At 47.9% G+C, this 57,671-nt stretch carries 48 protein-coding genes (2 of these 48 only partly in view); 19 read left to right on the top strand and 29 right to left on the bottom strand.

Features of this window, described 5'->3' with window-relative positions; genetic code table 11:
- Positions 1 to 589 carry the beginning of an NADP-specific glutamate dehydrogenase gene (gene gdhA, locus ACN0IC_RS01565; protein ID WP_416876990.1) on the bottom strand. It extends 758 nt beyond the left edge of the window, so the window shows 589 of its 1,347 coding nt (coding positions 1–589); its start codon is at positions 587 to 589; the stop codon falls past the left edge of the window.
- 188 nt (positions 590 to 777) lie between these two features.
- Between gdhA and ACN0IC_RS01560 the strand changes: the two genes are divergently transcribed.
- A complete protein-coding gene (locus ACN0IC_RS01560) occupies positions 778 to 1,176 on the top strand; it encodes a response regulator (RefSeq protein ID WP_416876989.1) in 399 nt (132 codons plus the stop codon).
- Between the two features lie 187 nt (positions 1,177 to 1,363).
- Here the strand turns inward: ACN0IC_RS01560 and ACN0IC_RS01555 are convergent, their stop codons facing one another.
- Genes ACN0IC_RS01555 through ACN0IC_RS01545 form a run of 3 tightly spaced genes read right to left on the bottom strand, consistent with a single transcriptional unit; the run spans position 1,364 to position 4,024 of the window.
- Positions 1,364 to 2,752 carry a DUF2254 domain-containing protein gene (locus ACN0IC_RS01555; protein ID WP_416876988.1) on the bottom strand — a complete coding sequence of 463 codons (1,389 nt, stop codon included), beginning with the start codon at positions 2,750 to 2,752 and terminating at the stop codon, positions 1,364 to 1,366.
- A complete protein-coding gene (locus ACN0IC_RS01550) occupies positions 2,749 to 3,807 on the bottom strand; it encodes a mechanosensitive ion channel family protein (protein WP_416876987.1) in 1,059 nt (352 codons plus the stop codon). The genes ACN0IC_RS01555 and ACN0IC_RS01550 overlap by 4 nt, the downstream gene beginning before the upstream one ends.
- 1 nt (position 3,808) lies before the next feature.
- Positions 3,809 to 4,024, bottom strand: a complete 216-nt coding sequence (locus ACN0IC_RS01545) for a DUF2945 domain-containing protein (RefSeq protein ID WP_416876986.1) — start codon at positions 4,022 to 4,024, stop codon at positions 3,809 to 3,811.
- Positions 4,025 to 4,183: 159 nt separating this feature from the next.
- Between ACN0IC_RS01545 and ACN0IC_RS01540 the strand changes: the two genes are divergently transcribed.
- On the top strand, positions 4,184 to 4,660 hold the full coding sequence (locus tag ACN0IC_RS01540; RefSeq protein WP_416876985.1) for a hypothetical protein: 477 nt from the start codon (positions 4,184 to 4,186) through the stop codon (positions 4,658 to 4,660).
- 20 nt (positions 4,661 to 4,680) lie between these two features.
- Positions 4,681 to 5,397, top strand: coding sequence for a Crp/Fnr family transcriptional regulator (locus ACN0IC_RS01535; protein WP_416876984.1), 717 nt, complete (start codon positions 4,681 to 4,683; stop codon positions 5,395 to 5,397).
- A gap of 87 nt (positions 5,398 to 5,484) precedes the next feature.
- Here ACN0IC_RS01535 and ACN0IC_RS01530 read toward each other — a convergent pair whose 3' ends face one another.
- Positions 5,485 to 6,540 carry a hypothetical protein gene (locus tag ACN0IC_RS01530; RefSeq protein WP_416876983.1) on the bottom strand — a complete coding sequence of 352 codons (1,056 nt, stop codon included), beginning with the start codon at positions 6,538 to 6,540 and terminating at the stop codon, positions 5,485 to 5,487.
- A gap of 223 nt (positions 6,541 to 6,763) precedes the next feature.
- Complete coding sequence (locus ACN0IC_RS01525; RefSeq protein WP_416876982.1) at positions 6,764 to 7,537, bottom strand: response regulator; 774 nt, start codon at positions 7,535 to 7,537, stop codon at positions 6,764 to 6,766.
- Between the two features lie 152 nt (positions 7,538 to 7,689).
- Here ACN0IC_RS01525 and ACN0IC_RS01520 point away from each other — a divergent pair, with 152 nt between their 5' ends.
- The 3 genes from ACN0IC_RS01520 to ACN0IC_RS01510 all read left to right on the top strand — a co-directional run bounded on the left by ACN0IC_RS01520 (position 7,690) and on the right by ACN0IC_RS01510 (position 9,540).
- Positions 7,690 to 7,869, top strand: coding sequence for a NepR family anti-sigma factor (locus ACN0IC_RS01520; protein ID WP_416876981.1), 180 nt, complete (start codon positions 7,690 to 7,692; stop codon positions 7,867 to 7,869).
- A gap of 34 nt (positions 7,870 to 7,903) precedes the next feature.
- Entirely contained in the window at positions 7,904 to 8,527 is a 624-nt protein-coding gene (locus tag ACN0IC_RS01515; RefSeq protein WP_416877062.1) for a sigma-70 family RNA polymerase sigma factor, read from the top strand.
- Between the two features lie 74 nt (positions 8,528 to 8,601).
- Positions 8,602 to 9,540, top strand: coding sequence for a sensor histidine kinase (locus ACN0IC_RS01510; RefSeq protein ID WP_416876980.1), 939 nt, complete (start codon positions 8,602 to 8,604; stop codon positions 9,538 to 9,540).
- Between the two features lie 17 nt (positions 9,541 to 9,557).
- On the opposite strand, the gene ACN0IC_RS01505 is transcribed toward ACN0IC_RS01510, so the two are convergent.
- Positions 9,558 to 9,770 (bottom strand): hypothetical protein, encoded by a 213-nt coding sequence (locus ACN0IC_RS01505; protein ID WP_416876979.1) that lies wholly within the window; start codon positions 9,768 to 9,770, stop codon positions 9,558 to 9,560.
- A 143-nt stretch (positions 9,771 to 9,913) separates the two neighbouring features.
- Here ACN0IC_RS01505 and ACN0IC_RS01500 point away from each other — a divergent pair, with 143 nt between their 5' ends.
- The 3 genes from ACN0IC_RS01500 to ACN0IC_RS01490 are packed head-to-tail and all read left to right on the top strand — an operon-like array spanning position 9,914 to position 10,815.
- A complete protein-coding gene (locus ACN0IC_RS01500; protein WP_416876978.1) occupies positions 9,914 to 10,231 on the top strand; it encodes a DUF883 family protein in 318 nt (105 codons plus the stop codon).
- A 39-nt stretch (positions 10,232 to 10,270) separates the two neighbouring features.
- Positions 10,271 to 10,669, top strand: a complete 399-nt coding sequence (locus ACN0IC_RS01495; protein ID WP_416876977.1) for a hypothetical protein — start codon at positions 10,271 to 10,273, stop codon at positions 10,667 to 10,669.
- A gap of 5 nt (positions 10,670 to 10,674) precedes the next feature.
- Positions 10,675 to 10,815 (top strand): hypothetical protein, encoded by a 141-nt coding sequence (locus ACN0IC_RS01490; protein ID WP_416876976.1) that lies wholly within the window; start codon positions 10,675 to 10,677, stop codon positions 10,813 to 10,815.
- Between the two features lie 106 nt (positions 10,816 to 10,921).
- On the opposite strand, the gene ACN0IC_RS01485 is transcribed toward ACN0IC_RS01490, so the two are convergent.
- Together ACN0IC_RS01485 and ACN0IC_RS01480 are read right to left on the bottom strand one after the other, a co-directional pair.
- On the bottom strand, positions 10,922 to 11,485 hold the full coding sequence (locus tag ACN0IC_RS01485; RefSeq protein ID WP_416876975.1) for a type 1 glutamine amidotransferase domain-containing protein: 564 nt from the start codon (positions 11,483 to 11,485) through the stop codon (positions 10,922 to 10,924).
- Positions 11,486 to 11,654: 169 nt separating this feature from the next.
- Entirely contained in the window at positions 11,655 to 12,653 is a 999-nt protein-coding gene (locus ACN0IC_RS01480; protein WP_416876974.1) for a sensor histidine kinase, read from the bottom strand.
- A gap of 100 nt (positions 12,654 to 12,753) precedes the next feature.
- Here ACN0IC_RS01480 and ACN0IC_RS01475 point away from each other — a divergent pair, with 100 nt between their 5' ends.
- Complete coding sequence (locus ACN0IC_RS01475; RefSeq protein ID WP_416876973.1) at positions 12,754 to 13,092, top strand: response regulator; 339 nt, start codon at positions 12,754 to 12,756, stop codon at positions 13,090 to 13,092.
- A gap of 46 nt (positions 13,093 to 13,138) precedes the next feature.
- Here the strand turns inward: ACN0IC_RS01475 and ACN0IC_RS01470 are convergent, their stop codons facing one another.
- From ACN0IC_RS01470 to ACN0IC_RS01440, 7 genes are all read right to left on the bottom strand, one after another.
- The gene (locus tag ACN0IC_RS01470) at positions 13,139 to 17,287 is read right to left on the bottom strand and encodes a translocation/assembly module TamB domain-containing protein (RefSeq protein ID WP_416876972.1); all 4,149 of its coding nucleotides are present in this window, start codon (positions 17,285 to 17,287) and stop codon (positions 13,139 to 13,141) included.
- Positions 17,287 to 19,011, bottom strand: a complete 1,725-nt coding sequence (locus ACN0IC_RS01465) for an autotransporter assembly complex protein TamA (protein ID WP_416876971.1) — start codon at positions 19,009 to 19,011, stop codon at positions 17,287 to 17,289. The genes ACN0IC_RS01470 and ACN0IC_RS01465 overlap by 1 nt, the downstream gene beginning before the upstream one ends.
- A gap of 348 nt (positions 19,012 to 19,359) precedes the next feature.
- Positions 19,360 to 20,919: a sodium:solute symporter family transporter gene (locus tag ACN0IC_RS01460; protein WP_416876970.1), complete on the bottom strand. Its 1,560-nt coding sequence runs from the start codon at positions 20,917 to 20,919 to the stop codon at positions 19,360 to 19,362.
- Positions 20,920 to 20,930: 11 nt separating this feature from the next.
- Positions 20,931 to 21,947 (bottom strand): family 16 glycosylhydrolase, encoded by a 1,017-nt coding sequence (locus ACN0IC_RS01455; protein WP_416876969.1) that lies wholly within the window; start codon positions 21,945 to 21,947, stop codon positions 20,931 to 20,933.
- A gap of 13 nt (positions 21,948 to 21,960) precedes the next feature.
- Positions 21,961 to 23,460: a tryptophan halogenase family protein gene (locus ACN0IC_RS01450; protein WP_416876968.1), complete on the bottom strand. Its 1,500-nt coding sequence runs from the start codon at positions 23,458 to 23,460 to the stop codon at positions 21,961 to 21,963.
- A gap of 78 nt (positions 23,461 to 23,538) precedes the next feature.
- The gene (locus ACN0IC_RS01445; protein ID WP_416876967.1) at positions 23,539 to 26,622 is read right to left on the bottom strand and encodes a TonB-dependent receptor; all 3,084 of its coding nucleotides are present in this window, start codon (positions 26,620 to 26,622) and stop codon (positions 23,539 to 23,541) included.
- 185 nt (positions 26,623 to 26,807) lie between these two features.
- On the bottom strand, positions 26,808 to 27,824 hold the full coding sequence (locus ACN0IC_RS01440; protein WP_416876966.1) for a LacI family DNA-binding transcriptional regulator: 1,017 nt from the start codon (positions 27,822 to 27,824) through the stop codon (positions 26,808 to 26,810).
- A 182-nt stretch (positions 27,825 to 28,006) separates the two neighbouring features.
- Between ACN0IC_RS01440 and ACN0IC_RS01435 the strand changes: the two genes are divergently transcribed.
- The 3 genes from ACN0IC_RS01435 to ACN0IC_RS01425 are packed head-to-tail and all read left to right on the top strand — an operon-like array spanning position 28,007 to position 32,186.
- Positions 28,007 to 30,490 carry a glycoside hydrolase family 3 N-terminal domain-containing protein gene (locus ACN0IC_RS01435; RefSeq protein WP_416876965.1) on the top strand — a complete coding sequence of 828 codons (2,484 nt, stop codon included), beginning with the start codon at positions 28,007 to 28,009 and terminating at the stop codon, positions 30,488 to 30,490.
- Entirely contained in the window at positions 30,465 to 31,517 is a 1,053-nt protein-coding gene (locus ACN0IC_RS01430) for a LacI family DNA-binding transcriptional regulator (RefSeq protein WP_416876964.1), read from the top strand. Before ACN0IC_RS01435 ends, ACN0IC_RS01430 begins: the two co-directional genes overlap by 26 nt.
- A gap of 15 nt (positions 31,518 to 31,532) precedes the next feature.
- On the top strand, positions 31,533 to 32,186 hold the full coding sequence (locus ACN0IC_RS01425) for an AcvB/VirJ family lysyl-phosphatidylglycerol hydrolase (RefSeq protein ID WP_416876963.1): 654 nt from the start codon (positions 31,533 to 31,535) through the stop codon (positions 32,184 to 32,186).
- On the opposite strand, the gene mprF is transcribed toward ACN0IC_RS01425, so the two are convergent.
- Both mprF and ACN0IC_RS01415 read right to left on the bottom strand, forming a co-directional pair.
- On the bottom strand, positions 32,183 to 34,816 hold the full coding sequence (mprF, locus tag ACN0IC_RS01420; protein WP_416876962.1) for a bifunctional lysylphosphatidylglycerol flippase/synthetase MprF: 2,634 nt from the start codon (positions 34,814 to 34,816) through the stop codon (positions 32,183 to 32,185). The genes ACN0IC_RS01425 and mprF overlap by 4 nt on opposite strands.
- A gap of 149 nt (positions 34,817 to 34,965) precedes the next feature.
- Entirely contained in the window at positions 34,966 to 36,201 is a 1,236-nt protein-coding gene (locus ACN0IC_RS01415) for a glycosyltransferase family 2 protein (protein WP_416876961.1), read from the bottom strand.
- A 434-nt stretch (positions 36,202 to 36,635) separates the two neighbouring features.
- Between ACN0IC_RS01415 and ACN0IC_RS01410 the strand changes: the two genes are divergently transcribed.
- The gene (locus tag ACN0IC_RS01410; RefSeq protein WP_416876960.1) at positions 36,636 to 37,274 is read left to right on the top strand and encodes a MarC family protein; all 639 of its coding nucleotides are present in this window, start codon (positions 36,636 to 36,638) and stop codon (positions 37,272 to 37,274) included.
- A gap of 78 nt (positions 37,275 to 37,352) precedes the next feature.
- On the opposite strand, the gene ACN0IC_RS01405 is transcribed toward ACN0IC_RS01410, so the two are convergent.
- A complete protein-coding gene (locus ACN0IC_RS01405; protein ID WP_416876959.1) occupies positions 37,353 to 40,133 on the bottom strand; it encodes a M1 family metallopeptidase in 2,781 nt (926 codons plus the stop codon).
- Positions 40,134 to 40,299: 166 nt separating this feature from the next.
- Between ACN0IC_RS01405 and ACN0IC_RS01400 the strand changes: the two genes are divergently transcribed.
- The 4 genes from ACN0IC_RS01400 to ACN0IC_RS01385 all read left to right on the top strand — a co-directional run bounded on the left by ACN0IC_RS01400 (position 40,300) and on the right by ACN0IC_RS01385 (position 43,448).
- Positions 40,300 to 41,310, top strand: a complete 1,011-nt coding sequence (locus ACN0IC_RS01400) for a cation diffusion facilitator family transporter (protein WP_416876958.1) — start codon at positions 40,300 to 40,302, stop codon at positions 41,308 to 41,310.
- A 45-nt stretch (positions 41,311 to 41,355) separates the two neighbouring features.
- Complete coding sequence (locus tag ACN0IC_RS01395) at positions 41,356 to 42,045, top strand: glutathione S-transferase family protein (protein ID WP_416876957.1); 690 nt, start codon at positions 41,356 to 41,358, stop codon at positions 42,043 to 42,045.
- A gap of 5 nt (positions 42,046 to 42,050) precedes the next feature.
- Positions 42,051 to 43,118: a tRNA epoxyqueuosine(34) reductase QueG gene (gene queG, locus ACN0IC_RS01390; RefSeq protein ID WP_416876956.1), complete on the top strand. Its 1,068-nt coding sequence runs from the start codon at positions 42,051 to 42,053 to the stop codon at positions 43,116 to 43,118.
- Positions 43,119 to 43,232: 114 nt separating this feature from the next.
- Positions 43,233 to 43,448 (top strand): hypothetical protein, encoded by a 216-nt coding sequence (locus ACN0IC_RS01385; protein ID WP_416876955.1) that lies wholly within the window; start codon positions 43,233 to 43,235, stop codon positions 43,446 to 43,448.
- Between the two features lie 117 nt (positions 43,449 to 43,565).
- Here the strand turns inward: ACN0IC_RS01385 and ACN0IC_RS01380 are convergent, their stop codons facing one another.
- The 7 genes from ACN0IC_RS01380 to ACN0IC_RS01350 all read right to left on the bottom strand — a co-directional run bounded on the left by ACN0IC_RS01380 (position 43,566) and on the right by ACN0IC_RS01350 (position 54,216).
- The gene (locus ACN0IC_RS01380) at positions 43,566 to 44,354 is read right to left on the bottom strand and encodes a 3-hydroxybutyrate dehydrogenase (RefSeq protein WP_416876954.1); all 789 of its coding nucleotides are present in this window, start codon (positions 44,352 to 44,354) and stop codon (positions 43,566 to 43,568) included.
- A 108-nt stretch (positions 44,355 to 44,462) separates the two neighbouring features.
- Positions 44,463 to 45,728: an esterase/lipase family protein gene (locus tag ACN0IC_RS01375; protein ID WP_416876953.1), complete on the bottom strand. Its 1,266-nt coding sequence runs from the start codon at positions 45,726 to 45,728 to the stop codon at positions 44,463 to 44,465.
- Positions 45,729 to 45,750: 22 nt separating this feature from the next.
- Positions 45,751 to 46,752: an alpha/beta hydrolase gene (locus tag ACN0IC_RS01370; RefSeq protein WP_416876952.1), complete on the bottom strand. Its 1,002-nt coding sequence runs from the start codon at positions 46,750 to 46,752 to the stop codon at positions 45,751 to 45,753.
- A gap of 19 nt (positions 46,753 to 46,771) precedes the next feature.
- On the bottom strand, positions 46,772 to 49,108 hold the full coding sequence (locus ACN0IC_RS01365; RefSeq protein WP_416876951.1) for a TonB-dependent receptor: 2,337 nt from the start codon (positions 49,106 to 49,108) through the stop codon (positions 46,772 to 46,774).
- 135 nt (positions 49,109 to 49,243) lie between these two features.
- A complete protein-coding gene (locus ACN0IC_RS01360) occupies positions 49,244 to 50,251 on the bottom strand; it encodes an AraC family transcriptional regulator ligand-binding domain-containing protein (RefSeq protein WP_416876950.1) in 1,008 nt (335 codons plus the stop codon).
- Positions 50,252 to 50,788: 537 nt separating this feature from the next.
- Complete coding sequence (locus ACN0IC_RS01355; RefSeq protein ID WP_416876949.1) at positions 50,789 to 51,322, bottom strand: hypothetical protein; 534 nt, start codon at positions 51,320 to 51,322, stop codon at positions 50,789 to 50,791.
- On the bottom strand, positions 51,322 to 54,216 hold the full coding sequence (locus tag ACN0IC_RS01350) for a type I restriction endonuclease subunit R (protein WP_416876948.1): 2,895 nt from the start codon (positions 54,214 to 54,216) through the stop codon (positions 51,322 to 51,324). Before ACN0IC_RS01350 ends, ACN0IC_RS01355 begins: the two co-directional genes overlap by 1 nt.
- A 57-nt stretch (positions 54,217 to 54,273) precedes the next feature.
- On the opposite strand from ACN0IC_RS01350, the gene ACN0IC_RS01345 reads away from it, so the two are divergent.
- A complete protein-coding gene (locus ACN0IC_RS01345; RefSeq protein ID WP_416876947.1) occupies positions 54,274 to 54,801 on the top strand; it encodes a hypothetical protein in 528 nt (175 codons plus the stop codon).
- A 51-nt stretch (positions 54,802 to 54,852) separates the two neighbouring features.
- On the opposite strand, the gene ACN0IC_RS01340 is transcribed toward ACN0IC_RS01345, so the two are convergent.
- The 3 genes in view from ACN0IC_RS01340 to ACN0IC_RS01330 are tightly spaced (at most 9 nt apart) and all read right to left on the bottom strand, a layout consistent with a single transcriptional unit that may run on beyond the window.
- Positions 54,853 to 55,887 carry a hypothetical protein gene (locus ACN0IC_RS01340; RefSeq protein WP_416876946.1) on the bottom strand — a complete coding sequence of 345 codons (1,035 nt, stop codon included), beginning with the start codon at positions 55,885 to 55,887 and terminating at the stop codon, positions 54,853 to 54,855.
- Between the two features lie 9 nt (positions 55,888 to 55,896).
- Positions 55,897 to 57,162 carry a restriction endonuclease subunit S gene (locus tag ACN0IC_RS01335; protein WP_416876945.1) on the bottom strand — a complete coding sequence of 422 codons (1,266 nt, stop codon included), beginning with the start codon at positions 57,160 to 57,162 and terminating at the stop codon, positions 55,897 to 55,899.
- A protein-coding gene (locus tag ACN0IC_RS01330; RefSeq protein ID WP_416876944.1) for a type I restriction-modification system subunit M crosses the window boundary here: on the bottom strand, positions 57,159 to 57,671 show its 3' end. It continues 1,056 nt past the right edge of the window; 513 of the gene's 1,569 nt are visible here — the last part of the coding sequence; its start codon lies off the right edge, out of view; its stop codon occupies positions 57,159 to 57,161. Before ACN0IC_RS01330 ends, ACN0IC_RS01335 begins: the two co-directional genes overlap by 4 nt.

Raw genomic sequence — 57,671 nt, 5'->3', positions numbered from 1 at the left:
CTGTCAATGTGCCTGAAAAGCTATTCGTGAGTTTCTGATATCGTCCATAGAGGTAACCGATTTCTCGAGAGCCTACATTTATATCGCCTGCAGGGACATCTGTCCGAGGACCGATATGACGATGAAGTTCATCCATGAAAGCTTGACAGAACCTCATAATTTCACGGTTGGAACAGCCAGAAGGATCAAAATCAGAGCCGCCTTTGCCGCCGCCCATAGGCAGGCCTGTCAGGGCATTTTTGAAAGTCTGTTCAAAGGCGAGAAACTTGAGAACAGACAGATTGACGCTCGGGTGGAAGCGAATTCCGCCTTTGTAGGGCCCTATGGCCCCGCAATTCTGCACCCGCCATCCCTGATTAATACGAATATTGCCCTTGTCATCTTCCCAACAGACCCGAAAGGTAATGATGCGATCCGGAACGGTTAAACGTTCGAAAATGCGGGATTCCTGCAGTCGTTTGTCGCATTCTATAACATCTGTGAGTGTTTCGCCGACCTCTCTTACAGCTTGAAGAAATTCTTCTTCACCTTTATTGCGGGCTTCAATCCGGTCCATGACATCGGACCATTCATATTTTTTCTCTGACATAAAAATCCTCGAATAAATCTGAAAATGCAACGCAAGGCATAGACAGGCGTTCCTGAGAAGAAATTCACTATAGGCTCTAGAACTCTCACAATGACGTGACTTTTTGTTGTTGGCCATCCGAATAGCAAGGGGCTGAGACGCAGCTGTAATGGAACACAATCAAAAAATGAGCGTAGATTTTGTAAGTTATGAACAAACAAACCGAACATAAATCAATCCTCATCGTTGAGGACGATCCTTTCATCGCGATGGATTTGGAAGATACGTTTACTGATGCCGGCTTTACAGTCATTGGCCCCGTTGCGGATGTTAAATCCGGCCTAACTCTTATTAAACGTCAAAGGCCGGATATTGCGACCCTTGATTACAATCTGGGACGCGAAAACAGCGTTCCTATTGCCAATGCATTGGAGGATTTAAGCGTCCCCTACATCTTCTTGTCCGGCCAGATGCGCAGAGTTATCGAAAATCATGATATCCCCGCGCAAAGTATTGTCGGCAAGCCATACGTGCCCTCTAAATTATTGAAAATAATACGTTATATGATTGACAAAGCCGCGCCGTCTTCCGGCTTGGCTTTTGGCTAAATCAGACACATCCGGGAGTTGAGGATAAAACCTTGATGCGAACACCGGATGGCGGGGAAGGCCGTTAACACCGGGTCGCACCAAGGCCACCACGCTTCACAGCGCAGTGCGCAAAGCCATATTGTCTTTGACGGCCCATGCATTAACCTAAGATATTTAAACTGCTTTTATTTCAATTTATCGGTCTTTATCCCCGTCCCGCAATCCAATCCTGACTGTGCTCTTGCTCCAGAAGGTAAGCGGGGTTGGAAATCATTTTCTGGGACATTTCATAATGCTGCCGAACTTCGGCCTTATCCACGGCAGAAGGAAGTAACTCTTCCGCCGAGGTTTTTAATTTTTCCAACTGCTCCAAAACACTTTCTTTATAAGCTTTCGTGTCCACGACTGCGGCGATTTCAGTTAAAACCGTCATCATTTTTATGGACGTATTTCGATCTGTAGCGATATAGGCTCGCGACTGATCGCAAATCGTGTCAAGAAATTGGTCAAATGTGACGGGATACGCTATCAGACGTAAATCCCCCTGCTCGTCATACCGGTATGGACTGGGCTCCACCACTTTCGAGAACTGTTTCAAGGCGCTGTGAAACCAATTAATACAGTTTATCGCGGTGAATGGATCATTTACTCCGGGGGACAGCGCTCTGGCAAGAATTTCAACAAGCTCGTCCGCCAGAAAGAGAATGTTCTGATACGCTGAACGAGAGTGACCCGTCGCAAATCCATCCAGGAAGTCCAGCTCTTCATCTTCAGACAGTTCTTTGTCCGCCCAGACCCGAGCCAATATATCCCCCTTCGTCACGAAATCCCCAGGACGATATTCTATCTTGGCAACAGCGTCCCACTTGGAACACAAATTTAAAAGAGCGTCTTCGTTGAGAGTTTGAATAAACCCTTCAAATACTGACCGTATGGTCTGAGCGTCCTCTAGTTTGTACTCGTTAATATCAATGGTTTTTTCTTCTCTGGATTGCCCAATAGTTTCCGGGTAACGCTTTTCGATATCATCGGACAGACGACGTCCTACTCGGCTTGTAATATTCCCGACGTTCAGAGTTTCCGGAATATGATGAATGAAATAAATTAGAACGCCGACACTCATCAAGGTCAGCCCCATTGCCACGAGCAAGGAAATATTGGGCACAAATTCGGTTATGGCATTTTCTACCTCGCGCCCATCGCCTGTTCTGGCCACACGCAAAATAAGCAGACAGTAAATAAATGTGGAGGTAAAGGTTCCCAGCGTGACTTGATTGCCGCGATCCCGCATGAAATTTCCGATCAGACGAGGACCATATTGCCCCGCTGCACTGGTAACAGCGACCATAGTAATCGAGAAGGTTGTCGCCGCTACACCAATCATGGATCCGGCAATCGTCGCCAGTATGGTCCGGGCTCCGGTAGCTTTATTTGATAAAAAGAAAATAGACTCGTCGGAGACCTGTAAGCCGTAAATTTCGTCCAGAGCAATTGTAACATATGCGAGGACTATCGCCCCAAACGCCATTAGCCCGGGAATGAAATAGTAACTGCTCTGTAGATCCTGCCAGATCTTTATGAGACGTGCGCTCATGTTTTGGACTTGGACTTTTTAGAAGCTTTTTCCGAAGGCTCTTTTCCTTCTGATTTTTGGGCTTCAAGCGCTTTGAAACGTGATTTTGGCGCTACACCGTCTTTCGGAACAGGCCATCCTTCACGTTGGGACTGACGATCTCCATCAATTTCCTCGGTCTGGTCATGTATAAGCTGAACTTTCGTATCATAAGGCATATCAATTTTGGCCTCATCCAATGCAAGTTTAACTGCCCGCAAAACAGCCGCCTTATTCATCACGACATCCGCCCGACGGCTATCCGTCCACCACCTCGCCCGAATAGTGACCCAGCTTGCGGCTAAATCCCAGACAAAAGCCTGCGGCTCATGTTCCTTGTCTACATGTTCCAGCTCGCCGATTGCTTTTTTAATAACGGAACATGCCTGATCAATATCATCTCCATAACCGATACCAATGTCATATTGATCCCGCCTGGACGATTCACCCGTCTTAACAAGAACGGCATTTGTATAAATTTCGCTATTAGGAATAACAGCTCTTTGTCCGTCATAAGTTTTTACAATCGTGGCCCGGGTCTCGATTTTTTCAACCGTTCCTTCAAAACCGGAAGCCTCAATCTGATCGCCAATTTCAAAAGGTTGACGCAATAATATCAAAAGACCCGCCAACCAATTCTGCAATATGTCTTTGAACGCAAAACCGATTGCCACCGAGGAAACGCCGAGCCCAGCAATTAGGTCTCCGGGTTTGAGAGTGGGAACTACAATTGTTGCGGCAATGAGAAAGCCAAAGAGCACGATAACCCATTTGGAAAAACCGCCCAATACTTCGCCCAAATTACCTCGGTTACGCGATTCACTGGTTTTCAGAATTAATCTTCTCACCATGACAGCGGCAATGATGAAAAGAACAAGGACGATAAGAGCCACAACCATATTTGGAAGGGATTTTATGAAGCCATCAACCCAGGCGTCTACACGTTCCAGAGCCATAACCGGATCTACATCAATTTCGCCGGGAACGTCCTCTGCTACACTCTTATTCTCGGTCTGATCCTGCGTCTCTTGAAACATATTAGGCCTTTTTCAATTCGGAATGAGATTTGAGCACATTATCGCCGTCATCTTGTTCAATATAATAAGCTGGCTCGGATTCACTCGCGTCTCGGGTCACTTCAGACCCCTTGATTTTACGAGTTACTTTTTCTGTATATACGGTTTTGATTATGCCCGTTCCTGTTCCGTCACCCCAGTTCCACTGGACTTTTGTGTCTTTATCATAAGCTGTCATTGGACCCTCCTATTGCGAGGCTTACGCTTTTGCGAGTTTGGGGTTCCTAAATATTTTTTCATAAATCATCAGTTTTCACTCCGGTTTTACGGAACCGAAGAGAGTCCAGACGGTTATTAAGTCAAGATACAGTAACCCTAACTCAAAACGACAAGTCCCATGCTAAAACTCTTTTTTGCCAGCTCTGCCATGATCCCCGTGATTTTCATGTCTCTGAATGTTCAGGCTGAAAATAATGGAAATATTTCGGCGACTTCTCAGGATCAGAGTTATGCTTTGTCAGTTGAACAGAAACTCGATCGCATGAGCGAATGCCGCTCAGGCGAAATCCCGGTTTATTTTCACGATGCCTATATTACGCAGCATTCTGCTGAACTCATTAATATGGCTTCAGAAGTTACGCGAGACTGCGAGATCGAGTCTTTTAAGGTCACACTTTATGACAATGAAGAGCAGCCAGAGATTATGGCTGATCGCAAAACTGAAGTTACATTATATCTCGCGGCGACCAATTCCGGTGTGCCTGTTCAGACGCGTGTCGAGGAAAGTCAGCGGGATTCTCTCTGGCTTAATGGGCGCAGAGCTGTTATTGAATTTGACCTTAAGAGCAGAACAGATCTGGTTTCGACCAGCTAGTCTTCAAAGTCAGTCCATATATGAAACCACTCATCAAGCGCGTTGCGCACTACGCCGATGTAGGTCCCCGTCATTTTGAAGGTCTTGCAAATCTTCCTCATAAAATAGAAGTTCATAAAGCCGGGCAAGAAATTGTCTCGGAAGGCGAAACTGTAGATTTCGTTTTTATCATCGAATCGGGATGGGCCATCCGGTTTGATCTTCTGGAGGACGGCCGTCGCCAGATTCTTAACTTTATGCTCCCAGGCGATTGTTTTGATATGATGTCGCTGACTAACGCGGAGTCTGACCACAGCGTATCGGCCGCCACCAACTTGACTCTGCGCCGATTGAAAGCGACAGATTTTCTGGCGGCTATTCGGCAAGAACCGCTTCTGGCGGCTGCTTTCTGGTGGGTTGCGGTTCAAGAGGAAGCCATTTTAAGAGAACAGATCATTCGAGTTGGAAGGCGCTCTGCCAAAGAGAGAGTGGGACATCTGATTTTAGAATTGAACAGGCGCGTCGCTGCGACCTCCGGAAAATTGGAGAATTTCCTGTATCTACCTGTTCCGCAATCACTGCTCGCGGACATGTTAGGGCTTTCCGTGGTTCATATTTCTCGAACTTTGACCAAGTTAAAGGCTGAAAAACTCATCCGTACAACGTCTGACGGTGTTCAGATTCTGGACCGTGAACGTCTCGAGCAAGTGTCGAATTTCGATAGCCGCTATCTACACCTCGAAAAACTTAAATTTTAAATTTTCATCAAAAAAGCCCCGCATGGAGGCAAGGCGGTTACTTAATTTGTGATACAGCGTTTTCTTAACACGCCTAATTTTTGTACACTAATCCGGCAATTGATTTAGGCAATCCTTATCATCAAAATCACATAATATGCCTAGAGTCGCAATGTCACTCTTTAATACTGGCCTCTCGAGTAAATCAGATACAAAATCAACCATTAAGGCCTGCCTTAATAGGGCAACCATTTCTAAATGATTTAATTCACCGTAAATGTTTACGTCGACATTATCATTTGGAATAGCGTTAAAATCAGAATGTTCAACGACCTTATCTTTATCAGACGCATAGATAAAAGTAGGTGATTTCACTCCATTCAGTTTTGCTATTAAATCAGTATCTTTTGATGTTGTTCCAGATTTATCATAAATAATTTGAATTGCATCCTCAAGCGTCTCTTGGCGGATAAACTTCGCATATATCTTATCTTTATAAAAAATGTCGTAAATCGCTTTAGCTGAGTGGTCAAAGTCGGTCATTGGGGCAAATAAATAAAGTCTGGCATTGTCAATTCCCTGCTCGACCTCGCTTGCTGCTAATGCCCCCATTGAAAACCCAATGAGATGCACTTTTGCTGGATTTAATCTTTGAATTTCAGCAATAAGAGGAGATGCGTAATCTAGACCAAATTTAAACGTCTCCGAATTCTCAGCGCTTGGTATAACGATGACGTCTGCGCCAGTCATGAGTTGCAGCCATTTTTGGTGAACGAATAAAGTCTGAGTGGGCTGGGTATATCCAGCAAAGACCAATATTAAATGGTTCTCAAGGGGTTTTGCGCTTTCAACACTGTCATTATTGGCTTCGTAACGCCAAATCTTATGATTATCACTGATATGAAAATTAAATTTTAGACTCTTAATTGCGTCAGTATCGCCTAAACCTATTCCTTTAACACAGTAATTTTTGCGATCACAGAATTGTCGCTCAACAGTCCAATCCGAGATATTACTTTTTATATTTGATTTTTTCGGGCTTGTTATTTCATTGGCTATAAATGAAGCGCACCCGCTCAAACCAATTGACAACACCCCTAAAGTAAATCCTTTTACCATCATTAGGGTTTCTCTCTTAAAAACCCTTGATGTAATATAATTCACTATAGGCCCTCCATGGCCTGGGGTATGGTTTGTGGTATGATTTGCGGTATCGTTTCCGAAATTCCTGCGTAAGAATTTTTGTAATTCCAAAATAAAAGCCTCATGCTGTAATTTTGTACAGTATGAGGCTTCCAGTAAATTAATTAAAGCTAAAATTGCAAACTAAGTGACCGCCTTGGCTTGGACGCGACCTGTGAAATTTTATATCTGAAAACGCCGGTCTTTAGCCATGATGGAAAAAGAGAGCCTGGCTGATCGCGGCTTTCACATTTTCAGGCCGGAAGGGCTTACTGATAAGATAGGCGGGTTCCGGTTTGTCTCCGGTCAAAAGACGTTCCGGGAAAGCCGTAATGAAAATCACCGGCACGTCATAATCACCTAGAATCTCTGTGACAGCCTCGATACCCGAGCTGCCGTCAGCCAATTGAACATCGGCGAGCACAATTCCCGGTTTCTTCTTCTCGGCCGCCTTAACGGCCTCCGTATGCGTTGCGGCAATAGCATCTACAGTATGGCCCAGCTCCTCGACCAAGCCTTCAATATCGGCCGCGATAATGGGCTCATCTTCAATAATAAGCACATTTGTCCGAAGCTCTTTTTCAATGTCCGCCTCAGCCTGTTCCAGCAAAGTCTTGGCGTCTGATGAAGAGATCCCCATAATCACAGCGATTTCCTCTACGGACATGCCTTCCAGGGCATTTAGCAAGAAAGCCTGACGGGAGGTCGGGGTCAATTTGTGAATTCTGACGGACTGAGCGTCCGCACCGGGAACATCATCTGATTCCAGTTGAGCGCCTGTTGTATTCCAAATCCCCAAAAACATTTGGAATAGCGCAATTTTTGGACTTAGTGAGTCATCCATATCGACATCGCCGGCGACCAAAGCTTGCAATGCCGTTCGCACATAAGCATCCCCGCCTGATTGTGTTCCCGTCAGCGCGCGGGCAAACCGCCGCAAATATGGTAATTGCGGAGCATATTTCTCTACCAGACTCATAATTTTCCCTTCAAACAGTCATGTGACTTAAACATAATATATAACTTAGGCAATCAATGTATGAATTACACTTATCGCACATACGCAATGGGAACCAAGTAAGTTCCAAAGCGTATTTAAAAATTCACGGGTATAAGAAGGGCCACACAAGAATGACGCATGATGCGAAGAACCAAAATGAAAAGCTTTCCAAATCTGGTGATGAATTTGCGAAAGATCCGCTGAAAGATAAAATCGGCACAAACCTCCGTCAGCTTTACAATACTGTTGTCGACGAACCTGTCCCTGATGACTTTCTTGCTCTTCTGGAACAAGCGGATAAGGGCAAATAAAGTGACTGATAACACTGACACCCAAAAGAAGAAAATGGCTTCGGGCGATACGCCCTACGATCCTAATGACACGACGCCTTGGGCGCCTCTGGATGAAGATTTGTTCAAAAAAGAACTCACTGAGCTAATCCCGCATTTGCGCGCCTTTTCCCGCTCACTTTGCGGAAACGCCACGCTTGCGGATGACGTCGCTCAGGATGCAATGCTGAAAGCCTGGAAATCGAGAGATAAATTCAAACCCGGCTCAAATCTCAAGGCCTGGACATTCACTATTTTGCGAAATCAATTTTATTCCATTAAGCGCCGGTCCTGGAGAGCAACCTCACTGGATCAGGAAGTCGCTGAACAGACCATCGTAGCAAATTCCGATCAGGAAAAATCCGTTCAGCTTAATGAACTTCGCCGGGGGCTGGACAGCTTAAAGGAAGACCAGCGCGAAGCGCTTATTCTTGTCGGCGCCTCAGGACTATCCTACGAAGAAGCGGCTGAAATCTGTGATTGTGCAGTCGGGACCATAAAAAGTCGGGTGAGCCGGGCACGAAAAGCGCTCGAGACCGTAATGGAGTCAGGAACCTTTGACACAAAGGCTGATAAAGTTGGAGCTATGGATGCAATTAGTTCAATATTGGGCGAGGCAGATACGATCTCAGGGCGATAAGATCGTCTTGTTTACAGACCATGGGACTAAGCGGGGAAGGCTGACCCTTGTTAAAGAGTAAGTTAAAATTCTCAATGAAAGATTTGAGGATCCGTTTTGGCGTGATCCTGGGATTATGTTTGCTTCCGATTCTTATTTTTTCAGTTTTTCTTTCTTTTAAAACAGAAAATCCTATTACTGTCGTCGTCTGTCTCCTGGCGCTGGCTTTTGCTTATGTAGCCATTTGGATTTCTACCGATAAGCTTATTTTCCTACCTCTTCGCAAAATCCATCTGGCGTCTCTGAAGTTTTCCGGAGGCGATCTAGAAGCGCGAGTGGCTGACCTGAATCGGTCCCCTGATAAAATCACGTCAATTGGAACAGCTTTCAATGAAATGGCCGAAAATATCAGCATTCGTGAAGCCAGACTGCTGGATAATCTGGTGGAAAAGGAAACCTTGCTCCGGGAAATTCATCACCGCGTTAAAAACAACCTGCAGATCATTATTTCTCTATTGAACATGCAAGAAAGAAAATTGACTGATCTGGCCGGGCTGGACGCTATTCAGGAAACTCGCAGCCGCATAAACGCGATCGCTCTGGTTCACCGAGGCCTTTATGAGGGCGATGACCTCCGCCTTATCCGGATGGATGTTTTCCTCAAGCGGCTAATCGCCGAATTGGAAAGCGGACTCGAAGTAGAAGAGGCAGGCATTGATGTCTCGCTAAAAGTGGATTGCGATACGATGGAGCCTGACAATGTCATACCCGTCGCGTTATTCATTGTTGAGGCTTTGAGCAACTCCGTCAAACACGGTCTTCCCAATGGAGGCGATATTCAGATCATGCTCATTTGCGAAGATGAAACTATTTCCGTTTCAGTCGTCGATAATGGTCAAGGCACTGACGTAAATTCCCTGACAGGTGTCGGATATAAATTAATGCGAGGATTTGCCCGTCAATTAGGCGGAGAGTTCATTATTCAGACAAGAAAAAAGGGCCACGGCGTGACCCTCAAATTCCCTCTGAACTAAGAGGATTTATAGCAAGATTAGGTGTCTTTGCCTTGCAATTTCATAAGGGCCGTTTGAGCCGATTTGAGGTGGTTTTCCTCGCCCCCGTCCATACCTTCTGCGGAGCCCCTGACAAGCGCTTCCTCATCTTCTATCCACTGGGTTAAGAGCTCTTTCTTCTTGGCATCGCTCAGACTTTCATCAGCGACGAGCGCCTCTGGATTATCGTATTTTTCGTAATCTTGTTTCATAATATACTCCTCTTTCATACCCTATGAATATCTGTCTGGTTGGTTCCGTTTTGCAAGAGATTTATTGGAACGATTCCGCGGTTCATACCGTTGAAACAATATAATTACGCAATCTTGCATATACAAAAATAAGGAGCAATCAAATGGCGACTACAAAAAATTCTTCTAAAAAGAATGTTGTCTCTCTTTCATCTAAAGACGAAGACATTTCAAAACAACTTGAGACACTTCGCGCGGATATTTCAAAGCTAGCAGAGACAGTAAAGACTCAGGCCAAAGCAACGGCTTCGCAAAAGTCACAAGCTGTTAAAGATGTGACAGCTGAGAAAACACAAATTGCCAAAGACCGTTATGACGAATTGTCATCAAAAGCGGAAACGTCAATCAAGGACAATCCGTTGACGTCAGTTGCAATCGCTGTTGGGGCCGGCGTTATTCTTGGCGCCTTATCTCGCCGATAATCGCGAATGCTTAGAAAAGTATATTATCTGATTTCACTCATGTTGAAATCCAGAAAAGTAGTCTCGGACAAATCATTGTTCGGGATTATTTTTTCCTATGTTCTAATGACGATCGGTATAATTTTCTTGGGCTGCGCTGCTTTCCTGTTTCTACAAGATCAATTCTCTACAGAAATATCATTTACTGTACTTGGGATTTTAACATTAATCGTAGCTTTGATCCTTCACTTGCGGGCCAAAAATAAGTTAAAGCCTAAAGAAGAAGACATGCCTGTCGGTCTGGAAGATGATCCTTTAAGCGCTTTCCTGCCGGATATAATTAAAGAGAATGAAACTGTAAAAAATTTAGTGTCACAAGTATCGCATAACCCTATAATGGCAACCGCAGCTGCAGTCACATTAGGGATGTTACTGTCACGGGAATTTTTTGAGGATTAAGACAAATGGAAAATGAAACTGAAAAAGTTGATGAAGTAGACGCTAAGACGGGGACTCGCGTCAAAGGTATGACAAGTGTTTTGGGCTTGTCCATCACAGCTATTGTCATAATTATGATTGTCGTTTTAGCTATTTTCTTTCTTTAAGCTATGAGGCGATATATTTGATCAGACCACCTGAATATGTTGGTACTGACGCTAGATATTGCTGAAAGCCCGGCCTGAAGTTTCAGGCCGGGCTTTTTCTATTTATTTATGCGGCTTGACTAGCCGGACGGTCATGTCGCCCCTCGCGAATCTCTTCGACGATTTTGGCATTGAAGGCCTTGAGATCATCGGGAGACCGGCTGGTGATGATTCCGTTACTCACAGCAACTTCTTTATCCACCCAATTGGCGCCTGCATTGCGCAGATCGTCCTGAATGGACGGATAAGATGTCATTTCGCGTCCTTTAACAATATCTGCACTGATCAATACCCACGGCGCGTGACAGATCGCTGCGATGACTTTGCCTTCCTCGGCAAAATTGCGAACCAGCAGTTTCACCGATTCTTCCGTGCGGAGAGTGTCAGGATTACCCAGCCCCCCTGGAAGGACAATTGCGTCGTAATCTTTTGACTTGGCATCCTTGATCAACAGATCCGGCTTGATAGAGCGGCTATCTTCTTTACCGGCGGATATTTCATCCATCTCAAGCGAGGCGAGGTGAACCTTCGCGCCCGATTTAGTTAGATGTTCATGTGGTGAGAATAATTCGTCTTCCTGAAAACCGTTTGTTGCGACGATGAGGACTTTAGCTTCGTTTATATCAGTCATTTCCTACTCCATATTTCTAGAGAAACCGCGGACGCATCTGAGGTGAGTCTATTACAAGCGCGATGCCGAAATCGGCGTCTTGTTAATCAAACGAGGAAAACAGGGAAATGTTGCGTTAAAGCCCGGTAATTGATGCGCCATCCGTTTGTGCGCTCTTTTGTGAAAGGGTTTAAAGCCCTATCTCGGAGGCGCTCCAGACACAGTCAAAAGTCATTCCGTTCTTGTCCCATTTAAGGTTTGGCCGCCCTTTAAAAGTGGACCGGGTCATTTTCATGAGCACTCTTAATCCGAATCCGCTTGTTTTGGTCGGGGGCGAAATTTCTTCCTGAACGCTTTCATTCCATTCGACGTAAAACCGGTTCGCGTCGGGATTGTGTTTCATCGAAATTTTAAGACTCCCGCCTTTTTCAGAAAGCGCGCCATATTTTATCGCATTTGTTAGAAGCTCATTCAAAGTCAGGCATAAAGTCTGCGCGCCGGGCCCGTTCAGGACGAAATGATCAATATCCATTTCAACTCTGGAGTCGTTATCCAGCGAGGCAAGAATTTCCGAGGCTATTTCTTTGACTGTAGCGCTTCGTGTTTCCGATTTAAGTGTTAGGTCGTTCAGGGTTCCAAGAGCCTGAATACGTCCGAGAAACGCTCTTTCTAATTCTTCGATGTTCTTCGATGACCGAACCGCCATTCTGAAAATACCGCTTACCAGAGACAAGCTGTTTTTCACCCTATGAGCCATTTCATGTACAAGAAGCTCATTGCGCTCTCTGGCCGCCATGAGCTCGGAGACATCCAGTAAAACGCCGATCAGTATTTCATCCCCGGCCTCGGATGTAATAAACTTACCGCGTCCATCAACCCAGATCGTGTCCCCTTTAGCATTTCGAATTCTATATTGAGCGTCATAAAGAACACGTTTTTTCCGCGCCGAATCAATAGCAGCCTTCACCCTCTCGCGGTCAACCGGATGAATGGAATCTAAATACTCTTTTGCGGGAAAAGTATCGGCCTTTTCCCAAAGTCCGGTAATTGATTTCGCCACACTGTCCAGAGAACACTCATTTTGAGTCATGTTCCACATCCAGCGTCCAACCCCAACTGCCTGTGGAGCAATTTCATACCATTCTTCTTCACTCAGTCTATTGAAACGGTTGGACATTGTTGTATTCATTGACTCTATATTTACCTAGTGTGCTTACACTGTAACTAAATGGAACAAACGGAATAATTCAATCGTTCCGCTCAGAATTCGTAAAAGGTATTGTTTTTTAATGTCAAAGTCGGTGCTCATTGTCGAAGACGATCCCCTGATCGCCATGGATATGGAGGATTTCTTTGAATCGAGAAACTATGACATATTAGGACCTGCTTTCAACGTCGTTGAGGCTTTAGAGCTCTTGAAAGAACAACAGCCTGATTACGCGACTCTCGACTATAATCTCGGCAATGAGACCAGTCTCCCGATTGCCGATATTTTATATGATTCCGAAGTGCCATTTGTTTTTGTCACGGGTCGGGTGGCCGAAATCAAGCGTGAAAACAATTTACCGACCGCTCCTGTCCTGACCAAACCCGTCCTTTACACAGAAATTTTGGACTATTTTGATTAAAAGATGGGCGCTATTAAGCCTCAAACTTCCTTTCCAGATTATAAGTTTAGAAATCCCGTTTCCATTTAAGAGACAAGGCCTGTTCATTGTCGGCTTGAATGCGAGACCGCAAAGATAGATTTCGCCTGACTTCCCAGTCAATGATGGCGCCTGATGCATTTTCGCCAACACCTGAAAAGACCTGTAAATAGACGTCTTTCGCCAGATACCGCCCCCCTGTAATTTGAGCCGTACCATCCTCATTAAATCCGACACTCAGCTGCCCAACCCCGAGAGCGTCCCGAAGACCGCCCAATAAGTCAAACCCGCCTCCATTTCCGGAAAATTGCGCGAGCGCGCCCGCAAGCTGGGCCGCTTCCACGGCTGAAAGCTCTGTCGCCGAGCGCCCGAATAACAGCGCGGATAGAATTTCATCGTCAGGCCGCGTCGGGGTTGACGATAATTCGATTTCCGGCTTCTCGACTGTCCCCGTAATTTTAACGCCCGCTTCTAAATTCTGTGTTTCCGTATTGGCCACAAAATCTATTTTCGCGGCACTCACGGGGCCATCAAAATTGATGACGCCGGATTCAAAATCCAGTTCCTTACCAGCGATTTTATATCCCCCGCGTATGACCCGTGCCTCGCCATAAATCTCCGGCTCCAAAGCGGTTCCTTTGATTTCGGCGTCTATCGACATTTCGACATCGAGGCCCTGGCTCCGAATAAAGATGCGCCGAGGCGCAGAGACATTCAGATCAAGCTCAATTGGGTAAGGTTCTGGTTTGGCTTCGGGTTTTTTCCGTTGGGGAGGCAAATTCACCTCTTCCACGTCTATGGTCACAACGCCTGGGCCGCCTGAAACAAACTGTTTTACTTCGGCCCGTTCAATCGTGACGTTTCCAGATAGGGTTCCCTGTTCCTTTTCAGTTTTCATGGTTATGTCGCCCGAAACCCGTCCGGATAGATCGCGGCGGTCGAGCGCACGGAAACTCTGCGCTTTGAAATTTGCCTGGCCAATCGGAACGCCGAACTCACCCAATTTGAAGTTTCCTGAGCCTGTAAGACGACCGTCATTGCCGTCATTAACGGAGAACTCTTCAAGACTAACATTGTCATTGGAGAATCTGAATACAAACAGTCCGTCCCGGATTTGTGTTCCGAGCTCGATCATTTCCATCTCGATAGAATTCCCGCTCGCCTCGCCTGCTATTAACGGAGCCGCCAGTGTTCCATCGACATCCAGGTTGGCTTCCAATTGTCCGGAAAGACCCGCATCCTCCGGAGCAACCAAACCCAAAACGCCTTCAGCCGCGCCTGATGCGGAAAGCCGGGCTTTCAAGGGCGCGCTCATATTTGGGCGGATTGAGGTTAAGGTGTTTTCGCTTTCCAACGCGACCACGCCGCTTCCGTTCAAGTTGAAGTCTTCTTCCGTCAGTCCGGTCAATGTCCAGTCGAGCTCAGAAGCTGAAAGCTGCCCGTCAAATGTAAGGGACAGGCCTTGCCCTTTTTGACGGTCAAAACCCCGCCAATCCGTAAGAGCGACATTAAGGTCGCCCTCCGGCTGATTATTCGGGACACTTAAATCTATGTCCATAGCCAGGCGGCCTTTTGTATCCGCCAGAAAATTACCAACTGGTAGCGAACTAATGGGCAGATTTCTGACTTCTGCAATGAGGCGCTCTTGTTCGCCTCTTTGATAATTCAGATCAACATTTCCATCTGCCACGTCCAATGCGGCTGATAGCGAAGTTTCGCCTTGATTATATTTCACCAAGAGAGGCTCCCTCGCCACAATTGGCACACGTCCATAAGCGGCGTCCGGCAAGAGCGTTACCGTGTAACCCTCAGCCTCATTTTGCGTGACTGTGACGGGCGTATTTAATTGGAAGGGTGTGTCGACTACTCTTCCAACTGTTTGTCCATTTGTATCGATATTGCCTTTAAGCTCAGACAGTGTGCCTTGGAGGGAGGCTTTTAAGTCGTCAATTTCAACCTGTTTGTAAGCCACATTTTTTGCGCCGGCTGTCAGGTTTATGCCCTGCTCGCCTTGTAAGTCTTCCAGTTCAAGGTCCAGGCGGGCATATCGACCGTCCTCTTCCGGCAGGTCCAATGCCATCTGTCCTTCGGCAATGCCGCTTTCAGGAAGGGCAAGGTTCCCAATAGCGGTGAGTTTTCCAGCAGACGCCTGCAAGTCGGCTAACCTCAAAACAGAGTCTGTGGAGGAAAACTGCGCGGAGACTGTGACATCGCCATATTCTGATCCGGCGTCTAATTGGATAGGCCCTTTTGGAGCTTCGACGATGTCTTGAATTTCCGTCCGCAAACGCACATCTGAAAACAGTCGGTCATAGGCCGTAAGCTCCGGCGCACTCGCATCCAGACGTATATTTGGGGAGTCCCTTCGGCCTGTGATAGACCCGCTCACATCTGTGCCTTCAGCTAGCGTCACAGACTTGAAGGTCACAGCCTGTTTCAGGGACGCTTCCAAATCCATGTTGATGTCTTCCGTTAAGCGGCCTGAAAACGCCGCCTGAAATCCATCGCCGCTCACAGTCCCGCGCGAAACCTCTATCCCGCCCTCAATCGGAGACGCATTTACATCGAAAAGCGCCATAGATCCGACAAGACTCGCTATAGGCTCCTCCAGTTCGCCGGACGGTACAAACCGCCCATCCCCGGTCAAAGCGGGCAGCGCGTTTTTGTTTTGAACGGCTTTGTAATCTGCCGTCAATTGCCCTGACGGCAGAGTCCCAACGGCCTTGAGAACCAGATTAGCCCGTCCTGAAAGAGAGTAGGTCAAAGGGTCGGTCGAGAGCTGGCCCGACGCCGTCGCCGTATCTTGCCCGCTTAGTAATTTCGATGAGGCGAGCTGAAGCGTTTTCGACTCGAGGTTATATTGCCCTTTGGCGGTGAGTTTTACGGTCGGTTTGAGATCAAGAGGTATTTCTGCTGACATCACAACGCCTGTCGCCGTAATCTCTGTTTGAAAGTCAGCCACATTACGGGCTTCGTTTACTGTCAAAGTCAGGGGTCCGGACACCGCCTTCGCGCGCCCTTGCGGGGTAGATACCGAACTGACCGCAGCCGTTCCCGTAAAGGACGCCTCATCAGCGCTCTTAATTTGGCCGTCAATTTCGACTCCGCCAAGTCGATAACCTTCTGGGAGTTTATAGAACCGAGCAACATCGGGAATGTCGACTTGAAGGTTTGCGCTCTCAGGCATGAAACCCTCTTTGGGCAATTTGCCTGTGGCGATGACGGAGGCGCCGCCCGCTTGAAGATTTAAATCAAACGGCTTTTCGGTAGAACTTCTTCCCAATGATAATTGCCCGCGAATACGGGAGTCAATATTGCGCGCCGGAGCGAGGAGCGGCCAATTCTGCGTCTCCGCCTGCGCCGAAGCCGATAAATTTTCCGGTGTCCAATTCGTTTCCAAATCGAGCACATCTACATTATCGAATGCGAGAGAGATGTCTCCCTGCCCCGCCTCGACATCGCCGTTTATCGTTCCGGTGCCAGTGACCGTTTGATTTTCAGGAGCTTGTAACAAAGTGGCGATAGTTCCGCCCGGCAATCCTTCCAGATCGAAATCGCCTTGCATTTCGCCCTGGGGCGTCCGGCTGAAATCCAGATTGATTGAGTCGCCTTCAACGTCCGTTCTCACAGCGTCCAGAAGGGCTTTCATGGAGCCATTTTCTCTTAGGGCATATTGCGCTTTGAGCCTTGCGGAAACGGATTGCCCCATGACAGGTCCAGCAAGACTGAGAGACGGCGTTTCGAAATTATCCAGTGTTACGGTTAGCGGATTATCAGAAGGCTCTGACGGGGCCGTTTCATTAAGAACAGGTTTCCGCTGAATGTCGATATCAGCAATGTTCAAATCCTCTATATAAAGATGCTTGCTCAGAAATTTCAAAGGCTGCCACTGCAAGGAGATATTTTCGGCTGTCGCCCACACGCCTTCTTTATCGCGGACTTTCAGGCTCTCAATTTTTAGCTCGCTCAACGGATCGCCCGAAAGCCCAGAAACTTCGAGGCCTTCTATGGGGCCAAACCTGCGGGAATTTAGCTGCTTTTCAATAAAATCCGCCCCTGAAGAAGTCGTGATGTAAAACCGCCCGGCCGCTATCAAGAGAACAAGCAGTGCGATGAGGGCAAGACAGCCCCCAACCACCCATTTTACCCAGCGTCTTTTTTTAATTGTCTCAGACATTAAAAAGCCTGCCCGATTGAAATGTAAATCTGAAAAGCGTCATCATCTGGGCGCTTATTAAGGGGAAAAGCGATATCGGCCCGAATTGGCGCAAAGTCCGTAAAATAGCGCACGCCGAAACCCGCGCCATATTGAGTGGTATCGAAATCCGGATATTGTTCATTCCCAACTGTGGCCGCGTCGATAAAGCCGACAAATCCGAGATTACCGTTAAAAAGAGAGTCATGCCCCCGATATCGAAGCTCGGCGCTGCCTTCGACAAGTGTCCGGCCGCCGATTATCTCTCCGTCCGAATTCCGGGGTGAAATAGACTGATAGCTATAACCGCGCACGGATCCCCCCCCGCCGCCGTAAAAACGCTGGTTTAATGGAACGGCTTCTAACGATGAGCCAAAGATCGAACCATATTTTACCCGGCCTGCCGCGATGAATTTCTCACTGAGTTTTTGATACGCGCTCCCGCCGATTTCCCCAATCACAAAGGCGCCCTTATCATCGCCAATATTGTAACTTGGTATGGCCCCAGCCTCGACATAAAACCCTTTTGTTGGATTGAAAATATTATCCCGATTATCATAAACAGCACGGCCGGGAAGCTGTATCAGATAAGCCCGCACTTTTTCAGTATCGCCTTCTTCCAGTTTGAACTGAGACGCTTCCAGACCGACCCCGGCGCTCACTTTTAATTTGGGTGTGAGCTTTTGCGTCATCAACGCATTTACGCTGACACGCTCTCCCCTGAAAAATTCTGAATTCTCACGGGCCACTTCCGCAGCGAGATCAAGCTCCCGATCAACGCGCCAGGCATATGGAATATTGTAATTAACTCCAAAGCTCTGCAAATTCGTTTTCGCTGTCGCTGTCAGTTTAAGGGTCTGAGCATACCCGATAAAATTACGCCGTTCATAACTGGCCGACACTCCGCTCCCGTCAGCTGTAGAATATCCAATTTCACCGGAAATGGTGTTCTTGTCGCCTTGTTCAATATTCAGAAGTACGTTACGCGTTATCGTCCCATCGGCATTCTCTGTTCCGCCTTCTTCGAGCGACGCGGTTGCGCTGTCGAACACCCCTGCCCCGATGGCGCGTGAAGACAAAGTATTGATCTTGCTTTGCTGATAGACCTCTCCGGGTTCAAACGGAGAAATCATCTCCGGCCAGCTCTCTAGGAGATAAGCGGATCCGGTTCGTTTGATCTGGCCAAATCGCGTTTTCCGGCCAGTCGCTATGTCATAATTGACTCTCATCGCGTCCGTCTCATGATCGACAATAACTTTGCGCGGCAAAGCTTTCGCATCAGGATAACCCTGCCCTTTCAGTGTGTTGACAACTCGAAGCTCTGACGCGACCACCTGAGCGGATATGGCAGGTTTTCCCTCATTCTCGGACACCATTTTTTGCAATGTTTGCTCGGTTTCGGGCGCGCTGCCTTGGAAGTTTATATTGAAAGCTCCGAAATTAAACCTCGGGCCGGGTTCAATTAGTAAAACAGGCGTCAAGGATTCCCGAGACTTTTTGCCCTGGTTTGTTTCGGGCAAATCATCTTCTGAAATTTTTCCGATTTGCACGTCAATTACGCTGTCATAATAGCCTTGGGAGCGAAGGACAGCTTCAGACTTTTCCAAAACTTGTTCGGCCCGTCGACGCGCCTGGGCCGTAGACCTGGGCGCATCATCCACTCGTCCGATCGTCAGAGTTAGTTGTTCGCGTAGCTCTTCGGGCATGTCCCCTTGTACCCGCGCCAGGGGTTCATCTGCCCACGCTGAACTAACGGCACATAGACTACCGCTTACTCCCAAACCTATGGCGAGAGACAGTCGTGAAATTATAAATCGCTGAAAAATACTCGAAATCCTTCAAATCCAAAATGGAGGTCTTAAATCCAATCCCAAATAGATAATGCTTGAAGCCCGCTGGGGTTGCCAGTCTTTAAGGCATAATAGCAGAGGGTTTCATATTTCGAGTGACATATTAAAAGTTAAATATCAGAAGGATATCAGGCTCGAGCTGCCGCTAGCCAAATCTTTCTGCGTCCATTCCAGAATAAATCGAGCTGTGTTTGTCAGGCCACGTTAACGGAATACGAAAACCGAGATGGCTGTGACGATCATCAATGCCAAGGCAATCCACCTGTCACGCGCCAGATTTACCTGCGTAACCTCAAGAGACCGCGTGGCAGACCAGAGAAGTCTCGGATCCACTTTCGGCGCATCGGACATCCGGCTCACGATATAAAGCGTGACAAGGCTGACGACCGTCACGGGCAGCGGGACATGTAAATAATGGATATCGAAATAGCCCAACCCGTCGCCGAACAAACCAATTAGGGCCGCTGTCAGCAAGCCGGTCACCAGGGCCGCAATCGCTCCGTCAGACGTGGCTCTGGCCCAGAACATTCCGCCCAGATAAACAACGACAAAAGGCGATACGACATAGGACAGCAAACCTTGGACATATTCGAATAGGGTTCCGAAGTGACCAATCATGGGAGCCCAGACAGCGCTGACCCCGATAATGACAAAAGTTGTCACTCTTCCAACCCGGACAAGATGATGGGGGGCAATGTCGGGACGTCTTCGTTTCACGAAATCCATCGTGACCAGAGTGGACGCCGCATGAAGTGTTGAATCCGTATTGGATAAAAGCGCCGAAACAAAACCGGCCAGAACGAGCCCCAAAATGCCCACAGGGAGTAATTCCGCCAGCATGGCCGGATATATCCTATCCGGTTCAGTCAAGCCTGGAATGAGCGTGATGGCGGCTATTCCCGGCAGAACAATAACAAAAAGCCCCAATGTTTTTAGAGCCCCGGCCATGAGAAGCCCGCGCCGCGCATCGGTTTGACTCTCTGCGCTTAATACCCATTGAACCATGTTCTGGTTTACCAGCCAGTAATAGGCCCCAATTATCGGGACGCCGAAAATCAAACCTGTCCACGGCACAGCCCGGTCGTCCAGGCTCCTAATCAGGCTCAAACTCTCAGACGGAACACTTTCAACAAAGGCCGACCACCCTCCTATGGCGGAGAATGAAAAATACGCAATTAGGAAAGCGCCTAAAATCAGGATGAGAGATTGGTATAGATCAGTTCTGGAAATGGCGGTCATCCCTCCGACAACGGAATAAAGTCCGGCCATAAGCATGACGAGAACAATGACGGCATTCGTCGAAAGCCCTGGTATGAACTGGTTCAAAAGCAGGCCACCTGCATAGAGGGAGCCGGCCATATCAATGAAAACCAGCAATAAGATAATAAAAACCGAATAAATGACTTTGACACGGGCGTCATATCGCTCCGTCAGATATTCGGCGATTGTGTAGATATTGCTTCCCCGAACCACACCGACCATGAAAACGGCAAACACGGCCAAAGCGACGATACCGACCCATTCATAGTTATAAATGGCAATCCCGATGACATAGGCCGCGCCAGTAATGCCAATCAAAGCTGAAGCGGAGAAATTCGTGGCAAAAAGAGAGAAGCCGATCTGATGCCATTTAAGCTTTCGCCCCGCCAGAAAATAATCCTCGGTCGTTTCGGTTTTAGAGGCCCCGAACAACCCGATCGCGAGAAATGTCGAAATCAGCCCGAGAAGAATTATCCCGTCAAGGAGAGTTAAACTGTCAGTCACGTTTCATTCTTTTACTCTCGCTTCATGCAGGCGCGTCCTGTTTCAGGCTCAGAGGAACATTGATAAACCCGTACCCAGTCGATTAATAGCTCGGCCGGAAAACTGTCTGGGTCAAATGTCATTTCATTATTATCTTCTGATAGACCCCCTCCTACGGCTAAATTCAACATAATATAAAAGGCTTTGTCAAAGGGAGCGTTTGGATTTTCTTCTTTAGAGACGGCGCCTGTATACCAATCTTCGGCGGTTAGAGTGAAATAATTTTCACCATCAACGTACCAGTCAATCCTGCCCTCTCCCCATTCCACGGAAAAGGTGTGATATTCATCCTTTGCATTGGGAGCGCCGGGGAGTTCATACCGCGTTGCAATATGTTTGTTCTCAGGCGGTCTTTCCCCGAAATGAAGCGCCGCGATTGTTCGGTTTTCCCCTTCTTCTCCGTCACATTCTTCGCATTTTGCGCCGAGATTGACGGCCTCCAGAATATCGATTTCGCCGGAGAGGGGCCAGCTCCCATAGCTGTCGTCAGCCGGCATCATCCAGAAGGCCGGCCAGGTTCCCTGCCCGTCTGGGAGCTTCATATGTGCGTCGAAACGGCCATATTTCCAATCGGCAATTCCGCGCGTGCGAACCTTCCCGGACGTATAAGGTCTGGTTTCGGTCTCTGCAGGATCGGTAGACATCCCTTCAGGAAATTTCTTACCGGTGTGCTCTCCTTCAAAAGCCTTCAGCTTTAGGACCCCATCTGAAACTTCGATGTTTTCAGGCCGATCTGTATAGCATTGGCGTTCATTATTGCCGCCGCCCCAGCAAGAAACTTCAGGTTTCCACTTTGTCCGATCCAGCTCTGCTCCGTCAAAATCATCCTGCCAGACAAGCTCCCATTCATTTTCCGTTTGCTCTGGCTGCGAAGGCGCAGAAGAGTCTTCCGAAACAGTTTGAATTTCCGCTGCAGGGCTTGGCGATTGACATGCCTGCAAGCTTAAAATGGCGGCAGAGCAAAGGACAAATTTAAAAGGAAAAGTCATATTTTCATCTTTCTCAGAAATGGGCGGGACAATATTTTTTCAAGAAATCACCATGGCTTGGCATCTGACTGACAAGGAAGCGGATGGACTTTTCAATTTCGCCCACTTCTTTGGTGAGAGATCCTGCCTCAAACTGATCCACCATCGGATTATACCCTTTCGGGAAAAGCCCCTGTCCCATCATAACGGCGACCCAGCTTGTTTCCGTGAAGAGTTCATCTTCTTCGCGGAAAACCTGCCCATTCAGTTTATAGAGCTCAATTTTCTCAACCAGGCTTTGCGGTAAAGACATGGTGCGGCAGTAATCCCAAAACGGGCTATCATCGCGGGAAGTGGCGCAGTAATGCAAAATCAAGAAGTCGCGAATTCGCGCATATTCTTTCAAAGTGAGCCTGTTGAAAATTGACTCTTGAACAGGCGTAACCTCTTTCAGTGACAAAATAGAAACCAGTTTTTTAATGGCCGTATTAATCAGGTGAATAGAAGTGGATTCCAGAGGCTCCATAAATCCGGCGGATAATCCAATTGCCACCACATTCTTGTTCCAGAATTTTTTGCGGTGACCGGTTTTGAAATATAGTTGCTTGGGATCCGATAACGGCCTGCCGTCTAAATTGCTCATCAAAATATTACTGGCTTCATCATCTGACATATATTTTGAGCAATAGACATGTCCGTTACCGAGGCGGTTTTGCAGAGGCACGCGCCATTGCCACCCGGCGGAATGAGCCGTCGCGCGGGTATAGGGTAAAGGCGCATCAGGTGTTTCACTCCCGACCGCCACGGCGCGGTCACAAGGCAGCCAATGCGTCCAATCTTCATATCCGCTTTCCAGAGCTTGCTCGATCAGAAGCCCTCGGAAGCCGGAACAATCGACAAAAAAGTCACCGGAAATTTTTTGGCCGTCGCGTAAGGTTACGCTTTGAACAAAGCCGTTTTCCCCTCCAACAGCCACGTCTTCCACAAATCCTTCGACTCGATTTACACCTCTTGCCTCACTATAGCTGCGAAGAAATTGTGCATATCGACCCGCATCCAGGTGATAGGCATAATTAATGGGGGGAAGATCGCCCCGGCCATGCCCTTTTGCCGGTTCAAATCGTCTGTGCATGGCCGCGATTGTTTCCGGGCTGAACGCATGAAGGGGGCGGGGATCACCGCTCATTCTGTATTTCATCCAGATTTGATGAAAGGAAACGCCGTCAATCTCGTACCCATAATTCCCAAAAGGGTGGAAATAACTATCGCCTTTTTGCCCCCAGTTGACGAATTGAATACCGAGTTTGTAAGTGCCTTGGGATTTTGACAGCAAATCTGCTTCGTCAATTTCCAATAATTTGTTGAAATCGACAAAAGGCGGGATAGTCGCCTCGCCGACCCCGACCGTTCCAATATCTTCGGACTCGACCAAAGTGATTTTTGCGTTACCGCCTTTTGTCATACGGGAGAGCGCCGCAGCTGTCATCCAGCCCGCTGTCCCTCCGCCAATAATAACAATTTTTTCAATCGACATGATAGCTACATGACACAAAAACTTTGGCCTTTGTAGAGACAAAGGCCAAAGTTGCTTTCAAGCTCGTTTCAGTGGGGACTAAAATTCGAAACGTGCCAAGAAAGAGAAGCGCCGATCGTTTCTGAAAGCGGATCGACCAACCGTTGTTCCGTCAAAATCGATGACCTGAGATGTCCTCGTCACTTCGTCCAGCAGGTTCACGGCCTGAACGCCAAGTTTGATTTCATCCGTCAGATTATAAAAGAATGATCCATCCAGCTGGCCAGTGGACTCACTGATAATCGGTGAGAACGGGAAGATAACATCCCGAGGCGTTAGGACATAATCAGAGCGCCAGTTATAGGCGAGACGCGCGGAGATTTTATCATTCTCGTAAAAACCGGTAATATTTATAGTATCCTCGGAAACGCCCGAGAGGGCCAAGTTACTGGCAAAATCGGATCTTTGCGGACCGAGAGTCGAGTTACTCAAATCCTCGGCATTAACATACGTGTATGTCGCCTGCAGTCCCAACCCACTTAGCAGACCAGGAAGAAAATCATAGGTTTGCTGATAGGCAAACTCAAATCCGTACAGAGATCCTTCCAAATCATTGGCCGGGCCATTGACTTCGACCTCCTGAGTAACGCCGCTCTCCGTTGTCAATTCTCGGAAAGAAGGACCAAACGTGACCAGATTACTTAACTCTTTACGGAAGGCCGAAGCTGTAAATGATCCCACATCGTCAAAATACCATTCGGCGGAGAGATCAAAATTCCACGACTCAACAGGTTTTAGATTTCTATTCCCTGTAAAGACTTGGAATAATGGCCCTGTTTCCAGTGTGCCTGCCTGACGCAGATCATTTGTGTTGTCAGACAAAGCCCCCCCTGTTCTGAAAGCACCTAGGTCCGGACGGGAAATGCCTTTGGAAATTCCAAGTCGAAGAAAGACCTCATCCGTCATTCCCAGTTTCGCATTGAAACTCGGAAGCCAATGATCGAAGGATATATCCGCATCATCAACTATTGTTTCGCCTGTAAAGGCTCCTAAAAACTCCGCTTGTCTGCTATCCGAAAGCAAGCAGAAACCAGGTAATGAACCGCCTGGGGGAACGGTGGCCGGGTCGCAACTTTGATCAAGCATAGGCGGATTGGTCGGAAAACTAATCGAGCCACCGGTAATAATCGTTGTATCAACGTACCGGACACCAAAATTACCTTCCAACAGCTTTCCAGCGCTAAAGAAATTATCCGTACCGAAATCTACGCGCCCGTAAAACGCCAGTGTTTCTTCATCTACATCAGAAATTTCGCCAGGGTTATATACGGTTCCATCCACCAGGTTGCCTCTTGCTGAAATCGGTCCCCACGGAATCGGGGTTTGCGATTGGGCTGTAATGGCACTGGCCTGTTGCTCTGTCGTCCCAGCAAGATATTCTCCAACAAAATCATCGCCGCCATAGAAGAAAGCGGATCCTCCGGGAATTGGCGTCGGAACCTCACCTCTCTGGAAATCCTCAAACGGCGTCCGAAGAGCTGAAGCACCCGCCGCAACAGGATCGTTGGCAAAGACCGCACCGCCGCCTGTCCACGGAGCCGACAGATGTCCCCAGTTTGAAAAGTTTGTATTGCGGGTTACGCGATTCCGGTCCGCCCAGCGGGCGCCAAAACGAGCTTTTTTCAAGAAGGAATCATTATTTCCAAAATCATAATCGATATCTCCACGGAAACTTGTCAGCTCCCCCGTATTTCTGACCTGGTTATCAATGAGAAACCAATGAAAGACGGCATTTGGATCATCAAACGTGTTTTGAGTCGATCCGGCTGGGGGCCGGAATTCCACAAGAGGCGTTTCTTCACTAATATCCAAGAAAATATCTGAATAGGTTTGCATTGCCCCGATAACGCCATCCAGATTATTATCAGACTTGATATGTTGGGCTTCGAAATTCACATTGATTCTATCGGTAGGCGTCCATTTTAGATCAAATGAGAAATCCTCAGTTTGGGCATCATCTCTTTGCTGGAACCGAAGGTTTTCAGTTGGAATGCCTGGCCCGGCCTGTGTCAGGACACCGGATTCAAATACGCCGTCATTAAAAACCAAGCTTTGGCCTGGGGCGGGAACAGGAAACAGATTGTCATCATTTACCAACGCCAATATGGAAAACTCGTCTAATGTTTGCTCAGCGTCAGCGCGCAAATATTCAACTGTGGCAAGTAACTCCCCATTATTACTTTCCCACTGACCTATTGCAGAGATAGCGCGGCGATCCCGATCAAAGGTGGTTGTCCGAATGCCGGCGCCTTTCGGCACCACAACCGAGCCAGCAGGCGGGAAATTTGTTTCATCAAAATTTTGCTGGCCGCCAACAATTCCTCCTGAGGTGACAGGCCTGACGCGGAAACATCCGCCATCCAATGTGGAAGCCCGGTAACAGGGATCGGTAATTTGCGAGGCATCTGTTCTAGAAATCAGCTCGGACTGGGCATAGCCAAATTGCAACCCGAAAGTACCCGCCTTTGTATCCCAACTATTAGACCCTAGCACAGAGAAGGCCGGCGCGAATTCATCTGCCAGATCCCCATAATTGGCTTCAACCGTTCCAGCGAGATGGAAGCCGGCTCTATCCAGAGGTTTACGAGTTATAAGGTTAACTGTGCCGGAAATGCCGCCATCGATCATATCCGCTGTTGTATTTTTAAAAACCTCAACGGCCCCTAAAAGCTCTGGGGAGACATCATTAAAACTCAGGTTACGGCCGCCATTGGCCGAAAAAATATCCCGCCCGTTTAGTTCGGACCGCACAAAAGGCAAACCACGGATAACGACGCCTGATCCTTCTACGGAAAATCGGTCAGGGTCGTCAGCTTGCTCAAAACGGCTAATATTCACTCCGGGAACGCGTTGCAGGGCTTCGGCGACGGAGCGATCTGGCAGAGCGCCAATGTCTTCCGCCGTAATCGCATCGACAAACGTATCGGCATTGAACTTAATATCCTGAGCTTTTTCAAGAGAACTCCGAAAGCCTGTCACCACAACCTCATCAACGAGTTCTTCTGTCTGCTCCTCTTCAGGCTCTGCCTCTTGAGCGGTCGCTAGGCCGGCGACCGACATGATCGACACAACTGAAGTGCCAAGCAAAAGATGTCTAACCCAGTTTTTATGTGTGGTATTCATTGTAATCCCCTGTTTACTTTATCTTGACAGCGCTGTCACTGCACTCTGCCTTTATCAATATTCAGAAATAAACCCTACAAAATTGTCTATCAATGTCAATGATAAGTCACAAAAAGGACAATTTTTGTCTTTCTTGTGACTTAAAAGGCACAGTCAGCTATAGAATTATTGCCCAGGCAGGGGATTTATTCCTTAGGTGCCGGTCCGGTAGATCCCCTATACAGTATCTCATGCGGCAATACTCTCGTGGCCGAAACCGTCAAATCACGTTTGACATCATCACTCACGAGCCTGACCGCCTCCCGCGCAATCGCTTCAAAGGGCTGAGCCACAGTTGTCAGTTCAGGCCACATGGTTTGTGATATGGATGTATTATCGAACCCTGCCACAGACAGTTCTTCCGGGACGCTGATCCCTAGACGATTCGCCACCATGATAACAGCCGCCGCCATTTCATCATTAGACGCAAAAATAGCTGTCGGGCGATTTTCTGCGGTCAGCATTTTCTCGGCGCAGGCCAGTGCGTCTTTAAAAAAGAAGCTGCCGGCCCCGACGACAAAGTCTTGCCTCACCTCAAGCCCGGCATTGACCAGGGCCTCTTCAAACCCCTGACGACGCAGCAGCGCCGCTACATGCCCCGGATGTCCAACTATATGCCCTATGCGCTTATGACCTAAACCTATGATATATTTAGTCATTTCCATAGCCGCAAGCCTGTCATCCATAGCGATGGAACTCGAGCCGGAGATCTGACGGGACGGTGAAATTAAAACCGTTCTTACGCCCCGTTCCTGCAGAAGTTTATGAAGTTCGGTTGAATCGCACATCGGCGGAACAAGAATAAGGTTCTGGACTTTCGTGCGGTCAAGAAAGGCTTCCACTTGACGGCGCCATTCAGGATCATGTTCCTCAAACAACTCTACAGCCAAATATCGCCGCGCATCGGAACAGGCTTTCAAAACAGCATGATTAAGTCGGGCCTGATATCCGCTGCCCGGATCGCCATAAAGCATCCCTATACTTTGGGGGTCCCCCAGACGCATCTGACGGGCAATGGAACTTGGAGCGTAGCTGAGCTCATCCATCGCAAGACGCACTTTTTTTCGGGTCTTGGCGCTGATGTGCTCATAATTGTTCATCACACGCGAAACTGTCTTGACGGACACACCTGCCCGCTCTGCCACTTCCGATATTGTTGCCACAATGACCTCTCAATTGAAGTGAAAAGACTTCCCTGATCCGCTTGGTGAAGGGTTTTACGGAATTTGTCCATACCGAAATTGTCCATATGACATTGACATTGTCCATATTTAGACAATAACAGGACAAATATTATATAAAAACCAAGTCGTCTTTTGACGTCTTTAAAATCTTCGGGGTTAATATGAACAGTTTCAAGCCAGTTTTGGGCCTCTCACTCGGATTTCTCCTCATCGGATGTTCAGCGGGTGGCCTGCAGTCCAGCTCTTCCCCTAGCCCTGAAACCGTCTCCAGCCAAAGCATTGAGGCCCGCGCCGCCGAAATAGTTGAGAAAATGACGCTCGAAGAAAAGGTTGGTCAGGTTCTACAAGCCGACATTGCCTCCGTTACCCCCGAAGAAGCGAAACACTATAATCTAGGTTCCGTCTTAAACGGCGGAAACTCCGCGCCCGGCGGCGGAAAGATAGCGCCAGAAGAGGACTGGATCGCCTTGGCCGATTCTTTCTGGACAGCCTCCACAGACACATCAGATGGCGGTGTGGGCGTTCCTCTCCTCTGGGGAACAGACGCCGTTCATGGGCATAATAATTTACAGTCCGCGACTATTTTCCCTCACAATTCGGCCCTCGGAGCCACTCATAATCCGGCCTTGATGAGAGAGATCGGAGACGTAACGGCGCGCGAAATTCGCGCCACCGGTCTGGATTGGACATTTGCGCCAACTTTGGCTGTTGCTCAGGATGACAGATGGGGCCGGGCTTATGAAAGCTATTCCGAAAACCCCGAAATTGTGGCCAAATATGCCAAATCCATGGTCGAGGGATTACAAGGCCAGCCGGGCACCAGTGACTTCCTTAAAAAAGACAATGTGATGGCGACAGCCAAGCATTTCATCGGCGACGGAGGCACACAGTTTGGTATTGATAAGGGGGATACACTCGGAAACGAAGCGGAGTTACTTGCTTTGCATGGAGCGGGATATGAACCGGCTATAGACGCGGGCGTGCAAGCCGTTATGGCGTCTTTTTCCAGTATTAACGGCGAAAAAATGCATGGTTCCAAAACGTGGTTGACCGATATTTTACGAGGCGATTTAGGGTTTACCGGATTTGTTGTCGGAGACTGGAATGGCCACGCTGAAATTCCCGGCTGCACCGCAACGAACTGCGCCCAGGCTTTATTGGCCGGTATAGATATGTATATGGCGCCGGATAGTTGGCGCGGCCTGTACGACTCCCTACTTGAACAAGTGAAATCGGGGGAAATTCCGCAGGCACGACTGGACGAAGCCGTTCTGCGGATTTTGAAAGTTAAAATCCGCTCCGGATTGTTTGAAGCGGGCCTGCCTTCAACTCGCGCCAGCACAAATATCGGAGCTCTTGGAGCCAAAGAACACCGCGAGATTGCCCGGCGGGCCGTCAGGCAGTCTTTGGTTCTTCTCAAAAATGAAGACAACCTACTTCCTCTCCGAGGCCGGCCTACCGTTATGGTCACAGGTAGCGGAGCCAATTCCATGCAGCAGCAAACGGGTGGATGGACGTTGAACTGGCAAGGGGACAATAATGAAAACAGTATTTTCGAAACGGGCGAAACTATTTATTCGGGACTTGAAAAAGCGCTCTCGGCGCAAGGGGGTAGAGCAGTTCTTTCGCCAGATGGCAATTTCTCTGAAAAACCGGATATTGCCATCGTCGTATTCGGAGAACAGCCTTATGCAGAGTTTTTCGGAGATGTTTCTGATCTGGTTTACGAATTCGAGACAGGTGAGAACATAACCTTACTGCGCGAGTTAAAAGATCAGGGAATTCCCGTTGTTTCAGTCTTCCTGACAGGGCGTCCGCTCTGGGTTAACCCCCATTTAAACGCCTCTGATGCGTTTGTTGTTGGCTGGCTGCCCGGGACCGAAGGCGGCGGCGTTGCCGATGTATTGGTCGCCGATGACCAAGGGCAAGTTCGACACGACTTTGCCGGGCGTTTGTCTTTTTCCTGGCCTGCAGACGGGCTAGGAACGCCCATTGATTCCAGCAGTGATAAAGGCGTTTTATTCCCGTTCGGATATGGTCTGTCCTATGGCGATAACGGGCAGTTGCCTGCTCTGCCTGAAACCTCGGGTGTCAGCTCCCCCGAGAAAATTTTCACCGGCGATATCGTAAATAGAGGCGGTGCGGCGGAGCCATTCTCACTCTATCTTGGGGATAGTTCTAACGCCAATACGCGGGTAGAGTCGCTGTCCGCATCAAGTTTAGGTGGATTAGTAAAAATCAAAGGCGTAGATTATAGAGCCCAAGAAGACTCACGCGAGATCATCTGGACCGGAGAAGGAAGCCTGAGCGTAAGAAGCCCTCGTCCGATTGACCTGACACAAGCCGGCGGCAATGTGTTGCGGGTTAAGTGGAGACTGGACGAACGGCCAAGCGAACCTCTGCTTATTCGAATAGGATGCGGGAATGCGTGTGAAAGCGAGATTGATGTGTCAGATATTATAAGAAATCTCCCCTTGGGCAACTGGACAGAATCAGAAATTCCTCTCGCCTGTTTCACACGTGATGGATTAAACCCTGAAGAGGTCGATGTCCCATTCGAAATAACGAGCCTTTCAAAAGCGCAAATTTCATTGCATAAGGCGTCTATAGAAACATCAGATGACCCTACAAGATCCTGTCCATAAGCCCGAACGCCCAAAAACGGTTACATTGAAAACCGTTGCCCAACTTGCGGGCGTATCAATGAAAACTGTCTCGAGGGTGGTGAACAGAGAGCCCAATGTATCCGCGCGCACGCTTAAAAAAGTAGAGAGCGCGATTGCGGAACTGGAGTTCAAGCCTAACATGGCCGCCAGACAGCTGCGGGGCCAAAGAAGTTACAGCCTGGCTGTTGTTTATGAACCGCCTTCCTCGGAATTTCTGACCGGAATTCTGGAAGGCATTCTACCTGTCTGCCGGGAGAACTCTTATAAACTGCTGCTCGAGCCTCTCGCGGCTACCGAGACACGTCTCCATGTTAATAAAATGATTGAGCGCCGTGTCGTGGACGGTTTTATCCTCCTCCCGCCGTTATCTGAGGATTTAGACCTTATTCAATCTATATTGAGCGCGGGGCTGAAAGCTGTCCTGGTCGAATCTGTTCTGGACATCTCGGCTTTGAAGCTTGCTGTTAGCAAAGTCGGGATCGATGACTTTGCCGCTGGATTGGAAATGGGCCGTCACCTCATCAATATGGGGCACAAAAGGATCGGCTATGTCAGTCTGAGAGAGCAGCACAGTATGGCAAATAAACGGGGTGAAGGACTGAAATCCGCAATGGATGAAGCCGGCTTGCCCCGTGAGAATTTCCTGTACACCCGAGGAGAGTCTTCCTTTGAATCCGGCTATGCAGCCGGCAAAATTCTGTTGGAACGAGACGACCCTCCGACGGCCATTTTCGCGGGTAATGACTATATGGCGGCGGGCGTTATATCTTGCGCCAGGCATTTAAGTTTCAATGTGCCGCAAGATTTGTCTGTCGCCGGTTTTGATGGCGCGGATCTTTCCAAAATGTTTGTACCGCCCTTTACAACAATCAAACAACCACTCCATACTTACGGAGAATGGGCCGCGCAAAGCCTGCTTAAGTCCATCGCTGACCCTAATACGGCCCAAGTCACCAAAGTCATGGATCACGAACTCTTTAAACGATCCTCTGTTGCTTCGATTTGATTTCGTAAGATGAATATGAATTTTGGCTTTCCGTCTTTTGAAAAGCCCGGGATTGTTTCGCAAACCTATAAAGCCGGCTCCAATCCTCAGAACTGTTTTGCATTATTTCTTTCAGGGGATGGGTTGAAAACGAGCCTAGCCAACACCCTGTCCAAGAAACTATCAGAGAAAGGCATTACAACACTTCGTATTCGGTCTCTAAACTATTTCTGGACGGCCAGATCACCGAAAGGAATGGCAAAAGATATACAGCGTCAATTAAATCGCCGACTGAAATCCAATCCCAAGGATCGATTTCTGTTAATCGGGTTTTCATTCGGAGCAGGCACTTTGCCTTTTGCAGCCAATTTGTTGCCTCCGCACCTCATTAAGCGAATTGACCGCGTTGTGCTCTTAGCTCCGCCGGCCCAGGCAGATTTCGAGTTTTCATTTCGCAGTTGGGTCAATCTGTGGACGTCAGACGCCTTGAACACGGCGGCAGAAATTTCTCGGCTCTCTCTAACAGTTCCCGTTCTTTATCTTAGAGGTGAAGACGATTTCATTGGGCCAAGTGAAAGTCTGAAAGAGAGTAAAACTCTTAAGATTATAACTTTGCCGGGCGGCCATGATTTCAATAAAGATTATGATCGACTCATAGAATTGATTCTAAATTCATCCGCCGCGTCTTAGGCTTCTCTTTGAATAAGGCCCAAAATTCCTCCACTATTTAGCAAGGTCAAATTGCCGAGGGCTTTAGGGATTACCAACTGACTCGGGGCCGCCAGATACACAGGGTGCCATTCCGGATTAAATTTCTCCTTGAAAGCTCTAAGGCCTGCAAAACTGTAAAATCTTCCGCCGTGCTTAAATATCATAGCGCCAATTTTTGACATGAGAGGGGCAAGTTTATGCGCCTCCAATCCGGAAAGCGGCGCCAAACCGAGGCTGAAATACTGATATCCTTGCGCCCCGCCCCACAACATCATTTCCGCAAATAGAAAATCCATTAATCCGTTCACACCTACATCAATATGACGCATTAAATCGAGCGAGACTTCGGATTTGTCCGGCGTCATCCACAGGTTTGCAAAGGCTACAATTTGTTCCTCCTTTCGGACAATGGCAATAGGCGCTCCGTCCAGGGTTTTTCGATCAAAACGCCCCAGAGAAAATCCTTTTTCTTTGCCGTGATGGGCCTTCAACCACTCACGGGAGATGATCTCCAAACGATCCATTTCTGGCGAGTCTGCGGCGGGATAAATAACTTCAAATGTGCACCCATCCCGGATCGCCCGATTTCTTGTCTGACGAAAACGGGATTTCGAGCTCCCTTCCAGAGTATATCCTTCTATGGGGACGAGAGCCAACTCTCCTATTTTTTGCACCGTAAGACCTAAATCAATGAAATCAGTGAGGTGCCGCCCCCTAATCGAATAAAAACTCGGCCAGGCGTCCCAGAGATCGGCTGAATGTCTAAACTTCCACATGAGCTCTTTGCGTTCTGACTCCAATCCGACGGGTTCTCCCATCGCGACCCAATTTCGGCCCACGACCCCATACATAATAAAAGATTGACCCGAATCCGAAAATAGAAACTGCTTATCCCCTATGAGGGCAAGATTGGCTTCGGGCGTAGAGTCCTCTGCCCCGGCAATTGCGGCGCGAACTTTTTCCAATACGTCTTCGGATAGATTTGGCCGGCTCTCGGCGGGAGCCGGTTGTAAAAGCCGCCAGAGAAAATACACAAGTAGCATTGCGACAACCAAAGCGGCGGCACGCAAAAATCGCGATGCATCTTCCTGAAGGGCAAAAGTCCACCAAAGATCATTGCTATAATCTTTATTCCTATAGGCGTAAAAGCCGGACCAGAGCGCCAGACCTCCAGCCCCGAGCAGAACTCCTAGCCTTGGCAAGGAAAGCCTTAGCTCCCTCAGACGGCCTTTCCGGTAAAATGCCTCTCGAGAAAGATAAAGACATCCAGCCAAACCTATCATGAGAACAGATCCTCGAATATCCCCGCCTTTTGTGAAGGTTACTACAGCCCCTATCAAAAACAGAATAATGGCTAATCTGCAGGCATTTTGAAGCCGTCTTCGTAATCCTAAAGCCGCCAAAAGCAAAAGCGTCCCTACCGCACTTGCCGCTAAGTGAGATAGTTCCAGAACTGACCCGGGGAGGAATTGCAAAACAAATTGGACATGCCGGAGTAAGTTCGGCGTTGCCGCTGAAATTAACATAACTGACCCCGTAATGAAGGTCAGGGTTGCGTAAACAATCGGAGCAATTGTTTCTAGAAAGTCTGTTGTTTTTTCGCTTCCGGCCTTGAGCTTATCTTTTGACTTTAGCCCTTGATGGAGCGCCAAAACCAACACCGAAATAATAAGCGGCATGACATAATATATGGCTCTATATGCGACGAGCCCTCCCGCAACGGACACTTCACTTCCCGACGGAACCAGTAGAAGAAAAACAGCCTCAAACACACCGATCCCGCCGGGAAGGCCGCTTATAGAGCCGATAAAGTGAGCCACGACAAATATGGGAATAAGGGTAAGAAAGGTTAATTCAGTCCCTTGAGGCAATAAATAATATAAAACGGCCGCGGCGGCAATCCAATCTAAAATTCCAACACCCCATTGAAGAAAAACGAGCCTGTTTCCTTCCTTTGGCAGTGACTTTTCTTTTAAGCGCCAAGCCTCTGGTCCTTTAAGCAGATAGGCCAGTCCAAGAGCGGCGAGAATTGCCGAGGTCACGCCCAGTAAAAGGGAGGCCCAGACCGGTAAATGAAATATTTGCTCAAACAATCCACTGTCGGATAATAGTCCGAGTCCAGTTAGGGTCATCCCACTGACGAAAACGAAAAGAGCCGTAATAAAGCCTATAACGGCCACATCCAAAGCTTCCAGACCCAGGGAGGAATATAATCTATATCTGACCGCATTCCCGGTCAGAGCGCTCATACCGAGCGTATTAGAAACAGCATAAGCGGAAAAAGAAGCGAAAACCGTTTTCTTCAACGGAATGACCTTACCCGAATAACGAAGGGCAAGTGAGTCATAGGCTGAAACGGCCAAAAAACTGGCCAGAGTTGCCAAAATTGCAAGGCAAATAGAGAGCGGAGATACGGACTGCAAATTTTCGATAATTTGTTTTATAGAATTGTCTTGCAGCACATGGCGTATGTAAAACAACGAAGCCGCGAACATGATAAGTCCCATGACAACCATGACGCCCGTTTGGCTTTTGGAACGCGGCTTTTCGGCCAATTCAGAAGTTTTTTCCGGGGTATCAGAGCTGTCTTCAGACATTTCAGTGTTCATAAACTTTCCTTCAAGGCCTTTAGGGTCAGTTCACATTCCCCGTAGAAGCTTTCTGGTTCTGCTTCCAACCAAAATTAAACCTATTCCGAACGGAAAGCCACTTACTTTTCCAATACGAAGGTTTTGAAACTTCAGGGATCTAACGCCGCTTATTCCGCAGGCGCGTTGGCAAATGAATGCTCAGATTGTTTTGACGGCACACAAATGCCGTGAGGTGTTTTGTGCCAGTGAAAAGGGCGGCGCCATATCTCGACAAAAGCTTTCACAATTGGCCAGAAAAGCAATATCCAATATAGCGGCATCAATATTCCAAAGATTGCTAAATGCGGTTTGCCCGCTCTCGCAACTCCGACAATTCCCATCAGGACTGCGACAACCAAACTGAGGCTGAGCGCAATAAAATGCAAGACAGAAAAAGGAAGTGTGAAGCCATTAAAATAGTGCATACTAACATAGAGACCTCCGGCAATAACGCTCAGACAAAAAAGTGTGGCACACAATAATGTATACCCCAATGTGAGTTGAAGAGTCAGAAACCTTATTGATCCATAAACATTCAAGGGACGGAGTGGCCGATGCATATGTACAAGCCAGGTCTGCATGAATCCTTTCATCCATCGGGATCTTTGTTTATGCCAATCTATGAGGTTACAGACCGCTTCTTCCTCCGTCGGACAATCTATAAATCCTATTTTTAATCCTCTTGCAGACAGGCGGAAGCTTAGATCCGCATCTTCTGTCACATTATGAGCATCCCACCCGCCGCAACTTTCCAGGGCGTTCCGGCGAATGTGGTTTGATGTTCCGCCTAACGGGAATGGGGCTCCTAATTTGGCCAGGAACGGAACCCAGACATGAAATAATGCGGCATATTCGAGAGAAAATTGACGCGTGAGCCAGTTTACTTCGCTATTATAGTAATCCAGCGGAGCCTGCAGCGCCGCCCAATCCGGATTTTGGTTAAAGGCCGCCAAAGCCGTTTTTAGCTGCTCTGGATGAGGCTTATCTTCCGCGTCATAAACCGTAATAAAATCACCATTGGAAAATGAAAGAGCGAAATTGAGCGCTCTCGGCTTTGTCTGCGGCGTGCCTTTCGGCGTTATGATCAATCGAAAAGGCGGACGAAGGTTCATTCTGACGGCCCGGATTGTCATTGCATCAAATTCTTCGCAGATAAGTAGAATTTCCAATTTGTCGGCCGGATAATCCAGTTTCTCAAGCCTGTTCATTAATCGCGGCACCATATTGGCTTCATTTAAAATTGGAACTAGGACTGAGTATTTTGGAAACTCAATTCGTTTGTGGAGTCTTGGCCGGCTCGGTTTGGTTTGAGAAATTGCAATAAGGCGTAAAATCGCCACCAAAACATTCAATCCGGCAATCATTGAAAAGAGATTGAAAAAAGTTTGAACGGGCCACTTATAAAATAAGAAAATTAAAAATACCAAAGCCGACCACAAAAGCGTTCTTAGCCAAAATGAAGAAGATCTATCAGCTCTGCGTAGTGCCGATACCGTAATTTTGCCCCGTCTCATCTGGCCCCAACCCATTTTCCAGCATTTCGTCCGAATGACTTAAGCGGCTAGATGTAAATAAAATGCAAATATAACCTAAAGTATATTGTTTTAGATGTTTGGGCTGCAAAATAGTGAGTCAATTTTCAATAGCGCAGAGAGGTCAGCTTTTAAAATTGGGCGATTGATATTCCTAGATACACCTCAAAGGCACTTGTCTATCTTGAAATTCTATGCATTCCTGCAAGTGAGCCCTGACGTCAAATCATATTGCTTATGGCGCTTAGGGTCGTTAAGGGGCGGCCATGATTGATCTGGCTTTATTTATAAGTGCGTTTGCGACGCTTTTCGTTGTTATCGACCCTCCAGGGTGCGCACCTATTTTTGCGACCCTGACTCAAGGCACGACCAAATCTCACCAACGCGAAATGGCGCTTAAAGCCGTGGCGGTTGCTGCGATTGTTCTTATCGGCTTTGCTTATGGCGGCGAATGGCTCTTTGCCAAACTCGGTATTAGCCTGGATGCCCTGCGTCTGGCGGGCGGCGTTATGCTCTTTATTATCGGGTTGAATATGGTGTTCGAGAAACGGACAGAAACCCGCGAAGAACGCGCAGAGGATCTTTTGGAAGAAATTGAAGACCCCGAAGATATTTCCGTGTTTCCAATGGGCATTCCCATGATTGCCGGGCCTGGAACCATGGCGACGCTCTTGCTCTTGATGAGTAATACAACAACAGGCGGACAAGAATTTTCAATTATGCTGGCGCTCGTAATTGTCCTGTTTATCACTCTGGTCTCATTTTTAATCGCCGGGCCATTGATGAAACTGATGGGGAAAACATTTACAAATGTTCTGACCCGTTTGCTCGGAGTTTTGCTGGCAACGCTCGCCTCTCAATTTATTATAGACGGCGTAAGCGGCGCATTAGTGCAGTTTTTGTAAATTCCACGAGCAATTTCTACTCACTAAAAAAAGCCCGCTCGAAGCGGGCTTTTTTGTTCTTAATTTTAAAGACTTTATCTAGCGGGCTTTTAAAGCCGCCTTTAGCTCTTCGCCTTTTTCGTCCCGCAAGGCGGCGCAAAGCTCAATGGACTCAAGGGTTTGAGCGAGGCTACGCTCATATCCGGGGATAACCTCGGCATTCTCTGTCATAAAGCCCCGAACTTCATCCCGGCGATCCAGCGAACAGAAATATCCGCCAGCGCCCGGCATGCGGCCTTTACGAACATCCGGCACGCGATCCGTGACATATTGCGTGAAATTGGCTTTTAGCCAATCCCACGTCATATCCTGAAACTCATCTGATCCCATCAAACCATAGACGATAGAGCTGGATTGACGTCCGGTGAGCGGGCCGTCCTTATCCAATGCCAAAGCGAGAAGTTTATTGGCAATTTCCGGATCTGTTGTGGAGCTCAAGGCCCCCAAAGCCGAGCTTTTCTCTAGCGGACTTCCGCTTTCCGCTAGGGCGACGAGCGGCTCATAAGCCGCGTCTCCGTCCATTTTCATGGCTTGGGATAGGGCCAGGCCGAGCATGTTCGGCGCAACGGCGTCTTTATCCGCCTCTCCGTCCAGTCCCAAATAAAGCGCGCCCTTTTTCGCCATTTCCTTGGCTAAAACTTCATCTTGACCACGGCGTATCAAGAGCGAGGCCAGAGACGGCGCGAGGAGGTTGCCCTCAATCGTATCTGTCCCGACTGTTCGTGCGTAACGGTCAGCGTAATTCTCCTGGACATAGCGAGCCAGGTCTTCATCCGTTCCCGACAGATCATCGCCCATGAAACCGATAAGAGCTCTCGAGCTGGACGCCACATCATATTCCGGATGAGTGGCGAGTTGAGACATACCGCTTAGGAAAACAGATGAGTCGACTTCCCCGGCCCGGTAGGCCGCTTCAAGACTGTCCTGCACCGTCAAAACCTCGCGCGTGTTCAACTTATCAATATTATTGATGAGATTTGTCCACCCCTGACTATCCAGAGAAAAGCGATAATAGCCGGAGCCGTTTTCATTGAGCGTCACCCAGTCGGCATATTCACCATTGCGGGGGGACACAATCATACCCGACTTTTCGGTTAGGAGCTCACAGCTTTTCACCGTCTCTTCTCCGTAGCCAAATTTAGCACAAACCGGAATTTGCCAAATCTGTCCTTGGCTCGTTTTGGAGCCAAGCGGCGTGTAACGGGACTGGGTAAGCATAACGGCCGTTTGGGGCTCAGTCGCTTCTTCTTCGGTCAAATTCAGTTGGACCACTTCACCCGACACAAGCGGCAAGCCGGGTTGATCGACAAAACTCTTCATGGCGGAAACGACATCCGGATTACCGGATCCGTCCGCAATAGATTGGAAGAAATCGTCGCCTGTGGCCACATCATCTGCGTAACGTTCCATATGCAGGCGAACGCCATCGCGAAAAGCCTCTTCGCCGACATAGCTTTCAAACATGGACAGCACGCCGCCGCCTTTGCGGTAGGTAATACTGTCAAACTGATCCATGACATTCTCCGAGCGCTCAAGCGGCTCCCGGACTTTACGAGTCGTTGAAAGCGTATCCGTATTCATTGCGCCCAAAGCGGATTTCAATGTGTTGCGATCATAATTGCCTTCCGGCTTCCACATGGATGTCCCTTTATTTCCGGACCATGTCGCGAAAGCCTCGTTCAGCCAGATGTCTTCCCACCAGACAGGCGTCACCAGATTACCAAACCATTGATGGGCCAGTTCATGGGAGTGAACTCCGGCATAGGAACGAATTTGAGACAGCGGCGGGTTATCCCCCAAGAGGAGCAAAGACTCGCGGTAAACAATCGCCCCGGGGTTTTCCATCGCGCCAAAGGCATAATCCGGCGCGGCGATTAAATCGAGTTTTTCATAGGGATAAGGTGTTCCGAAATATTCTTCGAGCGCTGTGAGAATGCCCTGGGTGTTTTCGAGAGCATACTCCATATTTTCGCCCTCGCCCCGTGCGGCAATACCGCGAAGACGAAGATCACCTTTTCGAATCGAGTTTTTCGGCAAAATGCCATAATCCACGACGTCCCAAGGGCCGACCCCAAAAGAAATCAGATAGGTCGGGAGGGGACGCGTTTGAGCAAAGCTGTGATTTGTCCAAATCTCTCCATCAATCTCAACATCTTTCGTTCCAAGCTCAGGCGTGTTGGCATAAACAAACTGATCTTTCGGGGCCATGATCGAAATGTTGAACGGGACTTTAAAACGGGGCTCGTCAAAGCTTGGAAAAGCTTCCCGCGCGCCGAGCGGCTCAAACTGCGTGACGATATAGGCATCGTCTCCGCGCCTGACTTGATAAGCAGAATTGAGCGCTTGATTATAAGGCGTCTCATATTCCATCACGAGGGACGCTTTGCCTTCCGGCAATTCCGCCTCGGAGGTAAGGTAAGCTATTCCAGACGGCGCTTCTTCCAAAGCCACGGCGTTAAACTCCAGCGGATAGGATTCCTCGGCCCCATATACAATTTTTGCGCTCGAAACATTCATCTCCTTAGCGTGAATCCAGATTTTCTTTGTCGCGTCTTTTACATTTACATCAATCGTGACACGGCCCGTCATACTCTCTGCCTGCGGGTCTATGCGGAACTGAATATCATAGGATGTCGGCATAACCGTGTCCGGAAGCTGGGCTTGCGGGATACTGTCCGCCTCAACCTTCATCGGCGCAGTTTCAGCCATTGTTTCGGATTGCGGCGTCGTTTGAGCATAGCTGGCACAGGGCGCGAGTAAAAACCCAACGGACACCAAAGTGGCGAGAGAGAAATGTTTGGGGGAAAAGCGAGGCGTCATAAAAAGTCCTTTAACAAATTTTCTTTCTGATAAACGATAAATCTGGGTATAGCCAGAGCCCAAATCCAGCCGCGGTAAAGGAAATTTGCCCTTTTTGGACGGAGAATGCTGTTCTCTGGGCTATAAAACTGTCGCAAATTAAAAGGTTATGCTATAACAACACGGCATGAGTGCTGAACCGCCAAATCTGCAAACCGTCGAAGATACACGCTTTGACCGTCCTGACCGACGCGGGCGACCGGGACGGCTACCCCCGGAAAACGCATCGCGAATTACGCGCCGTATTACGGCTCTGGCTGTGGGAGTCGGTGTTATTTTGATGATCGGCAAAGTCCTTCTCTGGCAGAATACGCACTCTGTCGGCGTGTTGTCCTCATTGGTGCATTCAGGCCTTGATATGTTTGGCGCCCTCTCCAGCTTTGTGGCTGTTCGCTACGCCGCCCGAAAACCTGACGGGCGCTATCGATTTGGGCGCGGTAAAGCCGAAGGGTTCTCGGCGGTCTTTCAGGTCTGCCTGATTGTCTTTGCCGCCTTTCACCTTTTGGAAGAGGTTATCCACCGAATTGAGGCCGACGAAGCCTTAACGCATTCCGGCGTTGCCATTGCGGTCATGTTTCTTTTCGTCATCATAACAGGCTGGCTTTTGATCGCGCAGAGCTGGGCTATTCGGGCGACCGGGTCTATTGCTGTCAGAGGCGACCGCGCGCACTACCTAGCCGACCTGTTTGCGAATCTGTTTGTTATTTTCGGCCTGGCTATATCTGCTTTTACGCCCTTTATCTGGGCAGATGCGGCCGTCGGGCTCTTTATGGCACTTTGGCTGCTCTACACGGCCTACCGCGTGGCGAGCCTGGCCTGGGCCCAGCTTATGGATATGGAACTCAACGAAGATGAAAGGTCTCTTATCATCCGACTGGCCATGGCCGACCCCCGCGTCAGGGCCGTAACCGAGCTTAGAACTCGCGCGTCGGGGCCTCATATTCACATTCAAATGCGTCTGGATATGGACGAGACGCTCTCTCTGTCCGAAGCTCATGATATTATTATCAATGCGGAAAAACGCCTTATGGCCGATTTTCAGGCCGCTGACATTCTTATACATCCACACCCGGCCGGCTGCGGTCATTCTCACGGTAATCGACGGTTCTTTTCCGACACAGAATCTGCTAAATCTTAGCGTCTATTAAGTCTTCTTTACCTATATTTCGCTTAGTTCATTTGGATGCGCACTCTTTACCATTTTGCCCTGCACCCCGCGAGCCGTCAGGCGCGAATTGCGCTGGCCGAAACAAAATTGAAAGTTAGCGAGAGCCCGGTAAATCCTTGGCAGCTGGACAAAGGCAATTGGGAAGATTTCGAGAAAGTCACGCCCGAAGGCGTTCCGCCTACTCTGATAGATGTTATTCCCAATGGTAAAGTGGTCATCACCGGAGCGCGCGCCATTTGTGAATATGCCAATGACGGATCCTCCCGCCACCCTTTGCTCTCCGATGACATTGTCGAACGCGCCGAGGCCCGACGCCTGGCTGACTGGATGGACCAAAAATTTACCCAAGAAGTTGATGCCTTTATTTTACATGAGAAAGTCGAAAAAGCGGTTGGCGGGTTAGGGGCCGCCGATACGTCCGTCCTGCGCGAAGGCCGCGCGGCCCTAGTCCAGCATCTGGGTTATTTCTGCTGGCTTCTGGATCAACGGGATTGGTTAGCGGGGCGGCATTTCAGCCTTGCCGACATCGCCGTCGCGGCGCATATTTCCTGCCTAGATTTCTTGGGCGAAATTAATTGGCGCGAGTGGCCAACTTTGAAAGACTGGTATCAAAAGGTTAAATCCAGACCCTCCATGCGTCCACTTCTGAATGACCGCATTCCGGGCTTCCGCGCGCCGAGGCATTATACCGATCTGGATTTTTGAGAGCTGTGGCGAAAAACACTCAAAATAAAACGTCTAAAACTGTCTTATCTAAAGATGCCCTCAATCGAATACGGTCACTTGGGTTTACCGAACCCCACCTTGTGGATCTCAATGAATTCGGCACTCAAGCAGGCGACTATCTCAGAGACTTTGTTACCAAACATCGTCACGGGACAATGGAGTGGATGGAAGAAACGCTGGAGCGGCGATCCCATCCGCAAAATCTCTGGGCCGACGCCAAGACGGCGGTTGTACTCGGCATGAATTACGGGCCGGACTCTGATCCCCTGCTGACTCTGGACGAACCCGAGAGAGCGACCATTTCCGTTTATGCCCGCAACCGCGACTATCATGATGTGATGAAAGGGCGGCTCAAGGAAATTGCCGGGTTAATTGCCCGAGATACCAAGCATGACGTAAAAGTCTTTGTCGACACGGCCCCCTTGATGGAAAAACCTCTGGCCGAAGCCGGCGGGCTGGGGTGGCAAGGCAAACACACAAATCTGCTCAGCCGCGATTACGGCTCCTGGCTGTTTATCGGTACGATTTTAAGCGCAGCTGAATTGACCCCGACACCTGCTGAAAAAGATCATTGCGGAAGCTGCCGCGCCTGTCTCGATATTTGTCCGACCGATGCGTTTCCAGCGCCTTATCAACTCGATGCGCGTCGCTGCATCTCTTATCTCACGATTGAGCATTCCGGACCGATAGAAGAAAGCCTGCGTGAAAAAATGGGCAACCGTATTTACGGCTGTGATGATTGCTTGGCTGTCTGCCCTTGGAATAAATTCGCTGTTATCGGTCAGGAAGCGAAATTATCCGCGCGAAGTGACCTGAACGCCCCCCGACTCTCAGAGCTGGCGGAACTTGGGGAAGAGGGCTTCCGCCGGCACTTTTCGGGATCGCCCATTAAACGAATTGGATGGAAACAATTTCTCAGAAATGTGCTCTATGCGATAGGCAATAGCGGACAGTCTGACCTTAAATCAACCGCGCATGAATTTGTGAATGATGAAAATTTTGTGGTCCAAGACGCTGCAAAATGGGCGGTGAAACGACTTACCAAGACTTGAATTTTCATCGTGCGGAGACCACGTCTTCGGCAGGCTTAAAATCCAAGCCGGTGCTAGCGCGCCATTCAAAACAAGACGACCGACATCATTGCCGGAGCCTCTAGGAAGTAAGAAATGACCCGGACGCAGGATCTGACGCTCACCTTAATTGCGCTGTTTATTTTACTTATTATCGGCGCGCTAAGCTTTCGCAATCACTTCGCCGAAAAGCCTTCAATAAAACCGCATCGCCTCCCCTGGATGATTATCTGTCTCGGCTGCATCGCCACAGCCTTTATGGTGCTCGTGCATTTGGTCAATTTAATGGGTTTTGAGACAGGACGGATGTGAGGGCAGATAAACAACCCCGAAGTCGGCGTAACGCACACCTCTCGAATTAGAAAATAGCCATTTCAACACAGGTGAATTTCGTCATTTTCCCAAATCTGTAATACCAGCCGCCGCTAATTATCGAGCGGTCCAGCCTCCATCTATAGAGAGGTTTGATCCCGTGATATTCTCAGCCGATATAGACGATAGAAACAGGACAGTTTCGGCAATACTTTCACATGTTACAAACTTTTTTGTTGGTTGCGCGCCAAGGACAATTTTTGTTTTGACTTCTTCCGCCGTTATGTTTCGGGCTTTTGCTGTTTCCGGAATTTGCTTTTCCACAAGATCGGTTAAAACATATCCCGGTGAAATTGCGTTTACTGTCACGCCGGCCTCGGCGCACTCCAACGCAACGCTTTTCGTCAAGCCAATTAAGCCGTGTTTGGCGGCAACATAAGCGCTTTTATACGGAGAGGCGACTAGAGAATGTGCGGACGCAATATTAATAATTCGTCCCCACCCAAATTGTTTCATGCCGCCCAGGCAATTCCGTATCGTATGAAAGCTCGAGGTCAGATTTATAGCCAGTATCTCGTCCCATTTATCTGTCGGAAAAGTCTCGATCGGTTCAACAAATTGAACCCCAGCGTTATTTACCAGAATATTTACAGATCCCATTATTGAGCTTGCCTGGTCTATCATGGATTTAATTTCGATCGGCTTTCTCATGTCGGCCGCAGAATAATGAATTTTTCGTCCTGATGTTTCAGACAGATTTTGTCGAAGAGTTTCAATTTCATCGACATCCCCAAACCCGTTTATCATGACATCTGCGCCCGCATGAGCCAGTCCTGTGGCAATGGCTAGACCTATGCCGCTTGTGGAACCTGTCACGACAGCTGTTTTATTTGTAAGGTCGATCACAGGAGTCCTCGAAATTTATATCGAATTAGAAAAAAGCTCTGCGTGTCGTGACATGACCGTTATAAAGGGACTGGCCGAGATCGTGACACGCAGAGAGTGGGGAAATATTTAAGGAGCGGAAAGCCACGTTAAAAGCTTGTTCTTTGACGCTGTACTCCAGCCAAGTTCCAAGTGATTTACAGCGATCGTAGACCCGCCTCCGTCATTTGTAATTCCAACTGTGTCCGTGCAGCTTGCTGTGAATACGACTCCGTCTGAAGGGCCGGTATGCTCATTGTGAAGCAGCGCTATATCCGGCTGGTTTCCGCAAAGATTTTGAACGCGAACGGTTCCGGGAGAAGCGCTATTACGTATATCATCTACGAGGGAGTCAGCTAGATAATGTGAAATTCCGGGACCTTGGGAATAATATCCATATCCGCCATAAAAGGTCGTATACCAATCCTGCTCATAAGTTGGCAGACTATAAACACTGTCCCAGCGCTTTAGGAGTTGTTTCGAACCTGGGAAATAATCTGACCCATAACTCCATTCTTCACCGTCTCGCCAATAGCCGTAACAAACAAGGTTCTCATGAGGTGTCGGGCCGTTAATAACGCCGCCGCATTCAGGATAGACGGTCAAGCTGAAGGTCCAGCCATGACGAAAAGACAAATCAATGCCATTATTGGCCGAGCCCAAAAGCATAAGTCGACGCACATCCCCTCGATAAACCGTCCCCCAAGGCTGCCGTACAGAAGAGATATACATACGTGTATTTGACGCGGCTTTGGACCATGCAATCACATCAACTTTGGAAGCGCCTGTCCGCATTTTGATAATGGATATGGCATCCGCAATTTGTTCGGACCAAAAATATCCATCCCCATTTTTATGAGGCAGGCCGAGGGCGAAAACCTTATAATTATTAGTCGATAGGGTCTGCATCAATCCAGTGCTGGGGCAGGAATATCTTCCGCATCCATAAGGCCCGGCTTCATTGGGATTTGCCCAAGCCAGGTCGGCATCCTGATTTGCACCGTGGACTAAAAGGACTGGTGTCGCGTTGGTATTCGTATCCCAGCCCGGTGCATAATACATAAGAAACTTTTTTGAATGGGGCGTTGAGTCCCCACCAAAGAATGTCACACGTTGGCCCGTTTGGTCTCCTCGGCCATCGGGCGGAAATGCTTCCTGAGTAAATGCTGATAAATTATCGCGCCACCGTTCAACCTTATCCCAGCCATTATTGATTCCCGAGCTATAAGTAGCCTCCAGGGTGTGAGGGCCTGCGAATGCTACAGGCGCAAGAGTCAAACCGGCAGAAAGGCACAATGTCGATAGAGCGAACCGCCATATTTTCGCTTTCCAGTTTTTAATCGTTTTCTGATTCATCAGTCTTCCTCCGTTGCTTGAATTAATTATTAACGTTCAGTCTCCGCTGAATGGTTTGGGCTAATTTTGTTCGGTAAGTCTGGACATCTTCCATGCAGCCAAAGGATAAGAACGCATGGATAGCGCCGGGAATGCATTCGACGCATACATCCACTCCCGACTGGCGAAGGCGGGTAGCGTAAGCCAAAGCTTCGTCCCTCAAAGGATCGCAATTTCCTACTATTATATATGTCGGGGGAATGTCGCTTAGGGACGTGGCCATTAAGGGAGATATGCGGGGATTGTCGAGATTTAGCTTGCCCGCCGTATAATCATCGACACTTTTGTTTATAGCCGCGCGAGTCAGGAAATGCGCCCCGTCTCCATAGGTCTGTCGTGAAGGGTAGGCCGAGTGGGGTTTAAACACGTCGAGCATCGGATAGAGCAAAAATTGCGCCGCTATTCTATCTTTATTTTCTGGGGATTGAGCCAATACAGCTGCAAGATTTCCTCCGGCGCTATCGCCCATGACTGCCAGCCGGTCAGGGTCGCCATAGAAATTGGCAGCGTGACTCGAAAGGTATTCCAACGCCGTTTGCGCATCTTCTAAGCCCTCTGGAAAGGGGTGTTCCGGCGCAAGACGGTAATCGACACTAATGATATTTGTGCCGCTCTGTTTTGAAATTGATTTCAAAAAAACATCATACTCGTTCAGACCGCCTAAAGCCCATCCTCCCCCATGAAAGAAAACAATCAAGGGTGATGCATCCGCTTGGCATTCAGAATGAAAATAAACCCGGGCAGGAATTCCCCTCTGGGAATTAGGAATAGTTATATCTTGCGTTCTAACGCCCTTGAAATAATCCGGGCCTGCAAACACTGTGAACATCTCGCTCGCGAGTTTTCGCGCCTGTGCCATTGGATCCCCTTCTTGTAGAGGCGAGGCGTAAAGCAGGGCATTTATTTCCTCGACCAGTTTGGCCGAGGCTGCATCCATTTCTTCAACCGCCAAGACGTCTGGCAATTTGTTTTTCTTTTCAGTCATGACGTTGATTTCCACGCCATCAATATTTGTAAATTACACGGAAATCATAGGTTCTTGGCGCCGCATAGAAGCCGGTTTGAACGCCTGGAAATTCTGCCAGGTTAAACCCTTGAACCCGAATAGTGGCATCCGTTGCATTTTTAACACCGGCCCGGAACTCCCACCTGTCATCCCTGGTTTTCAAAGCGGCAAACGCATTAACAACTTCGTGGCTATCCTGAGTCAGTTCGGGTGACGCCGTAATTTCAATAGCTCTTTCACCGCGATAGGCTGCGTCTGCATGGAAGACGGCTTTGAAATTATTTGAAACAGGCTGTTCATATGTGGCGGAAACACTGCCGTTCCACTTGGGCGCATTCACCAACGGTCGATCCGTAACGTCAGTCGCAACACCGCCCACAAGAATGTTAAACTCATCATACTCAGCATCCAGCCAGCCCAAAGTACCGGTCAAAGTTAAACGGTCAGTCGGTTGAGCTAATATCTCTAATTCGATGCCTTTGATTTTGGCGGCTGCAGCATTTGTAAACTGACTGACGAAAACCCCGGTAACAGGGTCGGCCCCAAAGGACGTCACCTGCAAGTCAGTATAGTCATTATAAAAGGCCGCGCCATTTGCGATGAGGGCGCCGTCAAGCCAGCTTGTTTTGAGACCCGCTTCGTAACTCCAAACATATTCCGGATCAAATGACTGAAACGCGAAATCTGTCGTGGCGCGTCCGTCAAATCCGCCGCTTTTGAAGCCGCGCGAAACAGAGCCATAAATTAAAGCGTCCTCCGTCGCTTCATAAGATACCGAAAACTTGGGCGTGAAAGCATTGAAATCGGCTTCGCCGCTAATAGGCGTGCCTGGGACGCCTACCCCGCTTAAAAAGGGCGGCGTGTTTTCAATAACGGAAATAGAGGGATCGAAGAAATTCTCAAATTGTCGCTTCGACGTTTTTTCTTCATGCGTATATCGAAGCCCTGCACTTACATCCAAACGATCTGTAAAGGCATAAGTGGCATCCGCAAACGCCGCGTAAGAATCCGTTACCTGATCTGTTTGCGCAAGGCTGGAGCTTGCAAACCCGAATTGTGTGACGGGAAACCCAAATATCGTCGCAGCGCCGTTATCCACACCGGAAAAAGAGATGTCTTCATCGTGAAAGTAATACACGCCGCCAATTAAGGTGAAAGCGCCGCCATTGTCATAAGTCCCGCGAATTTCCTGACTGAATTGATTTTGGTCTTGTAACAGCAATATATCCAGAACAGGAAAGGGAGAGCCGTCTGTATCCAGATTCAAGTCAAAGTCCATTTCGCGGTAGGAGGTGATTGATTCAAAGGAGACGGCTTCGCTGGCCTGCCAATGCGAGGTCAGAGAAAGCCCCCAGGCTGAAAGGTCTGACAGTCCATTTGCGTTTACATCTACCGTATATTCATCTGCACTGGCAGGAAGCGTGATAATTTCTCCCGTATCAGATGCGACTGAGATCGGGGTCAATCGGGACGGACTACGGGATGTGTCTGGACGTTCCTGTTTAGCGTCAGCGGAAAGGAGGAATTCCAGGTTATCTGTCGGAGTAAACAGCAAAGCTGCCCGACCAGACAGAGATTCCACATCTCCATCATCCTCACCTGTCACAGAGTTTGTATTATATCCGTCGCGCTGAGTTGCTGAAAAGGCGAATTTTCCGTTCAATACACCTTCTGCCAAAGGGCCGCCCACACGTCCTTTTAATGTGCGGAAATCGTAATTCCCGACTCCCGCTTCCAGGTAAGCATCAAATTCGTCCGGCGGAGGGGTCGAAACAAATTTAACGGCGCCGCCAATTGTATTTCGGCCATATAAAGTCCCCTGCGGCCCACGCAGAACCTCGACACGCTCTACATCAAAAAGTTCAAGAAAGGCCGCTTGTGACCGCGCAATAAAGACGTCGTCAATATAAACGCCGACGCCCGGATCGGCAAAGGCCAGAGAGTCATTTTGCCCAATTCCCCGTAAATAAACGACAGCGTTTGAGGCGTCTCCTTCATCAAAGTAAAAATTCGGAGTGGCGTATTGTATGCCCGAAAGGTCGTCTGCCTGCAGTTCGGAGATACGCTCTTCGCCAAATACAGACACGGCTACCGGAATATCCTGCAGCGATTCTTCCCGCCGGCGCGCAGTCACAACAATTTCGTCATAAGGCGTTCTTGTTGTTGAGCCTGGAACAGAGTCAGAGCGTTGTGGATTTACATTTTGAACGCCAGCGTCTTGGGCATAAGCCCCCTCCGCGCACATTATCAAACTGGCGGCGCATATTCCTGAAAGCCACTTATGATTTGTTCGCGCGGTAAATCTTTTCTGCACCTGACTGGACAAAACTGACATATTCATTCCTCCCCGGCTGATTTATTTTTAGGGCTTAAAGCCGATCAGCTCTGGAAAGGTGTTATAAGAGATGAAGATAATTATCGACGACTGAAGCGGTCAAACTGAGAGGACATTTTCGCTCAAACCCTGTTATTAGGATTTATCATTTTCGTTCAATTGCGACACAAAGGCTGCGGGCGTCATGCCGTTCCAGGATTTAAATGCTCTGGAAAAACTGCGAACGTCAACATATTTTAAAGACTCCGCGACAACAATAACGGGACGGCCCTGCCGCAACATGCTCTTTGCGGACTCATTTAATGTCTCATTTCTCAAGATTCGAAAACTTGTCTTTGCTTCGCTAAGACGTCGGCGAAGCGTCGCGACGCTCACCCCTAATTCCTGGACTACCATTGATTGTTCAGTGATTCCCTTATGTACCAGCTCAACAACGCGCAAACTCAAATCATTCTTTGCGACCCTGCGTTCCCGTTCGGCAATCATATTACTGACTGTATCATAGACTGCCGAGGCTTTTACGATTTGGTCGCGGGGTTTGCGAATAGTCGATGCGGCAGCGGTCAAATCATATTCTAAGGCATAGGCTTTCGCGCCGCATCGTACGGGCGATTCCCAGAAGGATAAAAATCCATCATACATTCCCCTTGCAGGACGCCGCGACCGCACGCACCTGACATGTTGGGATAGTTGCGCCCCCGTAATCAGGGTCAGCATCGCATGCAAGAATATTAAAAGCCCTTCCATCACAGAATAGGCCGCCGGACTATCGGACGGGAAGGCATAAGGAAAGTCGCGATCATCAATGGTGTAGACAAGACAACCTCTTCGACGCGTCACTTCGTTGAAATACCCGCCGTGAATAAGATTATATGTTCTGGCGGCCCTCTTCATCGCGTCTTCAAGATCATCGGCCTGAAACAAAATATCAATCACGAAATCGGTCGTTCCGGGTACCAAAGACCGCTGAGACATACCCAGACTTTCATCATGAGCACTTTCCGTCATATCTTGCATCAAGCGGAAATGTTCCTGAAGAGATATCCAACCCTCCGTTTCATCCTCTGAAGACATAGATTGGCCCGCCGACTCTAAATTCTGTGAACCGGCAATAGTTTTTGCCGCCGTCGCCAACGAAACCATTTCTGCTTTAGGAACAAGTAAACGTGTTATATGCAGTCTCCTTCATTTCAAATTTCAAGCTGTAGACTACCCCTGTAGAAAATTAAATTTTGAAAACACTCTAGTGGTATGAGGTAAGTGTTTTATCAAATGAGTAGTTGTCACCTAAAGTCTGTAAGAATAATGCATAATTACAAGTTTGAAAAATAATGAATTTCATGAAAAGTCAAAACCACAAAGTTTTATACGACGGTCATCAACTTTTATCTATTAAAATAAGTGACTACCTATTTAATAGCCATAAACAGTTGAACTGAGAAAAATCGGAACACCAAGAAACTGAGATTACCGTTCAAGAGGAGAGAAGTCGTCACATCAAATTGTTCCAGTCGCGCCCTGACTGGTTAGGCGTCTACCCCTGACTTTGCTTGAAATCCTATGAAATCAAAAATGGTGCCTGGAGAGGCAACGAACTACCCCATTAACTTGCTGATATCTTTTAAGATTAAAACTTCAGAGAATTTAGGCACCCCCAATTATACCCCCAACCAGGTATACTTAATCAAACTCATTGCTCACACTCCATTGACCAAAGGATAAGCTTCTTTTTGCTAGGTTGTAGTTTTCACGCAGATCTATTGAAAGCTCAATTGCCATTTTTCCAATTCTTTTACAGTCCTCTACAGCGAATTTATTTACCTCTTCTCCATCTAACACATCAGAGGCGCTAGCTAAACGTAGATTAGTAACCGCTATGTCGTCTTCGAACTGCATTACACGATCCCTCAAGTCTGCTTTGAAAAATTCATATGTAGGCTCTAAAACAATTTCAGGAGGGGTGGGAATTCTCATCAAGGGCGCTCCCTGTTCTGGATAAGGCGAACCATAAGTATCTTCGTACAACAAATCATCATTTAAACTGTTCGCGAGAACAATAGCATATCTCTCAAATTTTACTGCGAGTTTATTAGATAAGAACTTCCCCTTCTCTTCCTTTTGCTTTTTTGCCGTCCAGTTCGTTAAAATCCAGCCAGTGAAAACAGACGCGACGCCACTCCCAATAAGTGCACCTGCAAAGACTGTCCAATCCATCACTCGCCCCCAATATCGTCTTCAAATGTGCGTACCAATTTCAATATCTTGTCTGTCACCCGCTCGATGACGGTCTTACGTTCCAAAATCTTTGGCTTTGTTTGCATCGCACCGACAACGCTTTCACGTAGGGGTTTGCGGCCTGTAAATTGGTAATCGTATATGACGCGTTCGACTTTGGCCTGTTCTAAGCCTTCCTCAACGCAAAGGTCATTGAAGGCCGCTGTTTTCTCTTGATCCCAGAAGTCATTGAATGCGGTTTGGATTTGATCGCCTGAACTTATTTTCGGCATTTGGTCGGCAATGAATTTTTCGATCAGATCACGCTTAGACCTAAGCTGCACTTCGGTTTCTAACATCTTAAGAACACTTTTCATCGTATCGGCTTTGTCTTCGTCAGACATAGCTTGATAGTCTTCATCTTCATCAACTAACTTGGCGAGTAAGGCAAGAATATAGGCAACATTGATCTCGTCGCGCTGGATCAGCTCTAGTTCGAAATCCACATCGTCAATGATAGAACTCTTTTCGTCCTCGTCATCGAAACGGGTCTCTTCATAAAGATCGAGGTATTTGCTTTTAAAGTCTTCAAACCTTTGTGCGCTCATTTTCAGATCGTCATAGGTGAATTCTGAAAAAGTTATCAAGACATTGCGAATTCGGATAAGGTTGCGAAACGCCTTAATGAATTCGAGCCGTTCGATCTCGCTGGGCAAAGTATTCACACCTTCGGGAGTGGCGACGATGGAAAGCAATATCTCGACCGCTGCATTGAACTTATTTACATGCACCCGGTAAGGCTCGATGATGATGCCTTCTTTCGCGTTGATATTAGAAAACAGCGTTATGGCTTCATCGGTTTCGTCTTTGAGATTGCGAAATACGACAATATTGCCCTGCGATTTTCTTTCATTGATAATCCGGTTGGTGCGCGAATAGGCTTGGATCAAGCCGTGATACCGAAGCCGCTTATCGACATAGAGGGTATTAACCATTTTCGCATCGAAGCCGGTCAAAAACATGTTGACCACTAGCAGAATATCAAGCCGATCCGCGTCTTTGAAGCTCTTCTTCTCGCGGTCTTTCATTCGCTTGGAGAGATCTTTGTAATAGGCATAAAACTGCTTATTCTGGGTCGAGAATTTAGTCTTATATATCGCGTTATAATCGGCGATCATTTCTTCAAGCTTATCCCGCGTATGCTTGTTCACGGATTGAGGCGCGCCAAGGTCTGTCGAAATGTCATCGAGCAAACCGTCCGCGTCTAGATCATCCTCATTTGTGCCATAAGTAAAAATTGCGCCAACGCGTAGGTTATGCTCGCCCGCCTCTTTTTTGGCTTTGAACGCATCATAATATTTGATGAGCATATTCACGCTCCCCACACAGAGCATCGCGGAAAATTGCTTGTCATGGGTTTTCTTACGATGGTTTTCAATAATCCAGTCAATATTGTGGGAAATACGGTCTTCGTTTTCCCAGAACTCTTTAAGGTCGAGCGCTGAGACCTTTTCTTCGCCGCCCAACCCATCACGCAGATCAAGCCGCCCCCAATACTCCACCGCAAACTTAAGGACGTTCTGATCCCTTATGGCGTCCGTAATAACATATTTATGCAGGCAGTCCCCGAACAGCATTTTAGTTGTACGCTTGCCGTACTTGTTATTGCCCGCATTCTCTTTGAAAATTGGCGTGCCGGTAAACCCGAACATTTGGTGATAGGGGAAGAAATCGACAATGCGCTTATGCGTATCGCCAAATTGAGATCGATGGCACTCGTCAAAAATAAAAACAACACGTTGATTCGCCATCGCCTCCATCGCAGCTTGATACCGCCCCGGCGAAATTGCCGTATTAAGCTTTTGAATAGTCGTCACGATAAGCGGCGTATCATCGGAGAACTGTTTTACCAATGCGCGCGTATTATCCGTTCCGTCAACGCTACCCTCGCTGAAATGATTGAACTCCTTTGTGGTTTGATAATCTAAATCTGCGCGGTCGACGACAAAGATCACTTTGTCGACTTTGGGCAAATCCATAATGACTTGTGCGGCCTTGAAACTGGTCAACGTTTTGCCTGATCCGGTGGTGTGCCAGATATAGCCGTTATCATGGGAGTTCTTTACCTTATCGACAATCTTCTCAGCGGCATAATATTGATAAGGCCGGAGTACCATCAAGATTTGGTCGCTTTGGTGTAGCACGGTATATTTCGCGATCATCTTTGAGATGTGACACTTCTCTAGAAACGCATCCGCAAATTTGTCCAATTGAGTTATGATCCCATTGCTCTCGTCCGCCCAATAGAAGGTTTGTTTGAAACTTTGGACGCGGTTATTCGCGTAATATTTGGAGTTCACACCGTTCGAGATCACGAATATCTGGACATATTGAAACAAGCCCGTTTCAGCCCAGAACGAATGACGGTGATAGCGGTTGATCTGGTTAAAGGCTTCTTTGAGTTCAAGTCCGCGCCGTTTTAATTCGATCTGAACCAGAGGTAGACCGTTAATAAGAAGTGTGACGTCATATCGGGTTTTATAGCTTCCCTCCATGCTGATCTGGTTTGTAACTTGATACTCGTTTCGGCACCAATGCTCCGTATTCATGAAGCGAATATAATCGCTCGTACCGTCATCACGGGTCAAATTATACCAATCGCGTAGTCTCCCCGCCCGGTCAAAGACATTTCCTTGATCCAAATGATTGACAATTCGGTCAAACTCAGAAGGTGTGAATGTGGTCTTACTGAATTTTTCAAGTTGGGTTTTTAGATTAGAAAGTAAGGCTGCTTCATCGGGAATGGTGACCCGCGTATAGCCGAGCCCGCCCAGTCTTTCGATCAGGTTTTCTTCCAATTGAGCTTCTGATTGAGTTTTCAAAGTCGCTGTCATTGACCGCAATCTAAAGGTTGGTTTAGGGATGTCTACCAGTAGTAAACGGATAAATAAATGAACTTTGAATGTTACGGCCCCTACGAGCTAAATTGGTGGGAAGATAACGACCGTTGGAGAGCGGACTTTTGGAAACAAGTCGAAGCAGAATATGACGGGTTGTCAGAGGCAATAGGGTGCTATGTTTTTTGCTTGAGGTTTGGAGAGAAATATCTGCCTTGGTATGTCGGTCAGACCCTTAATCAATACGGCTTTAAAGGTGAGGTATTCGAAAGCCATAAGGTTTTGCACTATGAGGAATTAATGGATGAAAAACAAAGGCATCAACCTTTTTTAATGTTATTCCCTCTCATGACGGAGGAAAACTGGAATTTCTCTAAAAATAGGTCGAAGGGATCAGAACAGATAGATTGGCTTGAGACGACGTTGATCAGTATGGCATATTCGGCCAACCCGGAAATAAGAAATATGTCAAAAACCGCTTTCTCACGTTACATATACGTTAATGGAATTATTGGCGCTCAATACCCTGGCCGAAAAACTGATGCGGCGAGAGTTGCATCAAAAATGTTCAATCTTTCATGAATTTTTTGGGATTGGTACGGGCCAAGATATTCCTACCATATCTGATTTCTCTCAGTATCGCCTTGGCGACATCGTGAGTATTGCATCTTGCGCGCCTTCGCACTCATAAATTGGATAAGATGATTTAAGCCGCGTAATGTTAAGGTAAGCGTAGAGTTTAAATACTCCATCTAGTCTGAGAAATACGCCATATCTAATTCCGTCTGTGACAACCAACCGATCACATTCATACTTGTCAGCATATTGTTCGGCTTGTGATTGGGCAGTTAGGCAGGATCTTCCTCTTTTTTTGACTTCAACTATGGTTGTAAGATTTTTATCATCTCTCGGTAAGGCAGAAAAAAGGGCTACATCAACCCGGTGCCATTCAATGGCCATCCGCTGCGGTGTCCATCCTAGGTTTTGCAAAAAAGGTATAACCAAATATGCGATTGTTTCGGCTTCGGAAACTTTAGCATTGCTCCGTGTGTACCATCGGGCAATCCTTACAAGTTCATCCAAGTTTTTGGAAAGCTGGTTTATAGACCCGCTTGCCATTCCGTTATCGAACAAATATTCTGAAATTTCATCAAGAGTTGTTCCTCGATCGATATTTTTAGGCAGCGTTTTTATCTCCGTCGAAATTTCGAAATTTAGAGATAGCTCTTTGATCCATTCCAGCACAGTTTTAGACTTAAGTTTCTGCGTGGTGTCGCCCCACTTAAATACCTTTTCTCCAAAATCTCGACGTTTAGTGTATCTCCAACTAACGCGCCGGATATGCTGCAAGTCCCAGCCATCAACATCGCCAAAGCTGTTATTCCAGACGTAATCGCCCACAATCACGCCAATCGCGACGCCGATTTTTTGGCCGAGTTTAAGGACAACAATGTCCCCGTTCTTCATTTCTTCAGAAAATCGCCATAGGCCAGTGCGTTTTCTAGGCCGGTTCATATTCTTAAGATAACTGCGGTCTTTTTCGTCTAGCCAGCTTCCATATTCGCCAGGGCCATTTAGGATTACATCCCAATTCAGACATTCCCTAGAATAGCTTCTATTACCGTCGCCGGAGGCCTGTTCCCAAATTTGTCGGTTATCGATTTTCATTTTACCATTTCAAACAAACATCTGTTGCAACAGGCCTTTCTTGAAGGCTTGCATCTGGTCGACTTGGGCAGAGACGGCGCTAATTTTATCATCTAGCGTGGAGAGGAAATCGGCTATTTTTTGTTGTTCGGCTAGGCAGGGTATAGATATTGGATCAGATAGTACATAAGCATTATTTATCTTCATATCATTCTTTGCTCCCTTTCGCACTAATGGCCTTAAATATTTATTCAAATTGTCGTCGATTGAAAAATAATGATCAATATAGTCACCTGACCGAGGATCAAACGGTCGATAAACCGCATAAAGCGTCGACACGATTCCAGCCTTTTTCTTGTTCACTTTAATTATTCCATACGGATTCAATTTGAGCGGACTTTTGGTATAAACGACGTCGCCAACTTCAACCACGTGATAATTATCGACGCTTGCACCTGCATAAGAACGGCCCAAATGCCCAATTTGATTAACAATGCCTTTTTCTCCGGAAACGGATAACACTTGTGATTTGTCGTATTCTAGATCGTAATTACGTTTTCTTGTCTCATATAGTACGTCACCCAAGGGCTTACTTTCCCAATCCGGAAAATTGCTCCCGTCATCGGCTTTGAAGCGGATTGTTTGGGTGAAGATTTTTTGCATGACGCCTTTTTTATAGAGGGTGAGCTGCTCATGGCGCACTAGAAGCAGGTGGAGCTTCTCATCCACCGCGCCCAAAAAGTCCGCAATTTTCTTTTGTTCAGGGAGCGATGGGAAATAGGTAGTAATTTCCGAAAGGTTTGTTTTTGAAATGCCTAATACTGAAATTCCTTGAGCAATTCGCATAATCTGTTTGCGCATATTTGGACTTACAAACTGCCAGCCAGAAAACCCTAGGGCAGTTTTTCCATTTTTTGGGCGAGCAATGTAGGTATGTAATCCTGCCACGAGGGACTTCGGATTAACATTTACTATTTCAATGGCTTTGCCAATATCAGCATAATCTTCGGAAGCGTCTGCAATCACCAAGTCTCCTGCTCTGCAAAACTCTTCATCTTTTAGCGCTGCGGTGACTTCGGTATCTTTAATGTAGGGAATTCTCTCCCTCGACTGATCAAATAACGCTTGAAACTTTGAGTGAATATCGCCGTAGTGGATATTTTGCACAATTCCTTCATCAACACTCAAATTTGCTCTTGAGAGACTATTTGTGCGTATCCAGTCGAATACTTCACCTAACCTGCTTTGTTGCCAGTTATCAGAAAATTTAGGAAACCTAAGCTTTGGAACACTCACACCGGTGCCTCAATGCCCAGACCCTCACAATAGCCCGCAATCTTCGCATCCAATGCGCCCATCTTTGCGTCGATCCTCACCAACTCCTCCGTCACCGCTTTCAAATCCACTTCCGGTTCGGGCTCGAAGGTGTCGACATAGCGCGGGATATTAAGGTTATAGTCATTCTCGGCGATTTCGGAAAGCGGCGCGACATAAGCGAATTTATCTTTAAATTCCCGCTTGGCATAGCCTTCGACAATCGCGTCGATATGATCGGACAATAGCGCGTTTTTATTCTTGGCTTTCTCATAGCCTTCGGACGCATCAATAAATAAAATATCATCGGGATTTTCGCGGCATTTTTTGAACACCAAAATACAGGTCGGGATGGACGTACCGTAAAAGATATTGGCGGGCAGGCCGATCACAGCGTCCAGATAATTGCGGTCTTCGATGAGATAGCGCCTTATATGCCCTTCTGCCGCGCCGCGAAACAACACTCCATGGGGCAGGATAATAGCCATAGT

This window comes from Litorimonas sp. (genome assembly GCA_029936425.1).
GTDB lineage: Bacteria > Pseudomonadota > Alphaproteobacteria > Caulobacterales > Maricaulaceae > Litorimonas.
This window is presented reverse-complemented; position numbering and strand designations above follow the sequence as displayed.

Coding starts and splice junctions, on each gene's coding strand:
- ACN0IC_RS01560 (WP_416876989.1), top strand. CDS start 778: ATGAACAAACAAACCGAACATAAATCAATCCTCATCGTTGAGGACGAT.
- ACN0IC_RS01555 (WP_416876988.1), bottom strand. CDS start 2,752: ATGAGCGCACGTCTCATAAAGATCTGGCAGGATCTACAGAGCAGTTAC.
- ACN0IC_RS01550 (WP_416876987.1), bottom strand. CDS start 3,807: ATGTTTCAAGAGACGCAGGATCAGACCGAGAATAAGAGTGTAGCAGAG.
- ACN0IC_RS01545 (WP_416876986.1), bottom strand. CDS start 4,024: ATGACAGCTTATGATAAAGACACAAAAGTCCAGTGGAACTGGGGTGAC.
- ACN0IC_RS01540 (WP_416876985.1), top strand. CDS start 4,184: ATGCTAAAACTCTTTTTTGCCAGCTCTGCCATGATCCCCGTGATTTTC.
- ACN0IC_RS01535 (WP_416876984.1), top strand. CDS start 4,681: ATGAAACCACTCATCAAGCGCGTTGCGCACTACGCCGATGTAGGTCCC.
- ACN0IC_RS01525 (WP_416876982.1), bottom strand. CDS start 7,537: ATGAGTCTGGTAGAGAAATATGCTCCGCAATTACCATATTTGCGGCGG.
- ACN0IC_RS01520 (WP_416876981.1), top strand. CDS start 7,690: ATGACGCATGATGCGAAGAACCAAAATGAAAAGCTTTCCAAATCTGGT.
- ACN0IC_RS01515 (WP_416877062.1), top strand. CDS start 7,904: ATGGCTTCGGGCGATACGCCCTACGATCCTAATGACACGACGCCTTGG.
- ACN0IC_RS01510 (WP_416876980.1), top strand. CDS start 8,602: ATGAAAGATTTGAGGATCCGTTTTGGCGTGATCCTGGGATTATGTTTG.
- ACN0IC_RS01505 (WP_416876979.1), bottom strand. CDS start 9,770: ATGAAACAAGATTACGAAAAATACGATAATCCAGAGGCGCTCGTCGCT.
- ACN0IC_RS01500 (WP_416876978.1), top strand. CDS start 9,914: ATGGCGACTACAAAAAATTCTTCTAAAAAGAATGTTGTCTCTCTTTCA.
- ACN0IC_RS01495 (WP_416876977.1), top strand. CDS start 10,271: ATGTTGAAATCCAGAAAAGTAGTCTCGGACAAATCATTGTTCGGGATT.
- ACN0IC_RS01490 (WP_416876976.1), top strand. CDS start 10,675: ATGGAAAATGAAACTGAAAAAGTTGATGAAGTAGACGCTAAGACGGGG.
- ACN0IC_RS01485 (WP_416876975.1), bottom strand. CDS start 11,485: ATGACTGATATAAACGAAGCTAAAGTCCTCATCGTCGCAACAAACGGT.
- ACN0IC_RS01480 (WP_416876974.1), bottom strand. CDS start 12,653: ATGAATACAACAATGTCCAACCGTTTCAATAGACTGAGTGAAGAAGAA.
- ACN0IC_RS01475 (WP_416876973.1), top strand. CDS start 12,754: ATGTCAAAGTCGGTGCTCATTGTCGAAGACGATCCCCTGATCGCCATG.
- ACN0IC_RS01470 (WP_416876972.1), bottom strand. CDS start 17,287: ATGTCTGAGACAATTAAAAAAAGACGCTGGGTAAAATGGGTGGTTGGG.
- ACN0IC_RS01465 (WP_416876971.1), bottom strand. CDS start 19,011: ATGCCCGAAGAGCTACGCGAACAACTAACTCTGACGATCGGACGAGTG.
- ACN0IC_RS01455 (WP_416876969.1), bottom strand. CDS start 21,947: ATGACTTTTCCTTTTAAATTTGTCCTTTGCTCTGCCGCCATTTTAAGC.
- ACN0IC_RS01450 (WP_416876968.1), bottom strand. CDS start 23,460: ATGTCGATTGAAAAAATTGTTATTATTGGCGGAGGGACAGCGGGCTGG.
- ACN0IC_RS01445 (WP_416876967.1), bottom strand. CDS start 26,622: ATGAATACCACACATAAAAACTGGGTTAGACATCTTTTGCTTGGCACT.
- ACN0IC_RS01435 (WP_416876965.1), top strand. CDS start 28,007: ATGAACAGTTTCAAGCCAGTTTTGGGCCTCTCACTCGGATTTCTCCTC.
- ACN0IC_RS01430 (WP_416876964.1), top strand. CDS start 30,465: ATGACCCTACAAGATCCTGTCCATAAGCCCGAACGCCCAAAAACGGTT.
- ACN0IC_RS01425 (WP_416876963.1), top strand. CDS start 31,533: ATGAATTTTGGCTTTCCGTCTTTTGAAAAGCCCGGGATTGTTTCGCAA.
- mprF (WP_416876962.1), bottom strand. CDS start 34,816: ATGAACACTGAAATGTCTGAAGACAGCTCTGATACCCCGGAAAAAACT.
- ACN0IC_RS01415 (WP_416876961.1), bottom strand. CDS start 36,201: ATGATTGCCGGATTGAATGTTTTGGTGGCGATTTTACGCCTTATTGCA.
- ACN0IC_RS01410 (WP_416876960.1), top strand. CDS start 36,636: ATGATTGATCTGGCTTTATTTATAAGTGCGTTTGCGACGCTTTTCGTT.
- ACN0IC_RS01405 (WP_416876959.1), bottom strand. CDS start 40,133: ATGACGCCTCGCTTTTCCCCCAAACATTTCTCTCTCGCCACTTTGGTG.
- ACN0IC_RS01400 (WP_416876958.1), top strand. CDS start 40,300: ATGAGTGCTGAACCGCCAAATCTGCAAACCGTCGAAGATACACGCTTT.
- ACN0IC_RS01395 (WP_416876957.1), top strand. CDS start 41,356: ATGCGCACTCTTTACCATTTTGCCCTGCACCCCGCGAGCCGTCAGGCG.
- ACN0IC_RS01385 (WP_416876955.1), top strand. CDS start 43,233: ATGACCCGGACGCAGGATCTGACGCTCACCTTAATTGCGCTGTTTATT.
- ACN0IC_RS01375 (WP_416876953.1), bottom strand. CDS start 45,728: ATGAATCAGAAAACGATTAAAAACTGGAAAGCGAAAATATGGCGGTTC.
- ACN0IC_RS01370 (WP_416876952.1), bottom strand. CDS start 46,752: ATGACTGAAAAGAAAAACAAATTGCCAGACGTCTTGGCGGTTGAAGAA.
- ACN0IC_RS01365 (WP_416876951.1), bottom strand. CDS start 49,108: ATGTCAGTTTTGTCCAGTCAGGTGCAGAAAAGATTTACCGCGCGAACA.
- ACN0IC_RS01360 (WP_416876950.1), bottom strand. CDS start 50,251: ATGGTTTCGTTGGCGACGGCGGCAAAAACTATTGCCGGTTCACAGAAT.
- ACN0IC_RS01355 (WP_416876949.1), bottom strand. CDS start 51,322: ATGGATTGGACAGTCTTTGCAGGTGCACTTATTGGGAGTGGCGTCGCG.
- ACN0IC_RS01350 (WP_416876948.1), bottom strand. CDS start 54,216: ATGACAGCGACTTTGAAAACTCAATCAGAAGCTCAATTGGAAGAAAAC.
- ACN0IC_RS01345 (WP_416876947.1), top strand. CDS start 54,274: ATGAACTTTGAATGTTACGGCCCCTACGAGCTAAATTGGTGGGAAGAT.
- ACN0IC_RS01340 (WP_416876946.1), bottom strand. CDS start 55,887: ATGAAAATCGATAACCGACAAATTTGGGAACAGGCCTCCGGCGACGGT.